At 71.2% G+C, this 56,973-nt stretch carries 52 protein-coding genes and 2 pseudogenes (1 of these 54 only partly in view); 25 read left to right on the forward strand and 29 right to left on the reverse strand.

The window, feature by feature from the left end:
- Positions 1-209: 209 nt before the first annotated feature.
- The 5 genes from IEJ02_RS34015 to IEJ02_RS34035 all read right to left on the reverse strand — a co-directional run bounded on the left by IEJ02_RS34015 (position 210) and on the right by IEJ02_RS34035 (position 5,553).
- Entirely contained in the window at positions 210-776 is a 567-nt protein-coding gene (locus tag IEJ02_RS34015) for a snapalysin family zinc-dependent metalloprotease (RefSeq protein ID WP_223864947.1), read from the reverse strand.
- Positions 777-998: 222 nt separating this feature from the next.
- The gene (locus IEJ02_RS34020; RefSeq protein ID WP_317985990.1) at positions 999-2,078 is read right to left on the reverse strand and encodes a serine hydrolase domain-containing protein; all 1,080 of its coding nucleotides are present in this window, start codon (positions 2,076-2,078) and stop codon (positions 999-1,001) included.
- A 490-nt stretch (positions 2,079-2,568) separates the two neighbouring features.
- Positions 2,569-3,234 (reverse strand): response regulator, encoded by a 666-nt coding sequence (locus IEJ02_RS34025; protein ID WP_191068358.1) that lies wholly within the window; start codon positions 3,232-3,234, stop codon positions 2,569-2,571.
- On the reverse strand, positions 3,227-4,429 hold the full coding sequence (locus IEJ02_RS34030) for a sensor histidine kinase (RefSeq protein ID WP_191068359.1): 1,203 nt from the start codon (positions 4,427-4,429) through the stop codon (positions 3,227-3,229). The genes IEJ02_RS34025 and IEJ02_RS34030 overlap by 8 nt, the downstream gene beginning before the upstream one ends.
- 194 nt (positions 4,430-4,623) lie before the next feature.
- Positions 4,624-5,553: a LysR family transcriptional regulator gene (locus tag IEJ02_RS34035; RefSeq protein WP_191068436.1), complete on the reverse strand. Its 930-nt coding sequence runs from the start codon at positions 5,551-5,553 to the stop codon at positions 4,624-4,626.
- A gap of 90 nt (positions 5,554-5,643) precedes the next feature.
- Between IEJ02_RS34035 and IEJ02_RS34040 the strand changes: the two are divergent.
- A pseudogene (locus IEJ02_RS34040) lies at positions 5,644-5,898 on the forward strand (alpha/beta fold hydrolase); the annotation flags it as partial.
- Positions 5,899-5,900: 2 nt separating this feature from the next.
- Positions 5,901-7,295: an MFS transporter gene (locus tag IEJ02_RS34045; RefSeq protein WP_317985991.1), complete on the forward strand. Its 1,395-nt coding sequence runs from the start codon at positions 5,901-5,903 to the stop codon at positions 7,293-7,295.
- 128 nt (positions 7,296-7,423) lie between these two features.
- On the opposite strand, the gene IEJ02_RS34050 is transcribed toward IEJ02_RS34045, so the two are convergent.
- Entirely contained in the window at positions 7,424-8,293 is an 870-nt protein-coding gene (locus tag IEJ02_RS34050; protein ID WP_191068361.1) for a helix-turn-helix domain-containing protein, read from the reverse strand.
- Positions 8,294-8,435: 142 nt separating this feature from the next.
- On the opposite strand from IEJ02_RS34050, the gene IEJ02_RS34055 reads away from it, so the two are divergent.
- Positions 8,436-9,050, forward strand: coding sequence for an NADPH-dependent FMN reductase (locus IEJ02_RS34055; protein WP_191068362.1), 615 nt, complete (start codon positions 8,436-8,438; stop codon positions 9,048-9,050).
- 49 nt (positions 9,051-9,099) lie between these two features.
- On the opposite strand, the gene IEJ02_RS34060 is transcribed toward IEJ02_RS34055, so the two are convergent.
- Positions 9,100-9,597, reverse strand: a complete 498-nt coding sequence (locus tag IEJ02_RS34060) for a winged helix-turn-helix transcriptional regulator (protein WP_191068363.1) — start codon at positions 9,595-9,597, stop codon at positions 9,100-9,102.
- Positions 9,598-9,905: 308 nt separating this feature from the next.
- On the opposite strand from IEJ02_RS34060, the gene IEJ02_RS34065 reads away from it, so the two are divergent.
- From IEJ02_RS34065 to IEJ02_RS34080, 4 genes are all read left to right on the forward strand, one after another.
- Complete coding sequence (locus IEJ02_RS34065) at positions 9,906-11,105, forward strand: MFS transporter (protein WP_370467170.1); 1,200 nt, start codon at positions 9,906-9,908, stop codon at positions 11,103-11,105.
- 342 nt (positions 11,106-11,447) lie between these two features.
- The gene (locus IEJ02_RS34070) at positions 11,448-13,736 is read left to right on the forward strand and encodes an MMPL family transporter (RefSeq protein ID WP_191068365.1); all 2,289 of its coding nucleotides are present in this window, start codon (positions 11,448-11,450) and stop codon (positions 13,734-13,736) included.
- A 2-nt stretch (positions 13,737-13,738) separates the two neighbouring features.
- On the forward strand, positions 13,739-15,115 hold the full coding sequence (locus IEJ02_RS34075) for a sensor histidine kinase (RefSeq protein ID WP_191068366.1): 1,377 nt from the start codon (positions 13,739-13,741) through the stop codon (positions 15,113-15,115).
- Positions 15,112-15,807, forward strand: a complete 696-nt coding sequence (locus tag IEJ02_RS34080) for a response regulator transcription factor (RefSeq protein WP_191068367.1) — start codon at positions 15,112-15,114, stop codon at positions 15,805-15,807. Before IEJ02_RS34075 ends, IEJ02_RS34080 begins: the two co-directional genes overlap by 4 nt.
- A gap of 218 nt (positions 15,808-16,025) precedes the next feature.
- Here IEJ02_RS34080 and IEJ02_RS34085 read toward each other — a convergent pair whose 3' ends face one another.
- From IEJ02_RS34085 to IEJ02_RS34130, 11 genes and pseudogenes are all read right to left on the reverse strand, one after another.
- Positions 16,026-17,249, reverse strand: a complete 1,224-nt coding sequence (locus IEJ02_RS34085) for an FAD-dependent monooxygenase (protein ID WP_191068368.1) — start codon at positions 17,247-17,249, stop codon at positions 16,026-16,028.
- Complete coding sequence (locus IEJ02_RS34090) at positions 17,246-18,646, reverse strand: MFS transporter (RefSeq protein ID WP_191068369.1); 1,401 nt, start codon at positions 18,644-18,646, stop codon at positions 17,246-17,248. Before IEJ02_RS34090 ends, IEJ02_RS34085 begins: the two co-directional genes overlap by 4 nt.
- A 317-nt stretch (positions 18,647-18,963) precedes the next feature.
- A pseudogene (locus tag IEJ02_RS49185) lies at positions 18,964-19,286 on the reverse strand (cation transporter); the annotation flags it as partial.
- Positions 19,287-19,442: 156 nt separating this feature from the next.
- Positions 19,443-20,081 (reverse strand): TenA family protein, encoded by a 639-nt coding sequence (locus IEJ02_RS34095; RefSeq protein ID WP_191068370.1) that lies wholly within the window; start codon positions 20,079-20,081, stop codon positions 19,443-19,445.
- Positions 20,066-20,812 (reverse strand): glutamine amidotransferase, encoded by a 747-nt coding sequence (locus IEJ02_RS34100; RefSeq protein WP_191068371.1) that lies wholly within the window; start codon positions 20,810-20,812, stop codon positions 20,066-20,068. Before IEJ02_RS34100 ends, IEJ02_RS34095 begins: the two co-directional genes overlap by 16 nt.
- A gap of 74 nt (positions 20,813-20,886) precedes the next feature.
- Positions 20,887-21,909 (reverse strand): phosphotriesterase family protein, encoded by a 1,023-nt coding sequence (locus IEJ02_RS34105; protein WP_317985992.1) that lies wholly within the window; start codon positions 21,907-21,909, stop codon positions 20,887-20,889.
- Positions 21,910-21,938: 29 nt separating this feature from the next.
- Complete coding sequence (locus IEJ02_RS34110; RefSeq protein ID WP_191068373.1) at positions 21,939-22,958, reverse strand: ABC transporter permease; 1,020 nt, start codon at positions 22,956-22,958, stop codon at positions 21,939-21,941.
- Position 22,959: 1 nt separating this feature from the next.
- Positions 22,960-23,727 (reverse strand): ATP-binding cassette domain-containing protein, encoded by a 768-nt coding sequence (locus IEJ02_RS34115; RefSeq protein ID WP_137982016.1) that lies wholly within the window; start codon positions 23,725-23,727, stop codon positions 22,960-22,962.
- Positions 23,727-24,737: a substrate-binding domain-containing protein gene (locus IEJ02_RS34120; protein WP_223864934.1), complete on the reverse strand. Its 1,011-nt coding sequence runs from the start codon at positions 24,735-24,737 to the stop codon at positions 23,727-23,729. Before IEJ02_RS34120 ends, IEJ02_RS34115 begins: the two co-directional genes overlap by 1 nt.
- Positions 24,738-24,751: 14 nt before the next feature.
- Positions 24,752-25,699, reverse strand: a complete 948-nt coding sequence (locus tag IEJ02_RS34125) for a carbohydrate kinase family protein (RefSeq protein ID WP_191068374.1) — start codon at positions 25,697-25,699, stop codon at positions 24,752-24,754.
- Positions 25,696-26,580 (reverse strand): BtpA/SgcQ family protein, encoded by an 885-nt coding sequence (locus IEJ02_RS34130; protein ID WP_223864935.1) that lies wholly within the window; start codon positions 26,578-26,580, stop codon positions 25,696-25,698. Before IEJ02_RS34130 ends, IEJ02_RS34125 begins: the two co-directional genes overlap by 4 nt.
- A 155-nt stretch (positions 26,581-26,735) precedes the next feature.
- Between IEJ02_RS34130 and IEJ02_RS34135 the strand changes: the two genes are divergently transcribed.
- Complete coding sequence (locus tag IEJ02_RS34135) at positions 26,736-27,773, forward strand: LacI family DNA-binding transcriptional regulator (RefSeq protein WP_191068375.1); 1,038 nt, start codon at positions 26,736-26,738, stop codon at positions 27,771-27,773.
- 33 nt (positions 27,774-27,806) lie between these two features.
- Positions 27,807-28,913 (forward strand): M20 family metallopeptidase, encoded by a 1,107-nt coding sequence (locus tag IEJ02_RS34140; protein ID WP_191068376.1) that lies wholly within the window; start codon positions 27,807-27,809, stop codon positions 28,911-28,913.
- Between the two features lie 26 nt (positions 28,914-28,939).
- Here IEJ02_RS34140 and IEJ02_RS34145 read toward each other — a convergent pair whose 3' ends face one another.
- Positions 28,940-29,833: a LysR family transcriptional regulator gene (locus IEJ02_RS34145; protein ID WP_191068377.1), complete on the reverse strand. Its 894-nt coding sequence runs from the start codon at positions 29,831-29,833 to the stop codon at positions 28,940-28,942.
- A gap of 101 nt (positions 29,834-29,934) precedes the next feature.
- Here IEJ02_RS34145 and IEJ02_RS34150 point away from each other — a divergent pair, with 101 nt between their 5' ends.
- Together IEJ02_RS34150 and IEJ02_RS34155 are read left to right on the forward strand one after the other, a co-directional pair.
- Positions 29,935-31,023, forward strand: coding sequence for an alcohol dehydrogenase catalytic domain-containing protein (locus IEJ02_RS34150; RefSeq protein WP_191068378.1), 1,089 nt, complete (start codon positions 29,935-29,937; stop codon positions 31,021-31,023).
- A 543-nt stretch (positions 31,024-31,566) separates the two neighbouring features.
- Positions 31,567-32,769, forward strand: coding sequence for a serine hydrolase domain-containing protein (locus IEJ02_RS34155; RefSeq protein ID WP_191068379.1), 1,203 nt, complete (start codon positions 31,567-31,569; stop codon positions 32,767-32,769).
- Positions 32,770-33,020: 251 nt separating this feature from the next.
- On the opposite strand, the gene IEJ02_RS34160 is transcribed toward IEJ02_RS34155, so the two are convergent.
- Entirely contained in the window at positions 33,021-34,013 is a 993-nt protein-coding gene (locus IEJ02_RS34160; RefSeq protein WP_317985993.1) for an AraC-like ligand-binding domain-containing protein, read from the reverse strand.
- A gap of 260 nt (positions 34,014-34,273) precedes the next feature.
- Here IEJ02_RS34160 and IEJ02_RS34165 point away from each other — a divergent pair, with 260 nt between their 5' ends.
- Positions 34,274-34,747, forward strand: a complete 474-nt coding sequence (locus IEJ02_RS34165) for a hypothetical protein (protein WP_223864936.1) — start codon at positions 34,274-34,276, stop codon at positions 34,745-34,747.
- A 98-nt stretch (positions 34,748-34,845) separates the two neighbouring features.
- Here the strand turns inward: IEJ02_RS34165 and IEJ02_RS34170 are convergent, their stop codons facing one another.
- Positions 34,846-35,325, reverse strand: coding sequence for an SRPBCC family protein (locus tag IEJ02_RS34170; RefSeq protein ID WP_191068381.1), 480 nt, complete (start codon positions 35,323-35,325; stop codon positions 34,846-34,848).
- A gap of 105 nt (positions 35,326-35,430) precedes the next feature.
- Between IEJ02_RS34170 and IEJ02_RS34175 the strand changes: the two genes are divergently transcribed.
- Positions 35,431-36,189 carry a TetR/AcrR family transcriptional regulator gene (locus IEJ02_RS34175; protein WP_317985994.1) on the forward strand — a complete coding sequence of 253 codons (759 nt, stop codon included), beginning with the start codon at positions 35,431-35,433 and terminating at the stop codon, positions 36,187-36,189.
- 68 nt (positions 36,190-36,257) lie between these two features.
- On the opposite strand, the gene IEJ02_RS34180 is transcribed toward IEJ02_RS34175, so the two are convergent.
- Positions 36,258-36,425, reverse strand: coding sequence for a hypothetical protein (locus IEJ02_RS34180; protein ID WP_191068382.1), 168 nt, complete (start codon positions 36,423-36,425; stop codon positions 36,258-36,260).
- 103 nt (positions 36,426-36,528) lie between these two features.
- Between IEJ02_RS34180 and IEJ02_RS34185 the strand changes: the two genes are divergently transcribed.
- The 3 genes from IEJ02_RS34185 (at position 36,529) to IEJ02_RS34195 (ending at position 38,795) form a co-directional block, all read left to right on the forward strand.
- On the forward strand, positions 36,529-36,801 hold the full coding sequence (locus IEJ02_RS34185; RefSeq protein ID WP_191068383.1) for an MFS transporter: 273 nt from the start codon (positions 36,529-36,531) through the stop codon (positions 36,799-36,801).
- Positions 36,802-37,524: 723 nt separating this feature from the next.
- Complete coding sequence (locus IEJ02_RS34190) at positions 37,525-37,917, forward strand: hypothetical protein (protein WP_223864937.1); 393 nt, start codon at positions 37,525-37,527, stop codon at positions 37,915-37,917.
- A gap of 401 nt (positions 37,918-38,318) precedes the next feature.
- On the forward strand, positions 38,319-38,795 hold the full coding sequence (locus tag IEJ02_RS34195; protein ID WP_191068385.1) for a nuclear transport factor 2 family protein: 477 nt from the start codon (positions 38,319-38,321) through the stop codon (positions 38,793-38,795).
- A 158-nt stretch (positions 38,796-38,953) separates the two neighbouring features.
- Here the strand turns inward: IEJ02_RS34195 and IEJ02_RS34200 are convergent, their stop codons facing one another.
- A complete protein-coding gene (locus IEJ02_RS34200) occupies positions 38,954-39,889 on the reverse strand; it encodes an EamA family transporter (protein ID WP_191068386.1) in 936 nt (311 codons plus the stop codon).
- A gap of 69 nt (positions 39,890-39,958) precedes the next feature.
- On the opposite strand from IEJ02_RS34200, the gene IEJ02_RS34205 reads away from it, so the two are divergent.
- Positions 39,959-40,840 carry a LysR family transcriptional regulator gene (locus IEJ02_RS34205; protein ID WP_223864938.1) on the forward strand — a complete coding sequence of 294 codons (882 nt, stop codon included), beginning with the start codon at positions 39,959-39,961 and terminating at the stop codon, positions 40,838-40,840.
- Between the two features lie 436 nt (positions 40,841-41,276).
- On the opposite strand, the gene IEJ02_RS34210 is transcribed toward IEJ02_RS34205, so the two are convergent.
- Complete coding sequence (locus IEJ02_RS34210; RefSeq protein ID WP_191068387.1) at positions 41,277-42,410, reverse strand: FAD-dependent oxidoreductase; 1,134 nt, start codon at positions 42,408-42,410, stop codon at positions 41,277-41,279.
- Between the two features lie 146 nt (positions 42,411-42,556).
- On the opposite strand from IEJ02_RS34210, the gene IEJ02_RS34215 reads away from it, so the two are divergent.
- From IEJ02_RS34215 to IEJ02_RS34230, 4 genes are all read left to right on the forward strand, one after another.
- Entirely contained in the window at positions 42,557-43,276 is a 720-nt protein-coding gene (locus tag IEJ02_RS34215; protein WP_191068388.1) for a TetR/AcrR family transcriptional regulator, read from the forward strand.
- A 218-nt stretch (positions 43,277-43,494) separates the two neighbouring features.
- On the forward strand, positions 43,495-43,764 hold the full coding sequence (locus IEJ02_RS34220; RefSeq protein WP_191068389.1) for a hypothetical protein: 270 nt from the start codon (positions 43,495-43,497) through the stop codon (positions 43,762-43,764).
- A 53-nt stretch (positions 43,765-43,817) separates the two neighbouring features.
- Positions 43,818-44,447: a TetR/AcrR family transcriptional regulator gene (locus IEJ02_RS34225; protein WP_191068390.1), complete on the forward strand. Its 630-nt coding sequence runs from the start codon at positions 43,818-43,820 to the stop codon at positions 44,445-44,447.
- Entirely contained in the window at positions 44,444-45,292 is an 849-nt protein-coding gene (locus IEJ02_RS34230; protein WP_191068391.1) for an SDR family NAD(P)-dependent oxidoreductase, read from the forward strand. Before IEJ02_RS34225 ends, IEJ02_RS34230 begins: the two co-directional genes overlap by 4 nt.
- A 210-nt stretch (positions 45,293-45,502) precedes the next feature.
- Here the strand turns inward: IEJ02_RS34230 and IEJ02_RS34235 are convergent, their stop codons facing one another.
- From IEJ02_RS34235 to IEJ02_RS34255, 5 genes are all read right to left on the reverse strand, one after another.
- Entirely contained in the window at positions 45,503-46,456 is a 954-nt protein-coding gene (locus tag IEJ02_RS34235; protein ID WP_191068392.1) for a TIGR01777 family oxidoreductase, read from the reverse strand.
- Between the two features lie 257 nt (positions 46,457-46,713).
- A complete protein-coding gene (locus tag IEJ02_RS34240) occupies positions 46,714-48,165 on the reverse strand; it encodes a carboxylesterase/lipase family protein (protein WP_191068393.1) in 1,452 nt (483 codons plus the stop codon).
- Entirely contained in the window at positions 48,162-49,199 is a 1,038-nt protein-coding gene (locus IEJ02_RS34245; protein WP_191068394.1) for an alpha/beta fold hydrolase, read from the reverse strand. The genes IEJ02_RS34240 and IEJ02_RS34245 overlap by 4 nt, the downstream gene beginning before the upstream one ends.
- 25 nt (positions 49,200-49,224) lie before the next feature.
- A complete protein-coding gene (locus IEJ02_RS34250) occupies positions 49,225-50,514 on the reverse strand; it encodes an esterase/lipase family protein (protein ID WP_223864939.1) in 1,290 nt (429 codons plus the stop codon).
- Between the two features lie 204 nt (positions 50,515-50,718).
- A complete protein-coding gene (locus IEJ02_RS34255; protein WP_191068395.1) occupies positions 50,719-51,480 on the reverse strand; it encodes a DeoR/GlpR family DNA-binding transcription regulator in 762 nt (253 codons plus the stop codon).
- A gap of 430 nt (positions 51,481-51,910) precedes the next feature.
- Here IEJ02_RS34255 and IEJ02_RS34260 point away from each other — a divergent pair, with 430 nt between their 5' ends.
- The 4 genes in view from IEJ02_RS34260 to IEJ02_RS34275 are tightly spaced (each overlapping or abutting the next) and all read left to right on the forward strand, a layout consistent with a single transcriptional unit that may run on beyond the window.
- Entirely contained in the window at positions 51,911-53,383 is a 1,473-nt protein-coding gene (locus IEJ02_RS34260; protein ID WP_223864940.1) for an APC family permease, read from the forward strand.
- Complete coding sequence (locus IEJ02_RS34265; protein WP_191068397.1) at positions 53,380-54,813, forward strand: FGGY family carbohydrate kinase; 1,434 nt, start codon at positions 53,380-53,382, stop codon at positions 54,811-54,813. Before IEJ02_RS34260 ends, IEJ02_RS34265 begins: the two co-directional genes overlap by 4 nt.
- Positions 54,810-56,249, forward strand: coding sequence for an NAD(P)/FAD-dependent oxidoreductase (locus tag IEJ02_RS34270; protein WP_191068398.1), 1,440 nt, complete (start codon positions 54,810-54,812; stop codon positions 56,247-56,249). The genes IEJ02_RS34265 and IEJ02_RS34270 overlap by 4 nt, the downstream gene beginning before the upstream one ends.
- On the forward strand, positions 56,246-56,973 hold the 5' portion of the coding sequence (locus IEJ02_RS34275) for an NAD(P)/FAD-dependent oxidoreductase (RefSeq protein ID WP_191068399.1). It continues 532 nt past the right edge of the window; 728 of the gene's 1,260 nt are visible here — the first part of the coding sequence; its start codon is at positions 56,246-56,248; its stop codon lies beyond the right edge, outside the window. The genes IEJ02_RS34270 and IEJ02_RS34275 overlap by 4 nt, the downstream gene beginning before the upstream one ends.

Consider the following 56,973-nt stretch of genomic DNA (forward strand, 5'->3'; position numbering starts at 1 on the left):
CGCGAACTGGCCGCCGTGGCCCGCTACCTGGGCTACGGCCCCGGCCATGTCGGCGAAATGCTGGAAGACTACCGCCGCACCACCCGCCGGGCACGAGCGGTGGTGGAACGCCTCTTCTACGACTACGAGAACTGACCTGAACGAGCTCGCTTGTCAGGAGACCCTCGTGGCCGACCCCACCAGACGGGCCGGCCACGTGGACGACGGGTTCAGCCCTCCGAGGGGGTGCCCCAGCCCGGTACCGGGTCACCGACATCGTGCGTGGCGAAGAAATCCGCGACTTCGGCGGCTTCTTCCGCGTCCGGCTGATCGTTGGTGCACTCGGGGCCCGCCCAGGCGCCGGACATCACCTTGGAGCAGACGCTGCCCGGACCAAGGTCGCTCAGCGACAGAATGTGCCCGAGTTCATGGACGGCGATGCGGGACGGCTTGTACTTCTGAGCATCCCCGGTTTCGAGGTAGACCCAGCCCCTGCCCAGGCCGTTGAGGAAGGAGTGGGAGGCGGTGCCGTTCGCGGTCGTGTATTCCTTGACCCGCAACGCCGCCGGGGTGTCCTGCTCGACGAACTTGATGCTGGGGACGGCCCTGTTCCAGATGTCCATCGCATCCCGGACCGAATCCGCGAAGGATCCGGCCAGAAGGAGATCGATCGGAATAACTTCCGGTTCGGGCTCCGCGGCGTTCGCCGGAGCACCGGCACCCACCACGACAGCACCGGCGCATAATACGGCCGCCATCAGATTCATCGCTCGTCTCCGCACTGCCACGATCTCCATCACGCCTATGGGTTTCCGCTGACGTCGCGCACGGGAAACGGGAACAGCCGCTGGATTTTGACGGCCCTTCCCGTACGCGCACCAGCAGGAATCTACTGGAGGGGATTCCGCCACAGCCACCATGACAAAACATCTGCCACCCGAAAAGTGCCTATAAAAGCGGGGAGGTGCCGGAACGTCGTCGAGCAGGCAGGGTCCAGGTGGCGGTGCCACCCGCTGCTGTCACTCGCTGGGGTTCGGCGAAGGCAGTGACCTGCCCAGCATCTGGCAGGTCGCCGCTTCGACGAGGGTCTTGTTCGCGGTCGCGGCCGCCTTTTCCTTGATGCCGAAGTTCGTGCTCGTCAGGACCGCGACGCTGCGGTGCCCACCGGCGTCGGTGTAGATCTCGCTGGAGTAGCCGGGCAGGCCGCCGGTGTGGCCCCACACCGTTCCGCAGGGCGTGTTCACCTTCATCAGGCCGAGTCCGTAACCGCCGCCTTCCTCGGGGGCGGAGACGGTGGTGCGCATCTGCTTCATCTGGGCCTTGGGCAGCAGCTTGCCGGACATCAGCGCGGTCAGGAAACGCTGCCAGTCCTGTGCGGTGGAGACCATGGCTCCCGCCGCCCCGGCCCAGCTCGGGTCGATGGCGGCGGTGTCGACGTTGCTCCCGGGACGTTCGGGGCCGACGAACCCGACGCCTTCGGGCAGGTCCACGGTGGGGGAGAGGATGTCCTTCAGGCGCTCGGCGTCCGGCTCGTAGCCGGTCACGTGCTGCTTCCCGGTGCTCCAGTCGGCGTTCGTGGCCAGGTACGAGTCCTTCATCCCCAACGGCTTGGTGATCTTCTGCTCGATCAACTCGGCCAGGCTGCGCCCGGTGGCCTTCTCCAGGATCAGCCCGAGGGCCGCGTAGTTGGCGTTGCTGTAGGAGTACTTCTGGCCGGGTTCGGCCGGCGGGTCCTGCTCGGGAGTGATGGCGAGAAGGTCCTCCGGCCGCCAGGTGCGCCGCTCCTGGCCCGTGAGAGAGGGCAGGAATTCCGGTGTCAACAGGAAGTCACCCAGACCGCTGGTGTGGTTGAGCAGCATCCGGACGGTGATGTCCGCGCCGCCCTTGACCAGTCCGGGCAGCCACTTCTCCACCGGGTCGTCCAGGCGGACCTTGTCCTCGGCCACCAGTTGCAGGACGAGGGTCGCGGTGACCGTCTTGGTGTTGGACCCGACTCTGAACTGGTCGTCGACGGCGAGGCGGTGGTCGTCCTTCGTCCAGGCGGCCTGCCGTGCGATCTCCACGGGCGACCCGCTGCCGCGGTCGACCCGGACGATCACCCCCAGGGAACCCTTGTCCGCCGCCTTCTGCGCGATGCCGGCCAGCCTCTTGCCGTCCGCCGCGCCCCCGCGCCCCCCGCGCCCCCCGCGCCCCCCGCGTCCCCCGCGTCCCCCGCGTCCCCCGCGTCCGCCGCGCTCCGATCGGCCGACGTCCTCGCCGCGCTCGACTCCGTGTCCGAGCAGCCCATGAGCACCCCGCTCATACCGGTCGCCAACGCCACTGTCAGCACTCCGCGCAGGATCCGGTGGCGAGATGACGTGTGTGCGGACATGGCAGTTCCCTTCGGCGCATGACGGTTGCTCCGTGCGTCGGGACCCGGGCGCTCTTCCCGCCGGCCGGCCTTGCGGCGGCCCCTCCGCACAGCGACCATTCAGCCAGCGACAGCCGCCCGGCACATCGCTCGATGGCGGGCCTTCAGCAGGCCGCGGGTCATTCGATGGAGTGACACGGGCGGGGCCCGCATCGCGCTGCCCCGCCCACCGCACGCGGTCAGGACAGCGCGTTCCTGGCCAGCACCGCCGCCTGCGCCCGGCTCTGACAGCCGGTCTTCGTGAGCATGCGGCTGACGTGCGTCTTCACCGTGTGCAGGCTCACCACGAGCCGGTCGGCGATCTCGGCGTTGCTCAGCCCGTCCCCGACCAGCCGCAGCACGTCGCGCTCCCGCTCGGTGAGGTCCCTCAGCCGGGCCAGCTCCTGCTCACTGGGCCGCTGCCGGGCCCGCAGATGCCCCTCGATGATCCGGCTGGTCACCGCCGGGCTCAGCGCGCTGTGCCCGGCCGCCGCCGCCCGCACCGCCCCGGTCAGCTCCTCGTACGCGCTGTTCTTCAGCAGGAAGCCGGACGCCCCGGCTGCCAGCGCTTCGTCGACGTAACTGTCCAGGTCGAACGTCGTCAGCATGAGCACCTGGCTCCGCCCGGGCCCGAGGAGCCCCCGACGGCCCAGCTCGGCCAGCGCCCACAGCCCGTTCCGGCGCGGCATGCGGATGTCCAGCAGCAGCACGTCCGGCCTCAGCCGCGCGCACGCCTCGACGGCTTCCTCGCCGTCAGCCGCGGTGCCCACCACGGTGAGGTCGGCCTGACTGTCCAGGATCGCGCTCAGCCCGGCGAGGATGATCGGCTCGTCGTCCACCACGAGCACGCTGATCTGCTCAGGCACCGGCCATCTCCAGGGGCATCGTGGCGACGACGCGAAAGCCGCCGTCACCGGTCGGTCCCGCGGTGAGCTCTCCGCCCAGCGCGCTCACCCGTTCACGCATGCTGACCAGGCCGAGCCCGATCCCCGCGCCGGCCGTGCCGCGCCGCGCCCCGCGGCTGTTCTCCACCTCGCACCGCAGTCTGCCGGCCGTGCCGTCGACGGTGAGCCGGACCGGCGCCCCGGGCGCGTGACGACGAGCGTTGGCCAGTGCTTCCTGCACGATGCGGTACCCCACCGTCTGCACCGGAGCCGGCAACGACTCCAGTACGGTCCCCGTCGTCGTCCCCATCCGCACCTCGACCGCCCCTCCCGCGGCACGGTGGCTGTCCACCAGCGCACCCAGCTCACCCAGGCCGGGCACCGGCTGCAAGGGGGCCGCGTCCGCCGGATCACGGAGCATACGCAGCAGATCACGCAGCTCACCACCGCTCTGCCGGCCCGCCGCCGCCAGCCCGTCGACCTGGGCACGGGCCCAGTCGGGCAGTTCGCCACCGCGGGCACGCAGGGCCTCCGCGTGCACGACGAGCAGGGTGAGCGAATGCGCCACCACATCGTGCATCTCGCGGGCGATCCGCGCCCGCTCCCGCTGTGCGGCCTGCGCCGCCTCCAAGCGCCGCGCGCGACTCGCCTCGGCCGCCCGCAGCTCGGCCGTGGCGAGCAGCGCGCGCTGGGTACGGGAGGCGAAGCCCATCGCCCACGCCAGTGGCATCGGGGCCAGCGCGGCGAGAACGTCCAGACCGCCCCGGAACTCACTGGCGCCCGCCGTCATCCGGTTCACCCACAGGCCGAGCAGACCCAGCACGCCGCCGCCGAGCAGCGCCGACACGGTACGCGGCCAACTCGGGCAGCGGCTGCCCAGGTTGTACAGCAGCACGGCGAGCGGCACGAAGGCCAGCGGAGTCAGCTTGGCCCCCTCGCCCGCGCTCACCACCAGCGCCGTCACCAGCGCACCGAAGCCCGTGACGAAGGCCGTCACCGGCCACCGCCGGCGCAGGCCCAAAACCACCGCGGCCACCGCCTCGTACCCGATGAGCGACGACCACGCCGACCCCGACGTGTCGACGTACGGCTGCGACAGCAGCGGCGGCAGAAACGTCAGGGCGACCAGGCCGGCATCAGCGCCCCACCTGGGCCACTTGCCGTCAACCACGTTCATCCGCCCGACACTATCGGTGGTTGGCGGTGGCGGGTTCGGCCGGGAGTCTGACGAACGCCACCGAGCCGTGGCCGTCAACGGGCCGTCCGTGGACGACCGCGACCGGCACGTGGATCGTGGGAAGGGCCGCCGTCAGGTCGGTGTCGCGCTGGCTCGTCAGGTGCCCCGGTGATGCAACGTTTCGCTCTCGATCCTCATGCGTGGCCGAGCCGCCGGTCGAGCGCGGCGCCGACGTCGGGGCAGTTCCTGCGGACGGTGTCGAGGAAGGCGCCCAGCACCGGGGAGCGGTCCCGGTCGGCGAAGGACAGGACCAGGTCGGGCAGCGCCGTGCGCGGGGTCACCTCGCAGAACCAGACGCCCGGGCGCGGGGCCGACAGCATGCGGGAGGGCCCGAGGCCCACGCCGACCCCGCAGGCGGCCAGGCCGATGATCGTGTGCACGTCCCTGGCGACGGTCGCACCGTCCAGCGCGGCGGCATCCTCACCGAGCAGGGTGCGCAGCCCGGCGGCGACCGCGGGCTCGTCCTCCCCGGGGGCCACGATCAGCGGCTGCCGCCGCAGTTGGTTCACACTCACCGACGTCTGGCCCGCGTAGGGGTGCGCGCCGCTGACCACGGCGATGAGATGGTCGTGCCCGACCGGGACGGACACCAGGTGCTCGGCCCCGGCGCCCCGTGGCGGTCCGAGGGTGACGGCCACGTCCAGTTCCCCGGCCATGAGAGCGGCCGCGCTGCTGCCGGATGCCATCTCGTGCAGCTCCAGCCGTACGTCGGGCCGCTCGCGGCCGAACCGGCCCAGGACGTCCGGCAGCGGGTCGAGCAGCGCGGAGGCGATGAAGCCCAGGCGCAGTCGGCCCGTCTCACCGCGCGCCGCCCGGCCGGCGTCGACCGTGGCCGCCGTCATTTCCTCCAGCGCCCGCCGCGCCCGGGCGAGGAACGCCTCGCCCGCGGCGGTCGGGAACACGCCCTGGCGCGTACGGTCGAACAGCCGGGCCCCGGTCTCGCGCTCCAGGTCGGCGATCTGTTTGGACAGCGGGGGCTGCGCGATGCCCAGCGCGTCGGCCGCCCTGCCGAAGTGTCCGTGCTCGGCGAGGGCGAGCGCGTACCGCAGATGCCGCGCCTCCATGGTCAGCCCTTCCATATCCGAAAAGTATCGCCACCCAGCCTGTCACATCTTTCAGTGGATGGCGCTGCCGTCGCCGACTGGGATGGGGCCATGACGTCCTCCCTGAACACCGATGTGAACGACACCGTCTTCGTTCTCGTCCACGGCGCCTGGCACGGCTCGTGGCAGTGGGCGGCGACGCAGCGCGCACTCGCCGGTCCCGGCGCCGCGAGCGTGGCCGTCGACCCGCCCGGGCACGGCTTCGGTGCGCCGCCGCCCAGCGGGCACCTGCCGCCTGGCCGGCCCGGTCTGCCGACCGAGCGGTCGCACCTCGCCGACGTGCGGGAACTCGCCGAGGCCCTGGTCCGGTGAACGGCGGTCGGTTCCTGCTGCCTGTGGTGCTGAGTGCCACCTTCGCGCAGCTGCTCAACGTCACGATCGCGCAGATCGCCGCTCCGGCCATCCAGTCCGGCCTGGGCGTGGGCCCCGGTGCGGTGCAGCTCGTCCTGGCCGGGTACACCCTGGCGTACGCGTGCCTGCTCATCACCGCCGCACGGCTGGGCGACCGCTACGGTTACCGGCGGCTGTTCGTGCTGGGCACCGCGGTGTTCACGGTCGGCTCGGTGGCCTGCGCCGCCGCACCCGGCGCCGGATGGCTGGTCGCGGCCCGGCTGGTGCAGGGCGCGGGCAGCGGCCTGGTCGCCCCACAGGTGCTCTCGCTCATCCGCACCGGGGTATCCCCGGAACGTCGCCCACGAGCCCTCGCCCTGTACGGCGCGACGATGGGCGTGGCCTCGCTGGCCGGGCCGCTCATCGGTGGGCTTGTCGTCGGCACCGACCTCTTCGGCCTCGGCTGGCGGGCGGTCTTCCTGGTCACGGTGCCGGTGGCGGCCGTCTCGCTGGCGGGGGCGGCCCTGCTGCCCCGTACGCGCGGTACGGACGGGCAGCGCGTGGACTGGGTCGGGGCGGCTCTGGCCACCACGGGCTTCGGCGCGCTAGTCCTGCCGTGTGCGCTGGGCCGGGAGGCCGGCTGGCCCTGGTGGACGTGGGCTTCCTTCGCCGTGGCCGCGGCGGCCCTCACCTGCTTCGTCCTCACCCTCCGGCACCGGCCGGCCCCTCTGGTGCACCCGTCGGTGCTGCGGGACGGGACCGCGCGGCGGGGTGTGCTGCTGGTGTTCGTGTTCAACGCCGGGGTGCCGTCGTTCACCTATCTGCTGTTCCTGCACCTGCAGTCCGCCCTCGGGTATCCGGCGCTGTCCGCCGCGCTGGTGTCGGCGCCGTTCGCCGCCGCGGCCGTCCTGGGCAGCCGTGCCGCTCCGGCCCTCTCCCGCCGCCTGGGCCCGACCGCGCTGACGGCCGCGGCGCTGGCACTGGCGGGTACGGCCCTGGCGCTCGCGCCGCTCATCGGCACCGCGCCAGGGCGCCGGGCGGCCCTGCCGGTGCTGGCGGCCGGGGGCGCGGCGTTCGGTCTGTTCACCGCCTCGGTGTTCACTCTGGTGCTGGCGGGCGTGCGGGGCGCCGCGGCGGGCTCGGTGTCCGGGCTGCTGCCCACGGCCCAGCAACTCGGCGGCTCGATCGGGGTGACGGCGGCGGGGCTGGCCTACTTCGCGCCGGCGGACGGTGCGAACGCGGCGTTCGGCCACGCCATGGCCTACGAGGCCGCGGTCTTCGTGCTCACGGCGTTGATCGCCATCCCACTGCGACGGACCAGTTCGGGGCCGGAGCGATCCCGGCCCCGATCACTTTCCGAAACGCACAGGTAGACCGCCGGAGGCAGTGCCTCGCGCGTCGATACGCACCGTGTGGAGGCACACGCCCGGTTGAGGACGTAACGGTGGGGCGGCCCGGTCGTGCGGCTGATCACCTGTAACGGCCGAGGGCCCCAGCGGTCTCAGCCGGACACCGCGCGCAGCGCCCCGGACCGGCGGCCCGTGAGCCGGTCCAGCGCGGCGGCGGAGGCGTCGTCGGCGGGGATGTGCACCACCAGGCGCTGATCGTCGTCGGCGGGCAGCTCCAGCGTCTCGTACGCCAGGCGGAGTTCTCCCTCCTCGGGGTGAACGAGACGCAGGACGCCGTTCGCCCTCGGCAGACCGGGCAGGGTCGTCACCCGCTCGGCGAAGTCCGCACCGGCGGTCACGGTCAGCTCGTCGGCGACCGCCGCGATATGGGGGTCCGCGCGGAACGGCCCCTGCTTCAGCGCGGCCACCTGGTCATCGGCGACCCGGTCCCAGTCGGGGTAGGCGGTGCGGGCCCGCGCGTCGGTGAAGACGTAGCGGACCAGGCTGGGCGGGCCGCCGTCCGCGCCGTGGGCATCGAGGAGCCCCAGCGGCCGGGTGAGCCGTTCGTACGCTTCCGTCCAGGCCAGGAGCTCGCCCAACCCGTTGCGCAGAACGGCCGGGGCGGGCTCGAGACGGTCCAGCAGCGCCCGCACGGTGGGCCGCACCGTACGGCCCGGTACCGCCCCGCCCCGGCAGGTGAACCCGCCCTCGGCCCCCTTGGAGAGCCGGTGCAGATGGACCCGCTCGCTCGCGGTCAGCCGCAGCGCGTCGGCGAGCGCGGAGAGCACGGGCGCGGACGGTCTGCGGTCGCACCCCTGCTCCAGCCGGGTCACATACTCCACGCTGACCCCGGCGAGCGTGGCCAGCTCGGCCCGGCGCAGCCCCGGCGTCCGGCGGCGTGGCCCGGTGGGCAGCCCCACGTCGGCGGGGGCTACGGCCTCGCGGCGGCTGCGGAGGAAGAGCCCCAACTCGTTGTCGCTCACGTGGTGAACGTAACAGCCGTGCCGGTGCGGATCGTGGCCCTGCCACTACCCGTCTCGGCCCGGTCTTCCTGGCACCCGGTGGCCCCGGCAGATTCGAAGGCGATCCAACGGACCCCGGCACGAGGAAAGGTGCTGAACCAGCATGCCCACTGAGCCCCAGAACGGCGGAACCCTCAACCTCGCGGTGATCATCGGCAGCGTCCGGGAGGGCCGGTTCGGCCCGGTGGTCGCGAAGTGGTTCGCGGAACGGGCCGAGGAGTACGGCCGCTTCACGGTGAACCTCGTCGATCTCGCCGACACGGCCCTGCCACTGGCCCTCCCGGCGGTGCCGCCCGCCCTCGAACCCCGGATGGCCCGCCCCGCCGGGATGGCGGACCTCACCCGGCGGCTCGAGCAGGCCGACGCGGTGGTCGTCGTGACGCCCGACTACAACCGCAGCTTTCCCGCCTCCCTGAAGGCCGCGATCGACTGGCACTACACGGAGTGGGAGGCCAAGCCGATCGGTTTCGTCGGCTACAGCGGAGCCAGCGGCGGCCTGCTCGCCATCGAACAGCTCCGCCAGGTCTTCGCCGAACTCCAGGCCCATACGGTGCGCAACGTCGTCACGTTCCCGCGCTACTACGAGCTCTTCGGCCCGGAGGGCGAGCTACGGGACCCGGAGGGCCCGAACGGCGCCGCGAAGGCGATGCTCGACGAGCTGCTGTGGTGGGGCGAGCTCCTCCACGAGGCGCGTCGCACCCGGGCCGAGACCGCCTGAGCGGCCGGAGATCACCCTCACCGCCTGTCCTCCTGCCCGACGGCTCCGCTCAGCGGGTCCTTCCCGCCTTCGTCGAGGTCTCCTTCCCGGCCGTCTCCGTCGCTTGCACCTTTTCCACGACGGTGTCCTCCGGCTCTACCAGCCGTCCGTCCGCCGCCTGGATCCGCAAGCGGCGCAACGGGCGGCTGGTCCGGCGGTCGAGGAGGCGGGAGTGGTCCTCGCCCGGGGTGAAGCACTGCTCCTCGCCCCACTGGCGCAGAGCGACGATCACCGGGAACAGGGCGCGGCCCTTGTCCGTGAGGAGGTACTCGCGGTGGGACGCGCCGTCTGGCGCGGGCACGCCGCGCAGCACCTCGGCCTCCTCCAGTGCGCGCAGCCGTGCCGACAGGATGTTCTTGGCGATGCCGAGGCTGCGGTGGAACTCGCCGAAGCGGCGGCTGCCGTCGAAGGCGTCCCGCACGATCAGCAGCGACCACCAGTCGCCGATGGCGTTCACCGTCCGGGCGACGGGACAGGGGTCGGCGTCGAATCGGGTGCGGGCGACCATCCGTGGCTCCTCTCCTCCGGCTTTCCGGATCCCCTCCAGGGTTGGTTGCAACATGCTACCTCGCATGGCTACTGTGGCGCGCCGGTAGCAAGATGCAACCGAGTGGGAGGTGTGTCGGTATGGCGATCCAGTGCTCCGGTGCGGTTGGCGGGAGCGGCGGGAGCGAAGGGCGCGGCGGGAACGACGGGCGCGGCGGGAGTAGCGAGTGTGGTGGACGTGGCGAGTGCGAGGGGAGTGGCGGCAGCAGCGGTCACGAGGCGCATGCTTCGGCCTCGGTTCCGGTTCCGGTCCCGTCGCCGTCCGCCGGGCTGGTGCCTCTGCTCGCCCTCGCCTGCGGCAGCTCCGTCGCCACCGTCTACTTCGCCCAGCCCCTGCTGGTGACCCTCGGCGAGCGGTTCGCGCTCGGCTCGGGGCTGCTCGGTGTGATCACCGCCGTGACGCAACTCGGCTATGCGGCGGGCTTGCTGACGCTGGTGCCGCTCGGCGACCTGCTCGACCGTCGGCGGCTGGTCACCGGTCAGCTCGGGCTGCTGGCACTGGCCCTGCTGGGCGCCGGGCTGGCGCCGGGCGTGGCGGCGCTGCTGGGCGCGCTCGCCGTGGTCGGGCTGCTCGCCGTCGTCGCCCAGACGATGGTCGCGGCGGCTGCCGCTCTGACTCCGCCCGCCCGGCGCGGCCGTGCCGTCGGGACGGTCACCGGCGGTATCGTCACCGGAATCCTGCTGGCCCGCGCCGCCGCGGGCGTCCTCGCCGACCTCGCCGGCTGGCGGGCGGTCTACCTGGCGTCCGCGGGCGTCACCGCCGTCCTCGCCCTGCTGCTGCGTCGTGTTCTGCCCCCGGGCGCGCCGTCCGCCGGGATGCGCGAGGCGTCGTACGGACGGCTGGTGGCCTCGACGGTCGCCCTGTTCGTCCACCATCCGCTGCTGCGGATCCGGGGCGCGCTCGCCCTGCTGGTGTTCGCGGCGTTCAGCACGCTGTGGAGTGGCGTGGCGCAGCCCCTGAGCGGTCCGCCGTGGTCGCTGTCGCACACCGCGATCGGAGCGTTCGGGCTCGCCGGGGCGGCCGGGGCCGTCGCCGCCGGAGTGGCAGGGCGCTGGAACGACCGGGGGCTCGCCGAGCGTACGACCGGTGTCGGCCTCGCCCTGCTGGCGCTTTCCTGGCTCCCGATCGCCCTGACCCGGCAGTCGCTGTGGGCGCTGGCGATCGGCGCCGTCCTGCTGGACTTCGCCGTCCAAGCCGTCCACGTCACCAACCAGACCCTGATCCACGCCGTCCGGCCCGACGCGGGCAGCAGGATCATCGGCGGCTACATGGTCTTCTACTCGGCGGGCAGCGGCCTCGGCGCCCTCGGCTCCTCCCTCGCCTACGCAGCGGCGGGCTGGTCGGCCGTGACAGCCCTCGGCATGTCATTCAGCCTCGCCGCCCTGCTCCTGTGGGCGACAACCCGCCGTAACAAGGGGCGGCCCACGTGCCGCCCCGCCCACCGCGTGGGCACCGAACCGACGAAGTAGTCGATCATGCCCTGGCGTATCGGCCGATCGCCTTGTGAGGCCCGGCCCAGCTCTGGGCCCAGATGACAGGGCGAGGGCTGCCATGGTGGCGGTACCGAGGACGATGCACTCGCCGCGCGATCGGTAAGACCACTGGGGCTCCCTCGAAAGGGTCAAGCACTGCCCCGGCCCGCCCCGGCCTGTAGTGCGTAGGCACCAGGACACGCAGAGCGGCTGGTCCGGGTGCACCAGGCGAAGACGGCGGCGGGGGACGATGCCCGGCGGGGCGCCGGAGGGAAGGGTTGGAGGCGCGTGAATCTCGCGCATTCCCCCTTGCCCAGTGGCGTCTGGAGTGATCAACAGGTGGCGACATTTCTTTACCGGATCGGACGGTGGGCCTTCCGGCGGCGCCGGCTCGTGGGCGGTGTGTGGCTGGGTGTCCTGGTGCTGGCCGTCGTCGCCGCCGCCATGGCGCCGGCCGGGGAGGAAGAAGACCTCTCCATGCCCGGCACCGAGTCGCAGAAGGCGTTCGACCTGCTGGACGAGCGCTTCCCGCAGAGCAACTCCCAAGGTGCCGAGGCCCGTTTGGTGTTCCAGGCCCCGGACGGGCAGCGGGTGACGGCCAGGGAGAACAAGGCGGCCGTCGAGGACACGCTCGGCTCGCTGGACGGGGGCGATCAGGTCGCGTCGACCACCGACCCCTATGAGACCGGCGCTGTCAGCGAGGACGGCACCATCGCCTACTCCACGATCACCTACACCGCGGACGCCGTCGACCTGACCGAGTCGACGAAGAGCGCCCTCGAGGACGCCGCGAGCCAGGCCCGGGACGCGGGGCTGACCGTGGAGATCGGCGGCTCGGCCCTGGATTCGGAAGAGGAGCCGGGCGGTACGACGGAGATCATCGGAGTGGCGGTGGCGGCGGTGGTGCTGGTCCTCGCCCTTGGATCGCTGGTCGCGGCCGGATTGTCGCTGCTGACCGCCCTCGTGGGCGTGGCCATCGCCTTCGGCCTGGTCTCCGCGCTGGCCGTTCCGTTGGGCCTGACGTCCACCGTCGCCATCCTGGCGCTGATGCTGGGGCTGGCGGTCGGCATCGACTACGCACTCTTCATCACCTCCCGTTTCCGCGACGAGCGCGCCCGGGGCAGCGAGCCGGAGGAGGCCGCCGGCCGGGCGGTGGGCACGGCCGGATCCGCCGTCGTCTTCGCCGGCGCGACCGTCTTCATCGCCCTGGTCGGGCTGGGGGTCGTCGGCATCCCCGAACTCACCAAGATGGGCATGGGCGGCGCGGGCGCCGTGGCCCTTGCCGTACTCGTCGCACTGACCCTGGTCCCCGCGCTGTTCGGCTTCTTCGGCAATGGGGTATCCCCTGCTCGAGCGAAGCCGAGAGCTTGGGGAAGGGTACTCTCCCGTGCCGCTCGCAAGGCCACCCGGCCGGGGAGCGAGCGCCCGCACCCGGTGCCCGCCGCGGCCGGCCGGCCTGGGCTCGGCATCCGCTGGGCGCGGTTCGTGCTGCGCCGGCCGGTGACCGTGCTGCTGATCGCCGGGCTCGGTCTCGGCGCCGTCGCCCTACCGGCGCTGAGCCTTGAACTCGGGCTGCCCGGAGATGAGTCCAAGTCGGTGGAGACCACCCAGCGCCGTGCCTACGACCTGCTGTCAGAAGGCTTCGGCCCCGGCTTCAACGGCCCGTTGACCGTGGTCGTGGACACGTCGGAGTCCGGGGACACCCGGGCCACCACGGACCTGGTCGTGAAGACCATACGGGGAGTGGACGGGGTCGCGTCGGTCGGTGATCCGGTGCTCAACCGGACCAAGGACACGGCCGTCCTCACCGCCGTCCCGCGGACCGCGCCGAACACCGGCGAGACCAAGGACCTGGTGCACGCGATCCGGGGCGCGGTCTCCGGCGTCGAGGCCGACACGGGCGCCGGCATCCTGGTGACCGGCACCACCGCGATGAACATCGACATCTCCGAAGCCATGTCCGACGCCCTCATCCCCTATCTGACCGTGGTCATCGGCCTGGCGGTGCTCCTGCTGACGGTGGTCTTCCGCTCGGTCCTGGTCCCGGTCAAGGCCGCGCTAGGCTTCCTGCTGTCGGTGGGTGCCGCCTTCGGCGTCCTCGTCGCCGTCTTCCAGTGGGGCTGGGCGGCAGACCTGATCGGCATCGAGCAGACCGGTCCGGTCATGTCGCTGATGCCGATTCTCATCATCGGCATCGTGTTCGGCCTCGCCATGGACTACGAGGTCTTCCTCCTCACCAGGATGCGGGAGGCCCACGTCCATGGCGCGTCCTACGACGAGGCGATCGTGGGCGGTTTCCGGCACAGCGGACGTGTGGTGGCCGCGGCGGCGATCATCATGATCAGCGTGTTCGCCGGATTCATCGGGATGAGCAGCCCGACCATCCAGACGATGGGCGTCGGCCTGGCCGCCGCCGTCGCCTTCGACGCCTTCGTGGTCCGGATGGCGATCGCACCCGCGGTCCTGGCACTGCTCGGCGACCGGGCCTGGTGGCTGCCCCGTATCCTGAACCGCGTGCTGCCGACTGTGGATATCGAGGGTGAGAAACTGAGCACGCGTGTCCCGGCCCCCGCGACCGTGCCGGACACAGTGGCGCCGCGGCTCCCCGTCGGCCGGCACCGGCACTGAGCATGACGAACACGGGTGGCGGTGGCCCGCGACCGCGCGGCACGTGGTGGCGGGAGGGAGCGATCACGGCGACGGCGTTCGCGCTCTGTCTGCTCGGCGGCGTGGTGCGGGAGGACGGCAGCACGCTGTCACCGCCGCCCGCCGCCGCCTACTTCATCGCCGTGGTGTCCTGTGCCGTGTTGCCGGTGCGGCACCGGGCGCCCCTGGCCGCCATGGCGGCCACGACCGCGAGCGGCGTGCTGGTGCCGTTCTTGGGCCTCCTGCTGAGCCCGCTCATCGTGGCCCCCGCCGTGATCACCGCCTACTCGCTCACCGCACGCACCGAACGGCACGCGGCGAGCGCGGTGTCGCTCACCTCCGTGGCGCTGCTGGTCGCCTCCACCCCCTTGTTCGGGGCCCTCTCCTGGAAGGACGCGAGCAGGGTCGGAGCGGTGGCGGCCTTCCCGCTGGTGGCCGGCGTACTCGGTCACTCGGTGCAGAACCGACGGGCCTACCTGGCGGCCGTGGAGGAGCGGGCCCGGCGGGCCGAGAAGAGCCGGGAAAGCGAGGCGCGCCGCAGAGTGGCCGAGGAACGGGTGCGCATCGCCCGGGAACTGCACGACCTGGTGGCCCATCAGATCACCCTGGCCAACGCGCAGGCCACCGTCGCCGCCCACCTCTTCGACGCCCGCCCGGAGCAGACCCGCAAGAGCCTGCAGGAGCTCGTCGAGACCACCGGCCACGCACTCGACGAACTGCGGGCCACGGTCGGTCTGCTGCGTCAGTCCGGGGACGCGGCCGGGCCCGCCGAACCGGCGCCCGGGCTGTCCCGGCTTCCCACGCTCCTCGAGTCCTTCCGCCGCGCGGGTCTGGAGGTGTCGGTACACCAGGAGGGCACGGCCAGGCCGCTGCCGCCGGGAGTGGACCTCACCGCCTACCGCATCGTCCAGGAGGCCCTGACCAACGTGACCAAGCACGCCGGTACCGGTAGCGCCCGGGTGCGCCTCACCTGGAACCGCGATCGCGTGACCATCACCGTCGCCGACGACGGAGGGGGCGCCCGTACGGCGCCGGGCGCGTCCACGGGATCGAGTGCGTCCAGGGGACCGACCGCATCCTCGGGACCGAGTGCGTCCACGGTGCCGGACCGTCCCCCCGGTTACGGTCTGATCGGAATGCGCGAACGTGCCACCGCGGTCGGAGGACACCTCTCCGCGGGCAGGCGCCCGGAGGGCGGCTTCCTCGTCTCCACCCAACTGCCCCTCCCGCCCGCCAAGGACACGACGCGGACGACTGACGGAGCGACAACCATCGAGGGGCGGATGGCCGACGGAGCGACGGACGACGGACGGACACGCGACGGACGGACGGGTGACGGAGAGGCCGGGGATGCGCCATGACGCTCCGTGTGCTGCTCGCCGACGATCAGGCCCTGCTGCGCGGTGCCTTCCGGATGCTTCTCGACAGTGCCGACGACATCACCGTGGTCGGCGAGGCCGCCGACGGCAGGGAGGCGGTGAGACTCACCCGGGAGCTGCGCCCGGACGTGGTGATCATGGACATCCGTATGCCCGAGGTGGACGGTCTCACCGCCACGTCGGAGATCTGCGCGGACCCGGAACTGCGTGCCAGCCGCATCCTGATCCTCACCACGTACGAGACCGACGAGTACGTCGCTCAGGCGCTGCGCGCGGGGGCCGGCGGCTTCATCGGCAAGGGCATCGGGGCCGAGGACCTGCTGGACGCCGTGCGCACGATCGCCGACGGCGACACTCTTCTGTCCCCCGCCGCGACCCGCTCCCTGGTCGCCCGTTTCCTGGCCACACCGGACGACGCCCCGCGGCACCACCCCGAACAGCTCGCCGTGCTCACCCCGCGCGAACGCGAGATGGTGGCCCTGGTCGCGACCGGCCTGTCCAACCAGGAGATCGCCGAGCGGATGTTCCTCAGCCCCTTCACCGTCCGCGCCCACGTGCAGCGCGCCATGACGAAGCTGGAGGCCCGCGACCGGGCGCAACTCGTCGTCATCGCCTACCGGACGGGCCTGGTACGCGCCACCCCCGACGGCCCCGGCACCGACCGCCTGCCGTAGCCCGATACCGGGCTGGCCGGTCTTCCCATGCGGGTTCTGGGCCGTCTGCGCTCGGACAGGGTGATGCGCCGCCCCGCCGCGCCACGCGTCTCCGGCTCCAAGGGCGATCCCCAGGGCGACCCCAAGGGCGGCCGACCGTCGGCCCCGGACGGTCGCCAGGCGCGAAGAACCGCCGCCTGGCGACCCGTCACGACGCGGCCACGACCCCCGCGTTGAGGTCACGGCATCGGGGCGAATGCGGGCAGCGTAAGGGCCGAGTGGGCCGGTCGCGCTGTCGCGGAGGGCATGGTGACGAGGCCACGCAGCATGGCGTTGCGTTGTTCCAGGGCCCGCGCCGTGGTGGGGAAGAGCGTGGCCGCACCGTTGTCGACCAGTGCCTGATTCATGGCGACGAACTCGCGGACGTCGCGTTCGTAGGCGGCGAAGGCCGCGGTGTGGTCCCGGTTCGTGGCCAGGGCGCCCGCGAGCATGTAGGCACCGGCCAGCGCAAGGCTTGAGCCCTGTCCGGTGAGGAACGAGGGCGCGTACGCGGCGTCGCCGACGAGCGCGACGCGGCCGCTGGACCAGTGGGGCATGCGGATCTGACCGGCCGTGTCGAAGAACAGGTCATCCGCGTCGCGCATGGCGCCCACCATGCCGGGGACCTCCCATCCCGCGCCTGCGAAGACCGTGGCGACCAGGTCCCGCTGGGCGTCGGGGTTCCGGAGGGCGTCGAACGGCGGTTCCGGCTGGTGGAAGTTCAGGAAGGCGTGCAGCTCGTCGTCCTCCCCGACGGCGTAGAGCGCCGCGGCCTTCCCCGGGGCGTTCCACAACACGAGCTCGTGGGAGAGCCCGAAGGTGTTCGGCATGGTGAAGATGGCGAAGCAGTAGCCGAGGTAGCGGTGGAACCGTTCTTCGGGGCCGAACAGGGACTCCCGGGTCTGTGAGTGCATACCGTCGGCGCCGACCACCAGGTCGAACGTGCGCCGTTGCCCACTGCGCAAAGTGACGTCGACCCCTTGTCCGGACTGGTCGAGTGTGTCGATGGAGTCGTTGAACAGGAACTCCACGTCGTCGCGGACCTTTCCGTAGAGGACCGCGGCCAGATCCCCACGACGCACCTCGAGGTCCTGTCCCTCGACACCGCCGGCAACGGCGCTGGGGCTGACCGAGGCCACTTCACTGCCATCGGCGTTGAGGAAAGTGCAGCGACGCGAGTCGATGTGCACGTCCCGCAATTGCGGCAGTATCCCCATCCGCCGGACCACCTCGATCGCGGTGCCGCGGATGTCGATCGGGTAACCACCGTCGCGCAGCGCGCCTGCCTTCTCCACCACCGTGACCGCGCATCCGGACCGGTGCAGCCAGTACGCCAGCGCGGGTCCGGAGATGCTGGCCCCGGAGATCAGGACTGTGCGCTTCGCGGTCGTCCTCACGTCCCTCGACAGACCGGTGGGTTTCATGCCCGGGCTCCCTTTTCCTTTGTCATACGGACAACGAGCAGTGACAGTGCGGCGACGAGGCCGGCGACGGCGAAACCTGTGACGAAGGCCGATTCGGTAGGCAGGCCCGTCGTCGGGTCGGGCCCGGCGTCGAGGATCGCGGCGGCGATCTGGACGCCCAGGGCGATGCCGATCACGCGTGTCACCACGAGCACGCTGGTGGCGATGCCGGTGTCCTTGGTCTCGACGGCGGTGGCAGCGCTGGTGAGCAACGCCGTGGTGCCGACGCCCGCGGCCATCGCGGCCAGCGCCTTCGCGAGGATGAGCTGCCATTCCGCGGTGTGCAGCGACACCAGGGCGATCATCGTGGCCGCGGTGACGACGGCGCCCACGATGACCACGGCACGCAGACCGAAACGCCGTGCCGTGACCCCGCCGACCGAATCGCTCACCGCCCCGGCGATGGCGCCGGGGAGCAGGAACAGCCCGATGTCGGTGGTGCTCGCTCCGAAGCCGTACCCGTCGCCCGGTACCCCGAACAGCTGTGGGAGCAGAAAGCTCACCATTCCGAAACTGGTGGTGATGACGATGGTGAGCATGCACGCATGCCACATCGCGGGCTTGGCCAGCATGCGCAGATCGACCATCGGCGAGGCGGCCCGGCGCTCGACGACGACCCATCCGGTCGCAAGGGCGGACACGACCACCGCGAGGGCCCCGACCGCGAGTGGCGGCAGGCCGTCGTCGCCCGTCACCCTCACGAGCCCGAGCATGAACGCGAGCAACGTGCCGCTCAGCAGAACCACGCCCGGCCAGTCGAACCTGTACTCCGATTCGATCGGCGGATCATGCGGCATCAACCGAGCCACGACCAACGTCATCGCGATGATCGCGATCGTCGGCAGCGCGAACATCCAATGCCAGGAAAGTCCTTCCGCGATCGGCCCGGCAATCAGCGTTCCCACCATGCCGCCGCCCGTGAACAGCGCCATGACCAGCCCCATCCCCAGCTGTGACTCTCCTGCCGGGAGGTGCTTGCGCACCAGGATGAAGGAAAGGGGCAGCGCACCCACCATGGCGCCCTGCAATATCTGACCGAGTAACAACACCGTCAGGCTCGGCGCCAAGCCGGCCAACAGACCACCGGCCGAGACCACGGCCATGAGCCGGACCAGCACCCGCTTCCCGCCGTAGCGGTCGCCGAGTTTGCCTGCGACGGGTGCGACGGCGGCGCCGGTGATGAGCACTGCGTTGGAGACCAGTGCCCCTTCGCCAGAGCTGACTCCCAGCTCGCGTTGCAGCAGCGGGAGCGCGGGATCCACCACTGTCTGCAGGGTGCCGAGGGCGAGTGCCAAGATGCCGAGGGCACCGATCGACAGCCTCCCGATAGGGACCGGGGAAACCACCGCTTCGGACATGGACGTCCGCCAGCGGGCCGAACTGCTCGGCCGGTCAGCCGGCTGGGCCGACCCCGCCGCGTCGTAACGGCGCCGCCGGAAGGCCCACCGTCCGATCCGGTAAAGAAATGTCGCCACGTGTTGATCACTCCAGACGCCACTGGGCAAGGGGGAATGCGTGAGATTCACGCGCCTCCAACCCTTCCCTCCGGCGCCTCGCCGGGCATCGTCCCCCGCCGCCGTCTTGCCCTGGTGCACCCGGACCAGCCGCTCACGTGTCCTGGTGCCTGCGCACTACAGGCCGGCTTGGGCCCGGGCGGGGTTTGACCCGGAGGAGTTCAGCGACCTGGGCAACCACCGCAGGCGTCCGCGTCCTGTCGCCTGGCCGGGATCGCGGCGGCCGGGGCCGCACAGCATCCCTGGCCCTGCCAGGCGTCGCGACCCTCCTTGACGGCGATGACCGCGATGACCAGAGCGGCGATGGGGCCGGCCAGCCGAGGGTGGCGTTGAGGACCAGCCCGGCCAGGAGGACGGCGGAGAGGTAGGTGCACAGCAGAGTCTGCTTGGAGTCGGCGACCGCGGAGGCGGAGCCCCGTTCGCGGCCCGCGCGGCGCTGGGCGGCGGACAGGAAGGGCATCACCGCCAGGGAGAGGGCACCGAGATCAACTTCGGCGGGCAGCCGCGGGTGAAGCCGGCCGTCGAACCCCTGCCGACAGTTCCGCATATCGCCGAGCCCACCCACGCGGAACCGTACGCGTCACCCCGGCTCAGCGGCCCGGTCGGGGGATCGGCCCGATCGGGTCCCGCCGACGCCCGGTCACCCGAACACCGCGTCGTGGAAGGCGATTTCCGCCTCCAGCATGCCGGTGAACCAGTGGGTCAGCCGCTCTTGGGGGATGTCGTCCGGCAGGGCGTCGACCTCCGCCGCGAGAGCCCGCACCCCGTCCCGGAACGCCTGGTCCGCGTGGAGCGCCACCCAGGCGCTCACCGCGCCGTCGGGGACGGCGCCGTGCTCGTGTGCCCGGGTACACCAGGTGAGGTAGAGGCTCTCCGCGGCGAACAGCATCGTCATCACCGCCGGGTAGCCGCCTTCCCGCGCCACGCCGAGTGCGTACCGCGACAGCACCTCGGCCCGCCGGGCGGCGTCCGGCCGGGCGGGGACGGGCCAGGCGGCGCGCGCCTCGCGGAAGTAGTCCGCCTGGGTGGTGGTCAGCGCGTGGACCGCACGGGCGTTGCGCTCCAGCGCCGTCCGGCCGGGGGCACCCCACACGGCCAGTCCGTGCAGCCGGGTGGCCGTCTCCACGAACGCGGCCTCGATCTCCAGGTAGTCGGCGTAGTCCGCGTCGCTGATCGTGCCGGCCGTGACCTCGGTGACGAAGCGCATGCGCAGCGCCCGTTCCATGACCGGGGCGGCGGCCTTCAGCAGCCGCTCGGACCGGCTCACTGGGAGAGCCATTCGACGAGGCCGCCGAAGACCCGGGCGTAGCCGTCCCACTGCTCGCAGAACGCCGCGGGCGCCCAGTGCGGGGAGCAGTCGGAGGTGAAGACCGCCGACCGTCCCGCGCCGTACCCGGCCACCGCCACCAGGGGGTCGCCGCCCAGGGTGGCCAGGACCTCGGCGCCCGGACGTGGCCGGACGCGGTTGTAGCCGAGCAGCGGCGGCCATGCGCCGGTCACCCCGCCGAGGGCGGGATGGCCGGTGCCGACGGCCGACGCGCGGCCACCCGCGGGGAGTTCGACGCGGTCGTCCTCGGGCAGCAGCTCGACCGGCAGCACCTCGTGCAGCGCGGTGTTGCGGTACGCGGCCTTGCCCTCGAAGCCGGTGAAGGAGAGATAGCCGCCGACCATCAGCAGCCCGCCGCCGTCGCCGACCCATCCGCGCAGTGTGTCGATCCGGTCGGCCCCCGGCGTGCCCCGCTCGAACACCTCGGGGGAGAGCTGCAGGGAGTTCGCCCCGATGTCGGAGAGGATGACGACGTCGTAGCCGGCGAGCGCATCGGCATCGCCCGGGAACTGCCCGGGTACCAGATGCGCGGGCAGGTGTATGACCTCGTGCCCGCGGCCCTCCAGCGCCCGGCGCAGCGGCTCGACTCCGGTCACATAGGTACTGGTGGTGAACGAGTCGACCCCCTTGATGTGTGTGGACTGGGAGATCCAGCTCTCACCGGCTATCAGGACGCGGCTCACGGGTGCTCCTTCATAACGGGGATGGGGCGAACGCAACGGGGATGGGGCGAAACGCCGGGACGGTGGTCAGGACGTCAGGACCCGGCGGCGTGCTCGAACAGCCGGGCCGGGTTGGTGTGCAGCAGGCTCGCGGCGGTCCGCCGGGGCACGCCGTGCTCGACGAGCCGGGAGAGGAACAGCTCCGGCACATAGCGGAAGCCGTTGCCGCCGTAGGCGGTGAGCATGCTCTTGAGGAACACGTCGTGGCTGAGCAGCAGCCGGTCGCCGTGTCCGCGGGCGATGAGCCCGGCGATCGCGTGCGCGGTTTCGTGGGGTGCCGGGGACTGCCCCTCGCCGGGGTAGCGGAACGGCATGCCGATCATGTCGAATTCGAGCCAGACGCCGCGGTCGGCCACCGACCGCTGATAGTCCGGATCGGCGTGCGAGGGGTCCATATGGCACAGCACCAAGGCGGCCGGCGCCACCCCGTACTCTCCCAGTACCAGGTCCAGGACCTCGTGGGCGCGGCGCTGCCAGCCGGGCAGATGGATGTAGAGCGGGACACCGGTCTCGCGCTGGGTGCGCGCGGCGGCGCGCAGCGCGGTGTGCTCACCCTCGGTGAACCGCGGGGAGACCCCGATCTCGCCGATGACGCCCGGCCGGATCCCGGTGCCGTCGGCCCCCTCGGTGAACTCGGCCAGCAATGCGACGGCGAGGTCGCGCTCGTCCGCGGGTGACAGCGGCCGGGGATGGTAGGGCTCCAGGTACCAGCCGCTGCCCATGACCACACGTACACCGCTGTCCTCGGAGAACGCGCGCAGCGCCGCCGGGTCGCGGCCCAGTCCGCCCGGGGTGACGTCGACGATCGTGCCGCCCCCGCCGGCGGCGAACGCGCGCAGGTCGGCCAGCATCGCTTCGGTGTCGTCGAGCACACAGTGGTCGAGGCAGGCGTAGGGCTGCTCGCGCAGCAGCCAGGCGAGTTCGGGAGTGGTGCGGGCGTCGCGCAGAGGGCGGAGCCCGGGGTCGGCCGGGGTGGTGACGGCCTTGCGGACGTCGTTGCGCAGATGCTCATGGGTGAGGGTGAGGCCGAGCCCGGTGCTGGGCACGGGTCCGGTCACCGTGGTCACGGTGCGGGGGGAGGGGCCGCTCATGAGCGGCCCGTCAGATGGGCGAACAGGTCGGCCATCGCCCGGCCGCGCAGATTGAGCCAGATCGCGGCGAGCAGCACCAGGCCGGTGACGATGGGGGTGAGGAACGGGCTCACGCCGAGCAGGTTGAGGCCGTTGGCGATGACTCCGGTGATGAGGGCGCCGATGACGGTGCCGAGCACGGTGCCCCTGCCGCCGAACAGATTGGTGCCGCCGAGCACGACCGCGGCGATCACGGTGAGCTCGAAGCCCTGTCCGGAGTTGGCGGAGCCGGACCCCAGCCTGGCCGCGGTGAGCAGCCCGGCGATACCGGCGGCCACACCGGTCAGCATCAGGGTGATCATCTTGATCCGGGCGGTGTTCACCCCCGCTCGCCGTACCGACTCCTCCTGGGCGCCGATGCCGTTGACGTAGGAGCCGAACGGCAGCTTCGACAGCAGGACCGCTCCGACGGTGACCGTGGCCAGGGCGATCCAGGCCAGCGCGGACAGCCCGAGGAAGGAGGCGTCGCCGAGCTTGGCGACGAAGAGCCGGGCGTCGATGGGGACGGAGAACCCCTTGGTCCACAGCTGTGCCAGACCGCGGACGACCGACATGGTGGCGAGGGTGACGATGAACGGGGGGATCTTCTGATAGGCCGACAGCCATCCGTTGACGGCGCCCCAGAAGAGCCCGGCGAGCAGCGCAACGACGATCACCACGGAGGAGTCCCAGCCGGCCTGCAGCATCTCAGCGGTGCAGGTGGCGGTGAACGCCAGGATCGATCCCACGGACAGGTCGATCTGCCCGGTGCTGATCACGAAGGTCATGGCGACCGCCACGATCAGGGTGATCGCCACCTGGGTGGCCAGATTGGACAGGTTGGTGAAGGTCAGGAAGTTGGGGGCGGCGATGCCGAAGCCGAGGAAGAGCGCGACGCCCACGCCGAGCATGGCCAGGGTGGCCTTGTTGGCGCGCTGCCAGCGGCCCGGGGGACGGCCCAGTACGGCGGTGGGGCGCATCACGGTGTCGGCGCTCATGTCACGCCACCTCCTCGGTGCCGGGCCCGCCGTTCGTGGCGCCGGATCGCGTGATCATGGCGACGAGCCGTTCGATGTCGAGATCGGAGATCGGAGCGTCCTCGACGCTGCGTCCCTCGTACATCACGGTGATCCGGTCGCAGACCTCGAACAGGTCCTGCAGCCGGTGGGTGATCAGGATGACGCCGACGCCCTGGGCGGCGACGTCGCGGATCATCTTCAGCACCTGCCGGACCTCGGCGACGGCGAGCGCGGCGGTGGGTTCGTCCAGGATCAGCACGCGCGGGCGGAACGACACCGCCCGGGCGATCGCCACGGCCTGCCGCTGCCCTCCGGACAGCTCGCCGATCTCCTGGTAGGTGGATTTCACCCGGACGTGCAGTTCGGAGAGGGTTTCGGCCGCTTGGGCGTGCATCGTCGCACGGTCGATGAAGGGGCCCCTGCGCGGTTCACGGCCGAGGAAAAGATTGCTGGCCACATCGAGGGTGTCGCACAGAGCGAGGTCCTGGTAGACGATGCCGACCCGCTCGCGGCGGGCGTCGGCGGGGCTGGTGAAGCGGACGTCGCGGCCGTCGATGGAGATCTGCCCGCCGTCGTGCTGGACCGCACCGGCCAGGACCTTCATCAGGGTCGACTTCCCGGCGCCGTTGTCGCCGACCAGGCCGAGCACCTCACCCGGGGCCAGGGTCAGGTCGACGCCGCGCAGCGAGCGGACGGCGCCGAACGATTTGGTGATTCCTCGCAGGGAGACCAGCGCGCTCTCGCCCATCACTTCTCCAGGTAGTAGAGGTAGTCCTTGACGTTGTCCGGGGTCACCAGCTGGGTGGGGACGGGCACGTGTCGGCGGGTGGTGCGGCCGCAGGCCAGGTCGATCGCGGAATTCATGGCCTCGTAGCCGAACCGGAAGGTGTTCTGCTGCAGCACACCGGTGATCCAGCCGGCCCGCAGCCCGTCGACGGCCTGGCTGGACAGGTCCCATCCGACGACCTTGAGGTCCTTGGTGCGGTGCTGGCTGACCACGGCGGCGGCCAGGCCGATCAGGGCGGGCTCGCCGGTGGCGTAGGCGTACTTCAGGCCCGGGTCGCGGGTGAGCAGGTTCTCGGCGGCGGTCTGGGCGTTCTCCTGGATGTTGCGGCCGTCGACCACGTTCTGGATCTTCATGCCCTTGGCGGTGACGGTCTTGGTGAATCCTTTCTGCCGCTCGTTCTGGATGGTGCTGTTGAGCGCGCCGACGACGCCGATCCCACCGCGGTTGCCGGCCGTCTTCAGCAGGGCCTCGCCGATCCGCCGGCCGCCTTCGGCGTTGCCGACGCCGACCTGGACGGAGACGGCGGGGTCGTCGACGGTGGCGTCCACGGCGACGACCGGCACGCCCGCCGCCTTGGCCCGGCGGATGGCGGGCTTGATGCCCTCGGTGTCGACCGCGTCCACGATGATGGCGTCGTAGTGGTTGGCCACCAGGTCGTCGATGGCGTTGGACTGGGTGGCGGAGTCGTCGTTGCCGTTGACGATCTGGGTCTTCACCCCGGCCTTGCGGGCCACGGTCCGGGCGCCGGTGTTGATCTGGTTGAAGAACAGTGCCTGGAGGTTGATGGGCACGATACCGATCTTCGGAGCGTGGCCGCGGACGGTACAGGAGCGGGCGACCTCCGCGGGCGGCGGCGGGCCCTGCTCGGTGGTCTTCTTCTCGGCCGCCATCTCGCGGCGGGCCTGGGTGTCGCAGCCGACGGTCGTCAGCAGCAGGCCCAGCGCGACCATGGCCGTCACTTTCTGGCGCATCTGCTCTCCTTGTCCTACTGGGTGCGGGTCGGCTCCGGGGTTTCGGGGGTTCCGGGAGTGGGGTGGGCCGCGAGCCAGGAGTCGACGGCCCGCCGGTCGGGCAGCCCGTCACGGGCGCCGGGCCGGGTACAGGACAGGCCGGCGGCGACGGCGGCGAAGCGCGCCGCCTCCAGCGGGGACCGGCCTCGGTCCAGTTCGGCGCAGTATGCGCCGGTGAAGCAGTCTCCGGCCCCGGTGGCGTCGACGGTGTCCACCTCGATCGCCGGACCGTCGTGGCGTTCACCGGCCGGGGTCAGCAGGGTCCAGCCGCGCGAACCGTCGGTCACGACCAGATGGACGTCCATGTCGGCGGCGGCCCGGACCAGGGCCGGTTCCCCGCCCAGCAGCGCGACGGCCAGTGGCCGGCCGACGACGGCGTGATCGGCCGCGGACAGTGCGCTGCGCATCGCCTCCGCCTGGTCGCAGCCGTCGAGGTCCACCACCAGGCCCGGTCCGGCCGTCCCGGGCGGGGCGTCGGCGGCGGCCTCGGCCAGCGCGGCGGCGGCCTCGGGGAAGCGGTAGCCGTCGAGGTAGAGCCAGTCGGCCCCGGCCTCGCGCGCGGCCCGTACCGTGCGGATGATGTGCCGGGCGTCCAGCTCGTCGTCCTGGCTGATGACGGCGCGTTCGCCGTCCGGGGTGAGCAGCACGACGGCGGTGGTGAGGGTGCCGGTGCGGGCGGTCCAGTCGGTGCGGACCCCGTCGGCGGCGAGTGCGGAGAGGAACGCCGTGCTCCGCGGCTCCGGTCCGACCACACCGGCGAACCACGCGTCGGCCCCCGTCCGGGCCGCGGCCGCCGAGGCGTTGGCGGCCATCCCGCCGTGGCCGTGGCGGATGGCGGTCGCCTGCACGCGGTCACCCGGAGCGGGCAGCGCCGGCACACCGACGGTCAGGTCGATGTTGGCGTACCCGCAGAAGACGATCACGGGAGCACCACTCCGGCCTTGGCCGCCGCGGTGGTCAGCTCGCGGACCTTGGCCCGGTCGACCCGGCCCCACCAGCGGCCGTTGTCCTTCACCGAGGAGGCGACGATCACTCCGTCGCAGGCCGGCAGCAGGCCACCGATGTTGCCCGCGGTGATCCCGGAGCCGATCACCACCGGCAGGGTGGTGTGGGCGGAGATGCCCTCGACCTCCTCCAGCGAGGCGGCGTCCCCGGTCCGGGAGCCGGTGGCGATCAGCACATCGGCGCCGAAGAACTCGGCGTCCTCGGTCTGTTCGGCCAGTGTGCGGTCGGCGACGATGGCATGCGAACCGTGCTTGACGTGTACATCGGCGAAGACCTTGACCGGGCCGGCGCCGATCCGGCTGCGGTAGCGGCTGGCGTGTGCCGACTGGCCCTCGATGATGCCCTCGTTGGCGACATAGGCATTGGCCCACTGGTTGACCCGTACGAATCCTCCGCCGCCGGACCAGGCGGAGGCGATGGCGCACTCGGCGGCGTTGGACAGCACGCTGACCCCGAGCCTGCCGCCGGCGCCCTCCAGCACGGCGTGCCGCACCCGGTCGGTCACCACGGCCATCGCCGCCGACGTCTCATAACCGTGTTCGCCCGGTTTGAGGAACGGGATGTCCCAGTGGTTCTCCACGATCAGCCCGTGGCAGCCGCCCTCCAGATAGGCCCGCGCCTCCTCGACCGCGAAGGCGCAGATCTCGTCCAGCGGGACGCCCTCGTAATGCGGGCTGCCGGGCAGCGGCGGCAGGTGCACCACGCCGATGACGACCTTCGGGGTGCCGAACAACACCTTGATCGCGCTCGGCCGGGACGGGAACACCCCGAGGTCGCTCATGCTCCCGGATGTCGTCATCGCGCCACCTCGATGCAATCGATTACAGCTGAGTTGCGGAGGACCGTAGGCAGGGGTCAGGTGCCGTGTCAAGGCTCTATGCTGATTCAATGCGCTAGGTCGCATCGGTGTTGAAGCCATGTGACCGCCACGTTTCCCGGCAGGAAGGTAATCGATTGCAACGGGTCACGATCGCTCAGGTCGCCGAGCGGGCCGGTGTCTCCACCGCCACCGTGTCGCGGGTGCTCTCCCGCCGGGGCCAGGTCTCGGCCGCGGTCGAACGCAAGGTCCGCCGCGCCGCCGACGACCTGGGCTACCAGGTCAATGTCATCGCCAGGGCGCTGCGCAACAGTCGTACCGACACCGTGGGGATGGTCGTGCCCAGCATCACCAACCCGTTCTTCACCTCGCTGGTGGAGAGCGTGGAGCACGCCCTGGGCAAGGAGGGCAAGGAGCTGTTCCTGTGCGACGCGCGCTCCGACCCGCGGATCGAGGCGCGCCGGCTGGCCTCGCTCGCCGCGCGCAACGTCGACGGCATCATCGTCAGCCCGAGCCACGGCGTCGACAGCCGGCCCGCCGTGCAGCAGACCGCGGACCGGCTGCCGCTCGTCCAGCTCGACCGATTCGTCGACGGCACCACCACCGACTGGGTGGGCGTCGACGACGTCGCCGCGATGCGGCAGGTCATGGACCACCTCCACGACGGCGGGGCGCGGTCGGCGGCCTTCATCGGCTCGCTGATGACGCACTCCTCGACCGAGCAGCGGTTCGCCGGGTTCCGGCGGCGCGCCGAGGAGCTGGGCATCGAGGTGAAGCCGGACCAGGTGCTGCTCGGGGACTACAGCGTGGAGTGGGGCGAGGCCGCCGTGGCCCGGCTGATCGCGGAGGGCGGCCTTCCGGACGCGCTCGTATGCGCCGATGACCTGATCGCGCTCGGGGCCACCCGCGCCTGCCGGGCCCACGGTTTCGCGGTGCCCCAGCAGGTGCAGGTGACCGGCTACGACGACATCGAGTTCTCCCGGCTGGCCGAACCGGCCCTGACCACGGTCCATCAGCCCCGCGACCGGATCGCCGCGGAGGCGGTACGGCTGCTGGCCGCGGCGAGCCTGGCCAAGGACGCCGAGCGCGGTCCGCACGCGCGTATCTCACTCGTGCCGACCCTGGTGGTGCGCGACAGCACCCGGGCCACGCAAGCGCCCCCGGACCGCGTATGACGGCGACTCACCACAACCTCAGGAGGACCTCCGATGGACGACGCGGACACCTGGCGCGGTGCGACGGACCTCGCGCGGCGGCTGGTGCGGATCGACACCCGGGGCGGCTGGGAGGCACCGGCCGCCGCACTGGTGGCGGACCGGCTGGACGGCGCGGGGTTCGACGTCCGGGTCGAGGAGCCGATCCCCGGCCGGGCCAACGTCATCGCCCGGTTCGGGCCCGCGGTACCACGGGTGCCGGTCACCTTCACCGGACACCTGGACACCGTGCCCGCCGACCCGTCGGGCTGGTCGTTCGACCCGATGAGCGGGGAGCTGCGCGACGGCCGGCTGCTCGGCCGCGGCAGCAGCGACATGAAAGCGGGCGTGGCCTGCCAGGTCGAGGCGGCGATACGGGCCGCCCGGGAAAGCCCGCGGGACACCGCCGTCCAGCTGATCTTCACCTTCGGCGAGGAGACCGGCTGCCAGGGGGCCGGGGAGATCGACACGGCGTCACTCACCCCCACCGACCTGCTCATCGTGGCCGAGCCGACCGGCAACCGGACCGTCCTCGGCCACAAGGGCGTGCTGTGGCTCGCCGCGACGGCCCGTGGCGTCTCCGCGCACGGCTCCCGCCCGGAGCTGGGCCGCAACGCGATCGCCGCGCTCGCCGCCGCGGCGAGCAGGATCCACGGGCACGGTGACTGGCCGGTGAGCCCGACCCACGGCCCGGCCACGGTCAACATCGGCACGTTCCACGCGGGCGAGCAGCCCAACCTGGTGCCGGACCGCGCCGAGATGCGGCTGGACGTGCGCACCGTTCCCGGCTTCGGACGGGACGAGGCGATCGCGGAGATCGCCCGGCTGTGCGGCGACGGCATCGACCTCGAACAGCTGCTGGACCTGCCCGGCGTCGCCACCGACCCATCGGCTGCCGTCGCCGCGCGGGAGATCCTGGCCCCCGGCTCCTCGGTCCGCCCGGCCGAGTACGCGACCTACTTCACCGACGCCTCGGTGCTGACCGGCCGGCTCGGCGATCCTGCGGTGGTGGTGTACGGACCGGGCGACCCGGACCAGGCCCATGCCACCGATGAGTCCTGCTCGTTGGCCGCCATGACCGAGTCCGCGGAGGCGATGCACCGGCTGCTGCGGCGCTTGTAGTCCGACTGGCTGCCGGCGGCGGCGGTTCAGGCGGCCGAAGTGATCGCTCGGGTGACGGCCGTGATCGCCGGGCCGGGGTGGCCGGGGAGCCGCGCCACGAGCACCCGGCGGATCTCGGTGGGTGCGCCGTCGACGCGCAGCAGGCTCACCCCGGGCGGCAGCACCGGTGAGAGCCGGGACGGCACCGTCGTCACACCGAAGCCGCCGGCGACCAGATGGAGTTTCGTCAGCCAGTCGCGCGCGGAGTGGACGATGCGCGGCCGTCCGGGCAGGCCGGGCCAGACGCCGAGCAGCGGCTCGGAGCTCGATGACGGGGTGGCGATCCACGCGGCGTCGACCAGTTCGTCGACGTGCACCGTGGTGCGTCCGGCGAACTCTCCGGTCGACGGCACCGCCACGACCAGTTCGGTGTCCGCGACGGTCTCGACGTGCAGGCGCGGCGAGTCGCCGTCGAAGGGCCGGTGGGGTGGGCGGGACGTCAGCACGGCGAGGTCGAGCGAGCCCGCGCGCAGCGCCCGGACCAGGGTGGGCGTGGTGCCCTCGCTGGTGGTGACCGTGATCTGCGGGCCGGCCGCCGCGAGGTGTGCGAGCGCGGCGGGCAGGATCGCCGCGCCCGCGCTCAGGAGCACCCCGAGCCGCACCAGTTCGGTCCGCGGGACGGTGCCGGTGAGCTCGCGCTCGGCCGCTGCGAGCGAGGCCAGGACCGTGTGGGCGTGCCGCAGCAGGGTCAAGCCGGAGGCGGTGAGCCGTACCCCGTCCGTGCGGCGCTCGAACAGGGTGGTGCCCACGCTGCGTTCGAGGGCGGCGGCCTGGCGTGAGACGGCCGACTGCGTGTAGCCGAGTCGGGCCGCTGCCGCGGTGAAGCTGCCCGACTCAGCGATCTGCCGCAGGACCCGCAGTCCCGCGCTGGAGATGTCCATGCGGCCTACGCATACCACAGATGCCAGATCATCGCTTCCCGCATGCCCACCCAGCTCCTAGTGTCGATCCCACGAGCACGGACGAACACGGAGGTCATCACGTGCGAGCAGCAGTTCTGACGGAGTTCGGCGCCCCGCTCACGGTGCGGGAGGTGCCCGACCCCGAGGCCGGGGGCGGTGAGGTGGTGGTCGAGGTCCTCGCCGCCAGCGTGGCGCCCTACGCGGCCGAAGTCTTCGGTGGCAAGCGGAAGTACCCCCTTGTCCCTCCTGTCGTGCCCGGTGTTGGCGCGGTGGGGCGGATCGTCCACGTCGGCCCGGACGCCACCCGGCTGCGGATCGGCGACCTGGTGTGGTGCGACTCGACGGTGCGCTCGCGGGACGACGCCCTGACGCCTGACATCACGCTCCAGGGCTGGAGCTCGCGCGGGGAGGGCGGCGCGCGGCTCGCCGAGTACATGCACGACGGCGCGTTCGCCGAGCTTATGCGGGTCCCGACGGAGAACGTCTTCCCGCTGCCCACCGTGGCAGGGGACGATCCGGCCCGATGGGCCGCACTCACCGTGCACGCCATCTCCTACGGCGGGCTGCTGGCAGGCGGGCTGGCAGCCGGCGAGACGCTGCTCGTCAGCGGGGCCACCGGCAACCTCGGCAGCAGCGCGGTCGCGGTCGCGCTCGCGATGGGAGCGGGCCGCGTGGTCGCCCCGGGCCGCAACCAGGCCGCGCTCGACCTCCTCGCCGACCGGTTCGGTCCGCGTCTGCGCCCGGTTCCGCTGACCGAAGACGAGGACACCGACCGCGCGGCGATGTCCGCGGCGGCCGACGGCCCGATCGACATGGTGATCGACCTGCTCCCGCCGAGCGCACCCAGCTCGGCGTCGCGCACGGCGGCCATGACCGTGCGCGAGTACGGCCGCGTCGTCCTCATGGGCGGCGTCGGCATGCTCGGTGGCGACGACCTCGCACTCCCGTACCCATGGATCATGCGCAACTCGATCACCGTGCGTGGGCAGTGGATGTACCCGCGCACAGCCAACGTCGGCATCATCCGGCTCCTCGCCTCGGGCGCTCTGGATCTCGCCCCCGAACGGGTCCGGTCGTTCGACCTCGATGCCGTCAACGACGCCATCGCGTACGCCGCCGCGCACGGCGGCCCGTTCGACCGCACCACCCTCACTCCGCGGGCCGGCTGACAAGGCCCACTGATCCCCACCACCCGCACGACCCACCACCCTCACGAGCACAGGCGGTCATATTGCTGCTGGCCCTCGTGAACAGCGATGAGCCTCAGGATCACCATCTGCTGAAGCCCTGGTCACCAGCGCCTCGTGGACGGAGAAGCCCAACGAGCGACGGTAGAGCGGGCTGACGGAAAGCGGACGCTTCCGCCAGGGCGGCGCGGCGGGTGCCGTGGGGAAGCCCATGGGCCCAGAAACGACGGTGACCCTGTAGAGGCGTTCAGCCGCTGGTCCAGGGACATTTACGCCATGATCGACCCGCCCGCCTCGATGGGGGACATCGGCGAGGTCGGGCGGAGGCGCGCTGCGCCCGCCGCGACACCCAGCCCGCCGCGACACCCGGATGTTCACCCGGCGGCCCCGGTCTGCGGCGTCTTCCGAATGTGCTGGGTACCGAGGAGGTGATCCGCACGCGGGACCGGCCGGGGGAGTTGATCGGGGATCACTCCGGGGCGAACCCTGATGCTCGGGCACGTGCCCGCTGACAGCGTGTGGAGCATGACCTCAACGCGCATGTCACGAAGGGCCTTCGCGGGCGCCGCCCTGGCGGGGACGGCCGCGCTGGCCGCCACCGTGGCGCTGCCCGCCCGCCGCGCCGCCGCCTCGGCCGTGCCGCTCCCGCCGCTGGACCACACCGCGCTACAGGCGGCGATCGACGACCTCGAGCACCCGCCGTCAACCGCGGCGCAACTGCGAGTCGGCGGCACGGCCGGATGCTGGCGCGGCACCTCGGGCGTGGCCGACATCGGGACGCGGCGGCCGGTGACGCCGCGGGACAAGGTCCGGATCGGCAGCATCACCAAGGTCTTCGTCGCCACGGTGGTGCTGCAGTTGGTGGCCGAGGGCCGGGTCGACCTGGACACGCCGGTGCGACGCATCCTGCCGGAGCTGCTGCCGGCCCGGTTCGCCGCCGTCACCGTGGCGCACCTGTTGAACCACACCAGTGGACTGCCCGACCACGTCGGTATCCCCGAGCCGAAGACCCCGGAGGAGGTGTTGCGCCACCGCTTCGATCACTGGACGCCGCAGGAGTGGATGGCGACGGCGACGCAGGGCCCGCTGAAGTTCGCCCCGGGCACCCGGCAGGAGTACCGCGGCATCAACTACGTACTGGCCGCACTGATCGTCGACCAGGTGACCGGCCGCCCATACGGGCAGGCCATCGCGGCCCGCATCCTGCGGCCACTGGACCTGGTGCGCACCGTCGTGCCGGGCAACGACCCACGCGTCCATGGCCGACACGTGCACGGCTACCTGGCCATGGCCGACGGCAGCCTGCGGGACATCACCGTCTATGACCAGTCGTCCGCCCGGGGCGAGGGCGACATGATCTCCACCACGAGCGACCTCGACCGGATGCTCGCCGCGCTGTTCTCCGGCGAACTGCTCCCGCCGGAGCTGCTTCTGATGATGTTCACCCTGCCGCCGGGTGACGTACGGATGCTGGACGGCTCTCCGGCCCGCTACAGCACCGGGCTGCAGCGGGCCACCGTGAACGGCGTCGTCCTCTGGGGCAAGACCGGCGAGACCTACGGCTACAAGAACGCCGCGTTCTCCACGCGCGACCAGCGGCGCCGGTTCGTGCTCGCCTACCATCCGACAACCGCCCGCAACGGTGAGGAGAGCCAGATGATCGCTCACGTCGCCGACCTGCTCACCCGCGCCCCGAGCACCGAAGGCCAGGGTTCGCGCATCGTGTAGGTGGGTGCCGCGCGCCCGTGGGGTCAGCGTACCGGTGCGGGACCGCCGCGCACACCGGCGACGACGTCGGTCCCGCCGAATGGTCGGCGACCATCGCCGTGGAGCCGGATGGCCACACATGCATGCCGCCGTCCTCGACCACCGGCTGCCGCGAAGACCACTGCGCCGCACTCACCTCCTGGCAGCGGCCGACCAGGCGGGCAATTGCCTTGCGATCTCTGTGGAGGCTTGAGCGAGGGCAGGATGGGACCCTAAGGCCCCGGCGGCCCCGGGGCGGTGACTTCCCCTTGCCGCCGGTAGTCCCTGGGCGGGAGGCCATAGGTGGTGCGGAAGGCGTGGCTGAAGTGGGGGTAGTGGGTGAACCCCCATCGGGCCGCGATGCGCTGGGCGGACAGGTTCCGCAGGGCGGGATCGGCGAGGTCGCGGCGGGCCCGTTCCAGACGCTGGCGGCGCACCCAGGCCGAGACGGTGATGCCATCGGTTCGGAAGAGGCGGTGCAGATAGCTGAGGGAGATTTGGTGCGCGGCGGCGATGGCGGACGGGGCCAACCCCGGGTCGTGCAGATGCTGCTGGATGAACGCGTGTATCCGCAGCGTCAGGATGCGCCTTTGGGTATCGGGGGAGAGGGTGTCGTCGGCGTCGACGTGATGGGCCAGTACCGCGGAGAGCAGGTCGACCAAGACTCTCTCCAGACGGGGACCATCGGCCGGGCCATAGGACGCGGTGTCCTGGACCAAAAGGGTGAGGAAGCCGGCTAGCAGGGCGCCCACGCCCTCACGCGCCGGCAGCCTCCGGGCCAGCAGCCGGTCGACTGCACGTGGCGGTAGGGGCAGCAGTGCCTTGGGAACCTCGAGCCCCACCATCCGGACGGGGGCCGGACTGGTGAGCACATGGATGTCGAACGGTCGCGAGGAGTCCACCATGTGCATGTCGTACGGGCCGTGGATGGTCTCCAAGTCGACATGGGCGATGCCGTTGGTGCCTTGAAGCGGAAGGGAGAGGTGATACAGCTCGGGATCGGAACGCCGGATCAGCCTGACGGTCCGCCGGAAGCGGACCGGCTGCACGGTTGTCGGCCATACCGATACGGAGCCGAGCTGGAGCAGCCGCATGTCCGCGCGGAAGTCGGCGGTGTGGTCACTGCTCATGTCCATCGGGCACAGCGACTTGACCATGTGCTCGCGCCAGAGGTCGAACCGGTCTGCCGCGGATACGCCATCGGCCCGGAACACCGTCTCGATCACAGCTCATCCTATCCGGCTTCGTAGACGCAGGCGTAAGTGCTGTGCACTCTCCGCCATGGACCGACGCGGCGGGAGCGATGAGAGTGAAGGAGGTCGAACGAAACCTGACGCAGGGGGATCAGATGAAGCTCCGCGAACGACTCGTATTACCCGGCATCGCCTTCGCCGCGCTGGCACTTCCGTTAGGGGCGGCGCCGTCTGCTCAAGCCGGTCAAGCCGGGCCCGACAGCTCCGTAGCGGGAACGGCCCGGAACTGCACCGTGCAGGTGAAGACCGGTGCCGTTGCCTGCTACGACACCTTCCGGAACGCAATCCTCCACGCGACGAGCGGAGCGGTGGCGGACGCCCCTCTCGACGCCCGCACGGCAGCAGCGGACCCGGCGTTCACGCGGCGCCTGAACGCGCTGGTGAAACCGGACGGGTCACCCGTACCCGGAGTCACCTCGATCCCGCTCTCCGCCTCCTTTCAACACCCGAACCGAGGCGGAAGCACCTGGATCGATGTCGCCGACCGCGGATGCGACAACGACACCGGCGTCGAGTACTCGCGCTCCAACATCGCCGACTACGACGAGTGGTGGGACGACCGCATCTCCTCCTTCGAGGGTTACGCGAACTGCGAGCCGAACATGTACGAGGACCACGGATTCAAGGGGGCCCAGACCGGGTGGCACCGCTCCCTCATGGATATGGGCGCGATGGAGGACAAGGCGTCCTCCATCAAGTGGCGGTGATCTGAGGGGACGGTGCCGAGCCAGGGCGGGCGGGCCCGCCCGCTCCTCACGCAGCCGGAAGGCGCCCCGCCGGTTGTGCGCCCTGTGGTCGGCACTCGTCAGATCTCGCGCTCGGGGCCGCTGTCGGGGTGGAGTCTGCCGGCCTCATCGAGGTCGTTGAGTACCGCGGGCAAGCCGACGCGCAGCATCTTGCGCCGGACGTGGCCCAGGATCTGGGCCATGAAGAACCCGCCGGTTCCAGTGAAGCCCGTGTGGTCGTAGGTGAAGCGCGTTCCTGCGGCATGGGGCTCTATCTGGTAGGCGACCTCGGTGGTTTCGCCGCCGCCGTGGTCGGTCCATGAGTAGCGCAGCAGTCGCGGCTCGTCCACCTCCAGCACGACGCAGTCGACGATGCCGCTCCAGCCCGGCTTCGGCTCCGCGATGAACTGGAACTCGGTGCCGACGGTGGTGGCAAACCCTTCCGGTCGTGCCCCGGCGCCGGTCGCCGTCCACAGGGGGATGAGCGCCGGGTCGGTGACGGCGCGCCAGACCTTCGTGGGGGAGTGCGGGTAGTCGTGGACGATGTGGATGGCGCTCATGGGGACTCCCAGGGCAGTGCGGACGTCTCGCAGGAGAAGAAAATTACAGCAACTGAAAATATACTGTAGCCGTAATAATCTGGTCGCTGGACTACGCTGTCATGCGTGAGCACGGTGGACTGGACGGGATGGCGCAGGCAGGTCGGGGAGCCCGCGGCCGAGGGATTGCGGGAGCGGAAGAAGCGTCTGATGCGGCAACGCCTGACGGACACCGCGACCGAGATGTTCCTGGAGCACGGCTTCGACGGCGTTCGCGTAGCGGAGATCGCCCAGGCGTGCGGAGTCTCGGAGAAGACGGTTTTCAACTACTTCCCCACCAAGGAATCGCTCATCCTGGACCTCGATGAGACCACGATGGCCGCCCTGCGCACCGGCCTGGCCGTCCCTGACCACTGCCCGGTCGACGCGGTGCTGCGGGTCCTGTCCGACGAGTTGCACGGCATGACGTCCTGGATCGCCGCACAGGACGACCCGGCCCAGGCCGCCGCCATGATCAGGCGCTTCCGCGAGCTGATCCGGTCCACGCCCTCACTGCGGGCCTATCAGCGCGACATGACCGACCGGCTCATCGGCGTCGCAGCCGAGGCGCTGGCCCGGCGCACCGGGATGAGCCCTGATGATCCAGAGCCGCAGATCGCGGCAACGGCTCTGCTCGGGTTGTGGCCCATCCAGTTCCGGAGTCTGGGAAAGCACCTGGAGAGCGTTCGCACGCCTGAGCAGGTGCATAAGGCGGTGACCGCCGACGTCCGCCGTGCGGCCAAGCTCATCGAGGCCGGTCTCGTCTCGTTCAAGGCACTGGGAGAACCGCCGATCCCCACGCTCGCAAAACACTCTGGGCAAGAGCGAGCCCTACCGCCTGGTTGACACGCTCAGCCACGTCGGGGCCGGGGTTCGCCCCGTAGGCCCAGACGTCGGTCCACGTCCGTGTCGTCCTAGGAACCGGTGCGGATCTCGGTGCCCTTGCCCTGGGGCGGGGTGGCCTTGGCGGCGTCGCGGACGAGGGCGACGACCTGGCCGGGCGCTGCCTCGGTGAGGGGGTGGCCGATGGCTGCGGCGCCGAGCTGTCCGGTCGCGCCGGTGACGAGGATCTGGTCGCTCATGCTGGGTGTTTCCTGGTCCCTGCCGTGATGGGTTGGCTGGGGGTAGCCGCCCGGGCGGTCCAGACAGCGGGTGTACGGGGCGCCGATGGCGCCCCGGGGGAGTGTGGCCGATCAGCCACCGATCGGGGTGTCGGCCGACCGGCACGGCCCCCGGGTCCTGGTGGTCCTGCCGGTGCTGACCGCCGCGGTCGCGTGCCTGGCTTTCACCAACACCGTCGCGCTGGCGGCGGCCGGTTCGCTGGTGTGGGGTGCGGCCATGGGCATCCAGGAATCCACCCTGCGCGCCATGGTGGCCGACCTGGTCCCCTCCGGGCGCCGGGCGACGGCATCTTCGCCGGCGTCGTCGGCGCCGCCAGCCTCGCGGGTGGTGCGCTGACCGGCGGTCTGTACGGCTACTCCATCCCCGTGCTGATCACCGTTGTGGTGGTCATCCAGGTCCTCGCCCTGGCTCTCCTGGCCGTCACCGCCGCCCGGCGCACCAGGGGCGAGCCACGGTGAGGTGGGCTATCCGTTGGCGATACCGGAGAGGTCGCTCACCACGACCGGAGGTAGGTCCGTGGCCGCCTCGGTCTGGTCGGCGGTACCGGTAGGGGCCGTACCGGTCGAGGACCATGCCGTGCAGCACCGAGGACCACGGCGTGCAGCACCCCCATCGGCGCGGCGGCCAGACCTCCGCCCGCTCCGCCGGCGGCACCAGCCACTGAGTCCGGCAGGCCGAAGTGCCAGGACCGCCTGCCCTCGTCGGCAGCACCCTGTCGAAGGCGCTGCTCGGCGACCGTCGGCACCCCGGTCGAGCGCACGGCCACTTGTAGTGGACAGCACTTGCTACCCGTTGGAGGCTCCGACCGTCCCCTGGATCACCCAGTGATCCCTAAGCCGCTTGGCACGTGGCGACGACGGCGGGTGTAGCGTGAAGCGGACTCGGCCGGTCCGCCCGGCGAATCTGTGTCCTGACGGGGGACCTTTCACCATGCATCGCCTTCCTCGCGTCGCCGCTTTCGGCGCGCTCGCTGCCTGCTCCCTCCTCGTTCTCTCGGCCTGCTCCAGCGGCAGGCCGGATGATGCGTCGTCCGACGCCGGGAAGGAAGGGAAGAAGGACATGAGCAACAGCGGCTCGCCGGGTTCGAAGACCACGTCGTCGCCGTCCGCCACGGCGGGCGGGCCGGCCGGCGGATCCGGCACCGCCCAAGCCGTCACATCCAAGGTCGAGGTCAGTATCAAGTCGTGCCAGCTGCGCGACGCGTCCAAGCTGTTCGCGGTCGTCCAACTCGACAACGCCAACGGCGCGGCGGACTACGCCTACACCGTCAAGGTCCGTTTCCTGAACTCCGCACACCCCGGCCAGGCGGTCTACACCACCCTCACCAAGCAGCCCGTCCAAGCCGGAGCCATGAAGAGCGCGCTCGCGTCCGCCGCGTGGAGGGGCGACTCCGCTGCGATGCCCAAGACGTGCGAGGTCGCCAAGGCGACCAAGGTAAAGACGGCTGGCTGACTTCGGCCGCTGCCGCGTGCGGTGAGAGTCGCGTCGAGGGCTCCTTGGGCAGGACGATCTGCTCGCGGGGTGGGGGTCAGCCCATGGAGTTCGCGTACGACGTGGGCCGGAACCACCCGGTCGCGGGAGGCGTCCTGCGCTTCCAATGATGGGGCCCCGGGGGAGCCATGCGTCCAGGAGCAGGCTCTGGATCTCGGCTGCGACCGGGGTTGCGGTCTGGTCGGATCCGGTCGGCGGCACCGAGGACATAGCGGCAGAGCCACTGGGTGTCTTTGAACGTGGTGTCCCGCGCACCTGCTTCACCCCACGGCTCCGCGGTCCCCGGCACGGAGCGGCTTGCCCCTCGCCGAAGCGTTGAAAAGGAGTCGTGAGCGTTCCGACTGGGCTGGTAGGAAGTGGAGATGACTACTCACGACCTCGATCCAGTTGAGCGTCTTCTCGCGGAACGTGCCTGTGAGCGCTTGGTCTTGGAACTTGTGCGTCGGCTCGACCTGGGCGATCCGAGTACGGTCTGCGACCTCTTCACCCCAGACGGCGTCTGGGAGTGGCCGTATGACGGGCGACGGATCGAAGGCCGCGATGCGCTGCGTGCCTACTTCGGGTCTCGGCCGGTGGACCGCTTATCCCGGCGAATGTGCACGAACATCCTGGTTACCGTCGACTCGCTGGATACCGCCGAAGCGACGACCTACTTCGCCACCTATCGAGTCGACGGATATACCGAGGATGCGCTTGTTCCGCCCCGGCTGCCGGCGAACATCGGCCACTACGAGGACACCTTTCGCAAGATCGACGGCACCTGGCTTATGGCGACACGCGTCCTCGTCCTGCCTTTCGGTGGGCCAACGGAACGTCTGGACGCTCCGAGCCGATCCTGATCAGGAGCCAGCGCTCAGTGCCCGGTCCTTTTCGTCCAGCGGCTGGCGTTCACGCGGAGAGGACGTCCGGCGCCACTGCCACGGGCCGATCTTCCTCAGCGAGTGACGGGAGGACAGCTATACGGGCTCGAGGTCACGAGATGATCGCGCCATGTCGGTCACCGCCCGGAGGCGCGCACGGCTCCGGCGCTCGCCGTCACCACCAGGGTGATGGCGATGAGGTCGATGCCGGCCAGGCCCTGGTTCAGGACGAGGTAGCCGGCCAGGGCGGCGACGGCCGGGGCCAGGCTCATCAGGACGGCAAAGGTGGCGGCAGCCAGTCGGCGCAGCGCCAGCAGCTCCAAGGTGTAGGGCAGGGCGGAGGAGAGCACCGCGACCACCGCGCCCAGGCCGAGGGTGACCGGATCGAGCAGCCGGCCCCCGGCGTCGGCGAGACCCGCCGGGAGGCTGAGGACTGCTCCGACCACCATCGCCAGGGCGAGGCCGTCAGCCCTGGGGAAGCGGGCGCCGGTGCGGGCGGACAGCAGGATGTAGGCCGCCCACAGGGCGGCGGCGCCCAGGGCGAAGCCGACGCCGGCGCCGTCCAGGCTGTCCAGACCGCCGCGACCGAGCAGTGCCACGCCGCCCAGAGCCAGCGCGGCCCACAGCCAGCCGGTGGCACGGCGGGCGGTGACCACGGACAGTACGAGCGGGCCGAGCACTTCCAACGTGACCGCCGCTCCCAGCGGAAGGCGGGCGATGGCCTGATAGAAGAGGGTGTTCATGCCGGCCAGGGCGACACCGAAGGCGACGATCACCGCCCAGTCGGCGCGCCGGTGGCCGCGCACCCCGGGCCGGCACACCGCCAGCAGCAGCACCGCGGAGACGGTCAGGCGCAACGCGACGATGCCCAGGGCGCCGGCCCGGGGGAACAGGGAAGCGGCCACCGCGGCGCCGAACTCCTGGGCCAGCAGGCCGCCCAGAACCAGGCCGGTTCCCAGCACCGGGCCGCCGACCGGCCGGCCGCGGGGCCCCTGCACGGGCGGCACGGACCTGGCGGCTGTATAGGCGGCCAAGGGAGCGGAGGAGGGAGCGGAGGAGGGTGTGGCGGTCATGCGATCGACGCTACGGACGGGTGAGTGACCTGGGAAATGCCGATCCACCCGCGATTATGCTTCCAAGGTATGACCATGGAGCTACGGCACCTGCGGGCCTTCCTCGCCATCGCCGAAGAAGGCGGTATCACGCGCGCCGCCGCCCGCCTGCACATCAGCCAACCCGCTCTCTCCCGCACGCTGAGAGCGCTGGAGGAGCACCTCGGTGTCCGGCTCATCGACCGCTCCACTCACCACCTGCAGCTGACCGACGCGGGACGGGCGTTCCGCGTCCGGGTCGCCGCCGCCGTGGCCGCCGTCGACGCCGCCCTCGACCCCGGCCGCACCGAGGTCTGGCCGCTGCGCGTGGGGCACACCTGGTCGGCCCTGGGCCGCCACACCTCCACCGTGTTGCGCCGCTGGCAGCAGGCCCACCCCCGAACGCCGCTGGACCTGCTGCGCATCGACGACGGCACCGCGGGCCTGGCCCACGGGCGCGTGGACGCCGCGCTGCTGCGAGGCCCCCTGACCATCCCCGGTGTCTCCAGCGCCCTGCTGTCGTACGAGCCGCGCGTCGCCGCCGTTCCGGCGGACAGCGACCTGAGCGCACGTGCCAACCTGGTCCTCGCCGACCTGACGGGGCACACGGTCGTGCTGAACACCGTCTCCGGCACCACCACACCCCAGCTGTGGCCCGACGCTGCCCGCCCGGCCTCCACCTGGGACGTGGCCAACACCGACGACTGGCTGGCCGCCATCGCCGCCGGGCGAGGCGTCGGCGTGAGCAGCGCCGCCACCGCCGAGGTGCACCCCTACCCCGGGGTCGTCTACCGCTCGCTCGCCGACGCCCCCGCCCTTCCGCTCCACCTGGTCTGGAGCGAGCCCCCCGCCCACGCGGCGATTGCCGAACTGGCCGCCTTCATCAGCGAGTTCATCCATCAGTCGGCTCCAGCGCCCAAGCCCCCGGCGTAGGACGCATACGCCGATGAGGACTACGGCCATGTACCCCGTCCCGATCCGGCCCTCGCCGCCGAGCTCGAAGAGTGCTTCGCGTAGCCAGCAGGCAACGGCGAAGGGCACCGACTCGGCAGCATGCGGCCAAAAGGCGGAGGCCATGCGGAGCCTCCCAGGTGGCCCGCGCTTCGCGCGCCGGGCGGCGGAGCAACCCGACGGCAGCTCTCCGGTGCGCGGGTGGCGTGCGGTGCGGTCCATCGCGGAGAACGCGCCGTCGTGGATGCGCAGGGCGAGTTGGTCGCGGTGGAGGACGTCGAGCACGTCGAGGATGTGCCCGGTGCCACGTACGGGGCGGAGCATCTCGGAGGCTGGCGGCCACCTACAAGGAGGCCGGCCGGAACACGCCGGAAACGTGCCGTTCGGGCCTTGAGGACGTGGCTGGGAGGTTCTGAACCTATGCCGGCTCGGGTCGTTCCGGGTTCGGGACGAAGGCGGGCAGCGCGGCGAGGCTGTGGCGCACGGCCTCGCCCCCGTACTCGAACATCTGCCGCTCGTAGCTGTCGACTGCGGTGAGAAGATCTTGACGGCCCTCGGCGGCCTCAATGAGGCAGCGGCCCAGCAGGGCGGCATCGCGCAGGGCGGTGTTCGCACCATTGCCGCCGGTTGGAGAGGTGGCGTGGATAGCGTCACCGAGCAGCGTGACCGGACCGGGCGCCCAGCGCTCACCTGGCTCGACCACCCCGATGGACAGCAGGGTGCTGTTGTCCGGGTCGGCCTGTTCGATGAGCGCCTGCAGGTCCGGGTGCCAACCGTTCATCCTGGACAGCGCGGCCTCCTGCGCGGTCAAGGTGCCGAGAGAGCCGTTCGGCGGGAGGATCATGGCCCAGCGCACGTAGTCATGGATGTCAGGGAGCGTTACCTCGGGTGCCAGTTTCTCCGCCGCTTCCTTCGGCGGAATGGGGAACCGCATCGCCCCGAGCAACAGACTCACTCCGCCCCCGACGATCTTCCCGCCGTAGGCCCGGGACAGACCGGCGAACTGCTCCGTTAGCGGCGTGCGGCCGATGACGAACCGGACGCCGGTGTCCCTCGGGTTGGTCTGCGGCGTCAGCACCTGGCGAACCGCGGAGCCGACCCCGTCCGCCCCGACGAGCAGATCAGCGGTTGTCGGATCGCATTGCGCGAACCGGGCTTCGACCCTGCCGTTGTCCAACACGTCGTAACCGGTCAGCGCGGCCCCGGTGTGCACAGTGAGTCCGGTCAGCAGCAGGTGCCGGAGTACTTGCCGGTCCACCACGATCCCGCTCCGTGCAGGGCCGAGTTCGCCGATCGTGTTCAGCTGGGCGTCCAGGGCCAGTCGCTCAACGTAGGCGTCACTGACGACCGCGTCCAGCAGCGGGTGCCAATGCTGTGGCAGACAGCTACGCAGCGCCTCGAATCCGACCGGATCCAGTACGAGCCGGTACCCCTGAAATCGTGCGGTGATCGCTGGGTCTCGCTCGTACACGTCGACCTCGATCCCCGCACCGCGCAGCCCCTGCGCCAAGCACAGACCCCCCAGACCGGCTCCGACCACGGAAACGCGCATCACACACCTCCTGAACAGACTGTCCGAAACCCTGCTCAGGACCTGAGTAGGGGGTACGCCAACCACGCAGGGACGAACTTAGTTCTGCGCTCACGATCTAAGTTCTACGAAGCGAACTTAGATCGTATCAAGCTATGGTGATCGGTATGCCCTCCGATCCACGGCAACGCCGCGCAGCTCGCCACGCCCAGCCCGCTGGGGAGCCCTCAGTGGCGTCCCGACGCAAGAAGCCCATCACGGTCGACCGGATCACCGACGCCGCCCTGCAGGTCGTGGCCACCGAGGGCTACGACGCACTGACCATCCGTCGAGTCGCCGCGGTACTCGGCACCGGGCCGTCGTCGCTGTACGCGCACATCGTCAGCAAGGAGGACATCGACGATCTGCTCGTCGGCCGGCTCTGCTCCGAGGTCGTGCTGCCCGAACCGGACCCGGCCACGTGGCGCAAGCAGATCCTCGACGTGTACGCGCAGATCCGCGACCAGTACCTGAAATACCCCGGAGTCTCCCGTGCCGCGCTGGGCGTAGTCCCGACCAACCTCTCCACGTTGCGGGTCAGGGAAGGGCTTTTGGCGATCCTGCTCGCCGGCGGAATCGAGCCGCAGAAGGCTGCCTGGGTGCTCGATGCTCTGTCCCTCTACGTCAGCGCCTACGCCTTGGAGCAGTCGCTGGTCCAGCAGCGGCGCAGACACCCGGACCAGGAATGGGTCCTTGGCCGCGAGGAGTTGATCCGTCGGTTCACCGCCCTGCCGGCCGACACGTTTCCGCAGACCCGACGCTATGCCGCTGAGCTGACCTCCGGCACCGGACACGACCGGTTCGAGTTCACCCTCGGACTGATCATGGACAATCTCACCCAGCCCTAGCCGACACCGGCATCCGCCACTGCCGGATGAACGCGGCGGCGGATCTGCCGCGGATCCCCCTGCCTGCTGCCACTCGGGCTGGACGGGTGCTCTCCGCGCGGGCGGGGAAACCCGCTGGTATCCGCGTGAACCCGAAAGACGTACCTCCTGACGACGCGGCTGGAGCAACCGCGAGAGCAGACGGCAGACCGCAACGAGACGGCGGGGGCGGTGAGCGCATGACCGCCGAGCTGAGCGGTGTCGACCTCGCTCACCAGGTCCTGGCCGCCGCCTGCGGGCAGGCGAGGAAGCACCGCGGCCACCGCGAGGAGAAGCCGAAGCGGCACGCCGGCCAGGTCGTACGGCGGGATGGCCGCGAACCGCTCGGGCTCGGCACCGCGATCCCCTGGATGATGGCTGAACGCGGCATGGTCGCCCCGGCAGTCGGCGGCAACGTCCTCACCCGGTTCGACGACATCCTCGTCGCGGCCGCGCCCGAACTGGCGTAGACGCCTCATTTGAAATCGGTGCGTCTCGATTCGATTCATGTAGCCTCGGAACCATGGCGTCCGCACCTGAACCGGTCCGACCCGGCCGCAAGCGCAGTGAGGACAGCCGCACCGCGATTCTCGCCGCCGCCTGGGAACTCACGGTCGAGCTCGGCTACCCGGGACTGACGGTGCAGGGGATCGCCGCGCGGGCGGGCACCGGCAAGCAGACCGTGTACCGCTGGTGGCCGTCAAAGGCCGACGTGCTGCTCGAAGCGCTGGTACTCAAGGCCGATGTCCAGATCGGGCTCGACGATCACGGCAGCTATGCGGCGGACCTCCGCCAGTTCCTCGACCGGTCGTTCGCGCTCGCCCTCGAGCCCTCGATCATGCGCGTGATGCGCACGCTGATGGCCCAGGCCCAGATCGACCCGGAATTCGGCGCGTGCTTCCGCGAACAGTTCCTCGCCCGCCGCCGCGCCGCCTTCGAGGTCCTGGCGGACCGCGCCGTCGAGCGGGGGGATTTCCCGGCAGGTCGATCACCGGCACTCGACGCTCGGATTGTCTTCGGTCTCCTCTGGTACGACGTACTCGCCGAGCCTCCGCCGCTCGGAGCGCATCCCACCGGCGAGCCCCATCAGGTCCTCGTCGATGCCCTCATCAACCTCCTCACCCACAGTCCCGTGCGGGAAGGACCGGCATGACCACCACGACCATCGCGATCACCGGCGCCACCGACGGCCTCGGCCGCGCCCTCGCCCTGCGCCTCGCTGCCGACGACGATGTCCGACTCGTCCTGCACGGCCGCGACCCCGCCAAGCTCGAGCAGCTCATCGCCGAGATCCTCAAGTCCGGCGCCACCGCACCCGTCACCGCGACCGCCGACCTGTCCGACCTCGCCCAGGTGGCCGGGCTGGCCGATACCATCGCGGACAGCGTCGACACCCTCGACGCGCTCGTGAACAACGCAGGCATCGGCTCCGGCGAGCCCGACGGACGCGAGCGCCGCACCAGCCGCGACGGCCATGAGCTGCGCTTCGCGGTGAACTACCTGGCGACCTTCCTGCTCACCGAGAATCTGCTCCCGCTCCTGCGGGCCTCCGCGACCGCGCAGCACGCCGCCCGCGTCGTCCACGTCTCTTCCCTTGGCCAGCACCCGCTCGACTTCGACGACCTCATGCTCGAACGCGGCTACTCAGGCACGCGCGCCTACGGCCAGAGCAAGCTCGCGCAGATCATGCACTGCTTCGACCTCGCCGGACGGTTCGCGCCCACCGAGCTGACCGCCACCTGCCTGCACCCCGGCACCTACATGCCGACCAAAATCGTCCTGTCCGAGATCGGCGTCACCGCCGACACCCTCGAGTCGGGAGCCGAGGCCACCCGCAGGCTCGCCGTCGACCCCGCCCTCGAAGGCACCACCGGCCAGTTCTTCGACCGCCTCCGGCCCGCCCGCGCGAACGACCAGGCGTACGACGAACAGGCCAGGGCGGCCCTGCGCGCCCGCAGCCTCTCGCTCGTGGAGGGCCACCTCGCGACGGCGCGCTGACCCAGACACCTTCACGACCCGGACAACCGGCCTCGACCGCGCACACCCGCACTTCGAAGGCCGTGAGGAACGCGGCTCGGACCACCCTCGGACCCTGCCACGACCGCCGACGCCGGGAACCCTGGAGAGCCGCGACCTCCTGGTCGCGGAACCTGGATAAGGCGGGATGTTTTTTCGAGCGGTGCAGGGTTCTGGGCACCTCCTGGGTGCTCAGGTGCGGGATCGCTCCCGGCGTACCCGCTGTACGAGGTCAACAGCGGCTTGCGGCCATTCGGCGTGGTCGAACGCGAATCCGGCTTCGAGGAGTCGACCCGGCACGACGCGGCGGCTTTTGAGCAGGAGCTCGGTGTCAGAGCGCAGTACGAACGCGCCGATCTCAGCCATCCACTTCGTCGCCGGCAGGCCCACCGGGACGCCCCAGGCCCTTCGCAGCGCGCGCATGAACGCCCGATGCGGCAAGGGAGCAGGGGCTGCGAGATTGACGGGGCCGGTGACACCGTCCCCGTCGATCAGGAACTCCACCGCGCGAACGAAGTCGTGGTCGTGGATCCAGGACACGTACTGCGCGCCCCCCGCGACCGGCCCGCCGAGGCCGAGCCGCGCCAGCCACAGCAAATGGTCGAAGACGCCACCGCGATCGGGGCTCATCACCATCGCCGAGCGCAGGGCCACCTTGCGGGTGTGCGGCGTCTTTGCCCGCTCCTGCTCCCGCTCCCAGTTCTTCGCGATCTCGACGCTGAAGGCCCAGTAGCCGGGGACACCGGATTCGGTGCCGCCGATCACTCCGGTCGCTTCGTCGTGGGGTGCGTCCGAGCGGTGGGCGTAGATGGTGGCGGTACTCATCTGGAGCCAGACCCGGGGAGGCGTCCTGGCACCTGCGATCGCCTCACCCACGACACGCGCGGAGTCCACGCGTGAGTCCATCATGGCCCGGAGGTTCTCATCGGTGTAGCGGCAACTGACGCTGCGGCCGGCCAAATTGATCACGACATCGCTGCCGTCGATCGCGTCCGCCCAAGGGCCGAGCGTTCTGCCGTCCCACTCGGTTTCACCGTCCCGCACCGGCCGTCTGGTCAGCACCACGACCTGGTGGCCCGCGGCGGTCAGGGCACGATTGAGTATGCCGCCCACCTGACCGGTCCCTCCGGGTAACACGATCTTCATTCGGCCTTCCCTCCTGTGGTGTGCCCAGAGTACGACCTGCCTTCACAGGGACCCGCGGGTGCCGATACAACGTTCGCGCGGTTCAGGTCCGCGGCTGCCGAATTCGGAAGCGGCGAAGCGGATCTCTCGACAGACGCAGCACCAGCATCCGGATGGACCGTTGGACCGTGCTGTACGAGGTCGATCGGGGCGCCTGGGCCGCGATAAGGCTCGCCCCACGGGGCCGGCACCAGTGATCGTGGAGGCGGCGACCGGAACTAGCGCACGCCTTCCCAGAGCCGGCGTTCCTCTGTCCGAGGGTCGTCCCGCAGAGCGCGGTCCGCGGCGAAGACCTTTGTGGTGCGGGTGGTGGCGTCGTACGTGGGCCAGCCGGGGTCGCCGGTCTTCGCGAAGGAGACCCACGCTCCGTGCATCGCGTCCGCGAGGGCCTGGGGCGGGCGGTCGCCGAGGATGGGGCCGTAGGACGGGTCCTGGAGGCGGTCGAAGACGAAGGCCAGTTCCAGGGTGTGGCATGCGCCGAGGCGGGCGCGGAAGCGCGGGGAGCGCCAGGCGAACTCGTACAGGTACGAGCCCGGGACGGACTCGGCCAGGCGGATGGCGGGGATCCGGTAGAACCAGTCCGTCGCCACCGCGGCCAGGAGCTCACCCGGGGTGGCACCGGGGCGGGTGGCGCGGTAGCGGGGGAGTGCCTGGTCCGGGTCCAGGCCGTAGGCGGCCGTCCCGGCACGCAGCTCCGTTTCGGAGACGGTTTCCAGGCGCTCTGTGGGAACCAGGAAGAAGCGGTACTCCTCGCTATTGCTGCCGATCAGAAGGTCGACGCCGCAGTCGGGGCCGGGAAGGGCGAGATCGGCCGCCACCGGTTCGAACGGCATGATGTTGAGCACCGCCTCGCCCCACAGCGCCGGGTCCGGGCGCGCGCCCATCTCGGCGCGGAGTTCCGCCTGCGCGGGGAGGAGGCCGGTGAGGGGGACCGCGGCGAAGGCGTCCGGGGCCGGTTCGACGCCGAGCTTCGTGGCGAGGCGGGAGGTGATCCGGGCCGCCGAGGCGGGGCGCAGGAAGTGGTGACACGCACCGCTCTGGAGGATCGCCCGGCGGAACAGGCCGCGCGCCCCGCCGGTGGACAGCAGGACGCCGATGCTCATGGCCCCCGCCGATTCGCCGAAGACGGTCACCTGATCGGGATCGCCTCCGAAGGCGGCGATGTGGGCGCGGATCCAGTTCAGGGCCGCTACCTGGTCCAGGAGGCCGCGGTTGTCGGGGACGCCGGGCAGGTGCAGGAAACCGTCCGCGCCCAGGCGGTAGTTGAGGGTGACGCACACGACCCCGTCGCGGGCGAAGGCGCTGCCGTCGTACGCCGACGCCGACCCCGCGCCGTTGGAGAAGGCCCCGCCGTGCAGCCACACCATCACCGGCAGACCCGCCCCCGGCTCCGGCGCGGGGGTCCAGATATTGAGATTCAGGCAGTCCTCACCGGGGATGACGTCGTCCGGCACGAGGGCGTCGAAGGGCGGTGCGTAGGGTGCGTGCGGCGCGGTGGGACCATAGGCCGTGGCATCGCGCACTCCGGTCCACGGCTCGGGCGGAGCCGGTGCGTGGAAGCGGCGGGGGCCGAAGGGCGGGGCGGCGTAGGGAACGCCCAGGAAGGACGCGACACCGTCCGGGGAGGTACTGCCGCGGACGGCACCCAGGGCGGTGACGCACACCGTCATGCCGACAGGACCTCCAGCAGCGCCGCGCCGAACTCCTCGGGGCGCTCCAGATGCACCGCGTGCCCGGCATCGGCCACGGCCACCTCCCGGACCGTACCGCCCCCGGCCGCGTAACGGTTCAGCACGTGGCGGGTCTGCGCCACCATCGGCTGGGCGGGTGTCCCGTCCCAGCCCGGCACCGCGCCGATCGCGCCCAGGTGCGCCAGGTCGAACAGCGAGGTGTCCGAGACGATGACGTCGTCCTCGCCACGGATCCACAGGATCGGCGGCTTGGGGTCGACCAGATGCAGCCCGTCGAGGCGGAAGTGGAGCGGGGACATGCAGTTGAGCACTCCCCGGGTGCCGGGTGCCACGCCCGGCCAGACGGGAGAGGTCACGCTGTCGCCCGGGTAGTGGTCGTCGCCCGTCCGCGTGGTGAGCATGGCCTCGACGTACGCGTCCTCGTGCCCGGAACGCCACGGCGGCTTGAGGTAGTAGTTCGCCAGGACGGCGCGGGGCGAGAGCGGGGAGCCCTCCCCGCGGTCGCCCTCGGCGAGCCGGGCGACCAGCTCCGGGTTGGCCGTGCCGCCGCCCGAGCCCGCCCCGTCCGGGGAGTTGAGGGCGCCGTCCACCCCGTGCGTGCCGCCGAAGCCGTACGGGGAGACCGGGTTGACCAGGGTCAGGGAGCGCACGGCGGCCGGGTGGTCGCGGAGGTACTGCAGACCCACGCCCCCGCCCATGGACCAGCCCACCAGATGCGCCCGGTCGATCCCGAGGGCCGCCAGCAGCGCCGCGAGGTCGTCGACGTGGTCGCGCAGGCCGCGCGTGGCGTCGATGGGCAGCGGGTCGGTGCCGCCGAAGCCGCGGAGGTCCGGTGCGATGGGGCGGTAGCGGTCCGGCAGCAGGGGCAGCGTGGTGTGCCAGAAGGCGGCGGAGGAGACGTTGCCGTGGACGAAGACGACCGGTTCCCCCTCGTCCCGGACCTCGGCGATCTGGACGCTGAGCCGCTCGGTGGGCACACGCCGGGTGCGGATGATATTCGTCGTCGTGGTCATGTGTGTGGTCCTTCGCGGGAGTCCGCTAGGCGAGCCAGGTGGCGACCTGGGCGGCGGCGGAGGTGTTCCAGCCCAGTTCGAGGTGGTTGGCGCCGACGATGGTGGCCGTGCCGCCGACCGTGGGGATGCCGGTGGTGTCGAGTGCGCTGGCGATGAAGACGACACCGTCGCTGGGGGCGCGGTTCTCGTTGAAGATGCCGAGGACATCGGGGGATCCGCCGGCCAGCAGATAGGTGGTGACGGCGGCGGGTACTCCGGCGTTGTGCAGCGGCTCGATCAGCGAGCCGGCGTCGATGGCGGCCTGGATGCCGCTGCCCGCCGTGTACAGGCCCTGGCCGCCGTAGTACGTGGTGTACCAGTCCTGCGCGGCGCCGTCGACTCCGTAGACCCCGTCCCAGCGGGCCAGCATCTGGCGCTGGCCGGGGTAGGCGTCGTACCCGCCGGAGGGTGTCATCGAGAACTCGGGGCGCGCCGTGTACGTTCCGTAGCAGGTCATGTGCGAGTGCGGCGAAGGCGCGTTGACCTTGCCCCCGCATTCGGGCCAGATGGAGAAGTCGTGCGCCCAGCCGTGGGCGTAGGGGTAGTCATAGCCGCCGTTCGGGCCGCCGAGGGTGATGAGCTTGCGCACGTCGCCGGCGTAGGCCCGTCCCCAGCTCGGCTTCACGGACGACACATAGGCGCGGGCCGACATCTCCCCCTTGCTCCAGCCGACCACGTCGACCTTGCCGACGCCCAGCTTCGCCTTGATGACGGCGATCGCGTCGCCCACGACCTGCGCCTGCATCAGGTTGTCGCCCTGCTTGTGCGCGAAGCCGACGGCGAAGACCCGGTGGCCGCGCGCGGACAGGTACTGCATCAGCCCGGTGGACGGGCAGGAGAGGGCGCCGCAGCCGTAGCCGCCCGCCTCGCCCGGATTGGCCCAGGCGCGGTCCGCGGTGTCGTTCGCGCCGTGGACGAGGAGCACGGGCGTGGTCCGGGTGCCGGTGTCCCAGCCGGGGGCCGAGTAGAGCAGGAAGCGGCCGGAGTACGGGCGGGAGACGCCGTCGAAGTACGTCACGCGCTGTCCGTCCTGGTCGCCGCGGCCGTCCGGTGGGTAGTCCTCGGTGCGGAATCCGGCGGTGGTGTCGAGATAACGCTCCACGCGCTCCCACCCACCCGTCACCACACCGGCGCCGTAGCTCGCCTCCTGGGTGAGATAGGAGGGCGGCTCCGCGGCGGACGCGGTGCCGGAGGCGGCCGGCAGCCCGGCCACCACCGCCATCAGGAGGGCGAATAACAGCCGCCAGCCACCTGCCCGGATTCGTCGGCACCGCATGTTTCGGACCCCCTTGTCCATGGCTTACACCACACTGCCCCGCTCGGCGCTCACGTTAGGCAAGAGCTACCGGGAAAGGCATGTGCGCGGGCTCCACAAGGAAAGTGGCCCGTGTGGGGGCAGCGGCTGCCCCTTCGGTCGCCTGTTACGCGCAGGCCCGCATCTGCCATGAACACACGCGCGGGGCCCGCGGAGAGAGGGGCCTCAGGCCACGATGACACCGCATCCGGCCCGGCTCAGGGCGGTGCGCAGTTCGGCCGGGCACGGCTTGTCGGTGATGAGGGTGTCGAAGCCATTCAGTTCGCACACGCGATGTGCGGCCATGCGGCCGAACTTGCTCGAATCGGCCAGCACGTACCGGTGGGAGGCGTTGTCGAGCATCGCGCGCTTGGTGGCGACCTCGTCGAGGTGGAAGTCGGTCAGGCCGTATGCGGCGATGCCGCCGGAGCCCAGGAAGACGGCGTCGGCCCGCAGGTTGCCGAAGAACTCGACGGCCTGTGCGTTGGAGCAGGCCAGGTCGCCGGGGCGGAGCCGGCCGCCGCTGACCAGGACCTCCACTCGGGGGCGGGTGCTGACTTCCGAGGCCACGAGCAGCGAGGGGGTGGCGATGACGCCGACGTGATCGGCGGGCAGGGCGCGGGCCACTTCCAGAGCCGTGGTGCCGACGTCGATGACGACGGTCTGGTTCGGCTCGATGAGCGCGGCCGCGGCTCGTCCGATCGCTTCCTTCTCCGCGGCCAGCGTGCCGCTGCGCTCGTTGAAGGATGCCTCCTCCCCGACCGGCGCCTGGCGGCTGGTGGCGCCGCCGTGGACCCGGGAGAGCTCGCCGCGGCGTTCGAGCAGTGCGAGATCCCTGCGGATCGTTTCGTGGGAGACGCCGAGCAAGGTGGTGAGGTGATCGGTGGTGATGAAGTTGAGCCGGGCGATCTCGGCGACGATTCTGCGATGGCGCTCGGCAGCGAGCACGGCTCACCCCTTGATGATGACTGCTTCTGTGGACCTGTGACTGAATCCTACCGTTGCCCGGATCCCTCCCGGTCGGGTCACGGCCCTCGTGCGGGCCTTCGCGGTGCGTGTGATGGGCGGCGATCGCCTGGCTGTCCTGGGGTTTGCGGGCAGGGGAACCCTTGACGTGATGCGCGCCCTAAGCCACACTTCCAGAAATCGACGGTCAGATTCCCACGGAACCGGTCACTCCCGGGCGTGGCCAGGCCCTACCGCGCATGCTCGGTGGGGCCCGTGGCGTCGATCACCTTCGGTTTCCTTCACGTCCGACAGCCCCCACTCTCAACAGCGGGGGCGCCCCCGAGCAGGGATTCGAGTCATGGCACACGCAGATGAAGGTCTTCACGGAGTGAGACCAGACGCCCCGACGAGCGGCGAGGGTCCCCAGCGCATGTCCCGGGAACTGGGCTGGTACGCCTCGTTCTCCGTGGCCTTCGGGTTCGTGTCGATCGCGACGGGCATCTTCACCACCTATGGGTCGGTACTCGCCAGCTCCGGTCCCTGTGGCATCTGGGCCTGGCCCATTACGGTGATCGGCCAGCTGTCCGTCGCCCTGGTCTTCGGCGCCCTCGCGGCCCGGATACCGATCAGCGGCTACTCCTACCAGTGGGTGTCCAGGATCGTGGGCCCGGTGTGGGGCTGGATCATGGGCTGGATCTCGTTCGCCTTCCTGGGGGTGGTCCTCGTGGCCGTGGACTACACGATCGCTTCCACCATCCTTCCTGAGCTCTTCCGCTACGTCGGAACGGCACAGAACGCCTGGGCGATCACGGCGGGTGTGGTGCTGCTCCAGGCCGTTCTGGTCGCCGCCTCCACCCGGACCACGCACCGGGTCAACAACGTGGCGGTGACGATCCAGCTGATCGGCATGGTCGCCCTGACCACGCTGCTGTTCGCCGTGGGCGCCTTCACCGGCAAGCTCGATTTCGGGCACCTCTTCGACAGCGGACCGGTCCCCGAAAGCGGCTACTACGCACTGGGCGGCGCCACCCATGCCGGCCCGTTCGCCCTGGCGTTCCTGCTCGGCGCGTTCACCATCGTCGGTTTCGAGTCGGCGGCCAATCTGGCCGAGGAGACGCGGAACCCGGCCCGGGTCATCCCCAAGGCGATGGCGCAGGCGGTGCTGTCGCTGGGCGTGCTCGGCTTCCTGTTCCTGGTCGCGGTCACCGCCGCGGCCGGTGGGGTCGACGGCGTGGGCGCGTCGGCGACACCGGTTGCCACGGTGATCACCGCCGTGCTGGGGTCGGTCGTCGGAAAGATCCTGCTGGTCCTCGTCGTGGTCTCGATCTTCTCCTGCGGACTGGTGATCACCCTGAGCGGCACCCGGCTGGTGTACGCGATGTCCCGGGACGAACGTTTCCCCGGCTGGCAGCTGCTGAAGCGCGTCGACCGGCGTACGGCGACTCCGCTGAACGCCTCGGTGTTCATGATGCTGATCGCCCAGATCATCCTCGCGGTTTTCTCCCGCTCCACGGACGCGCTCTTCCAGCTGTTCTCCGCCGGTACGTTGCTGCCGGCCATCATCTACGCGGGAACCGTCGCGATGTACGCGATCAAGCGCCGGTCCCTGCCCCCGACCATGGGCTTCTCACTCGGTCGCTGGGAGATTCCGGTCCTCGTCGTCGCCGCCGTCTGGCTGGTGTACGAGCTGCTGATCTTCCGCGACGCCTCGTTCCGCGGCCCGTGGACTTACGTCCTGGTGCTGTTCGCGATCGGTGCCGTCTATCTCGCCGGGTTGCTGGCGCTCAGGCGCCGGAGCGGGCTGACCATGCCGGACCTGGCGGACGTCGATCGCGTGCTGGACACCACCGGCACCGCCACCCGGAAGCCGAGTGACATCACCCCCGGAGGTGGCGCGCGATGACCGCGATCCTCGCCATCGATCAGGGGACCTCCGGCACGAAGGCCATCGTCGTCGACGACGAGGACGGCACCGTCGCGATCGCCGAGGAGACCATCTGTCCCGCCTATCTGGCCGGGGGAGGCGTCGAACAGGATCCGCACGAGCTGCTCAACTCCGTCCTCCAGGCCGGCCGCAGAGCCGTCAGCGCCGCCGGCCGGCCGATCGACTGCGTGGCCCTGGCCAATCAGGGCGAGACCGTACTGGCGTGGGATCCCCGGACCGGGGCTCCCCTTTCGCAGGCCATCGTGTGGCAGGACCGGCGCGCGGAGAGCGTGTGCCGGGAACTGACCGCTCATGCCGCGCGGATCGCCCGGCGCACCGGGCTGGTGTTGGACCCGTACTTCTCCGCGCCGAAGATGGCCTGGCTGCGCCGCAACGTCACCGGTGAGGGCGTGGTGACGACCACGGACACCTGGCTGGTACACCAGCTCACCGGCGCATTCGTCACCGACGCCGCCACCGCGAGCCGTTCGCTGCTCCTGGACCTGGACAGCGTGACCTGGGACGGTGAACTCGCCGATCTCTTCGGTCTCGGGCAGGAGCGGCTGCCGCGCCTGGTCGCCGGCGACGAGATCGTCGGCACGACCCGGGCCTTCGGCGGGGACATCCCGGTGGCCGGCCTGATCGTCGACCAGCAGGCGGCGCTGCTGGCCGAGAACTGCCTGGAGCCGGGCACGGCCAAGTGCACCTACGGCACCGGGGCCTTCCTGCTGGCCAACACCGGCCGGAACGCGGTGCGATCCACTGCCGGCCTGACCACGTCGGTGGCCTGGCGGATCGCCGGACAGACGCCGTACTGCGTGGACGGTCAGGTCTACACCGTCGCTTCCGCGGTGCGATGGCTGCAGGACCTCGGCCTGATCCGGTCAGCCGGCGATCTCGACGCCGTGGCCGCGGCGGATGCCGGGGGAGCGCTGTGCGTACCGGCCTTCGCCGGCCTCGCCGCCCCCTGGTGGGCGCCGCAGGCGGCCGCGTCGTTCACCGGGCTGACGCTCGCCACCCGTCGCGAGCACCTCGTCCTGGCCGTCCTGCAAGGCGTCGCCGCCCAGGTCGCCGAGTTGTGCTCCCTGGTCGCGGCCGATCTGGGCCGGCCGCTGACCCGGCTGCGCGCCGACGGCGGACTGACCCAGTCCACCACCCTGATGCAGGCCCAGGCCGATATCGGCCAGATCCCGGTCGACATCTACCCCCACGCTCATGCCACCCCCCTCGGCGCGGCCGCCCTCGCCCGCTGCGCCCTCGACCCCACGCTCAGCCTCGAGGAGGCGGTCGGCGACTGGCAGCCGGCCACCGTCTACGAACCCCGCTGGTCCCCGGACCGGGCCGAGGAGTTCCGCACCACATGGGCGCAGGCCGCCGCGGCCTGCGCCGACAAGGGAGAACACACATGACCGCCACACCCCACCGCCCCGCGGGCGGCGTCTTCGACGTCGCCGTCATCGGCGGCGGCATCGTCGGCGCGGCCATCGCACGCGAACTGTCCGGATGCGACGTCTCCGTCGCCTTGCTCGAAGCCCGCGACGATGTGGGCGACGGGACGAGCAAAGCCAACACCGCCATCCTCCACACCGGTTTCGACGCCAAGCCCGGCACGCTCGAATCCCGGCTGGTCGCCCGCGGCTACCACCTGCTCAGCGCCTACGCCAAGGCCACGGGCATCCCCGTCGAGCACACCGGCGCCGTACTGGTGGCCTGGAACGGGGAAGAGCTCCGGGCGCTGCCGGGACTGAAGGAAAAGGCCGAGGCCAACGGCTACGAACACTGCCGGATCGTCGACGCCGACGAGGTCTACCGCGTCCTTCCCGACCTCGGGGACGGCGCACTCGGCGGCCTGACCGTGCCGGACGAGTCCATCATCTGCACCTGGACCACCACTCTCGCCCTGGCCACCGACGCACAGCAGCGGGGCACCACCATCCTGCTCCAGCACGCCGTCACCGGCATCGACGAGGGCCCCGAGAGCACCACGCTGCACACGTCCTCGGGGGATGTGCGCGCCCGCTGGGTCGTCAACGCCGCCGGCCTGGGCGCCGACCACATCGACCGGCTCTTCGGCCACGACCGATTCACCGTCACCCCGCGCCGCGGCGAGCTGTTCGTCTTCGACAAGCTCGCCCGCCCCATGGTCGACAAGATCGTGCTGCCGGTCCCCACCTCTCGTGGCAAGGGCGTGCTGATCTCCCCGACCATCTACGGCAACGTCATGCTCGGCCCCACCGCCGAGGACCTCACCGACCGCACGGACACCTCGACATCCGAGGACGGCTTCGACTTCCTCCTCCGCAAGGGCGAAGGGCTCATGCCCCGGCTGCTGGCAGAGGAAACCACCGCGAGCTACGCCGGTCTGCGCGCGGCCATCGACCACCCCGACTACCTCATCGAGGCCACCCCCCAGCAGCGCTACCTCCTCGTCGGAGGCATCCGCTCCACCGGCCTGACCGCAGGCATCGCCATCGCCGAACACGTCCGCACCCTCTTGGAGGAGGCGGGCCTGAACCTGCGTTCCCGCGGTGACCTGCCCGAGCCGCCCCGGATGCCCAACATCGGCGAAGCCGCCCCGCGCCCCTACCAGGACGCCGACCTCATCGCCCGCGACCCTGCCTACGGCACCATCGTCTGCTTTTGCGAACGCGTCACCGAGGGCGAGATCCGCGACGCCTGCCACGCCCCCCTGCCCGCCCGCGGTCTCGAAGGGCTGCGCCGCCGCACCCGCGCCATGAACGGCCGCTGCCAGGGCTTCTTCTGCGGAGCGGCCGTCACGGCGCTGAGGGAAGAACACCACCACCACGACGGCCGCAGCAGCCGACAGCACAAGGACACCCGATGACCCAGCAGCCGCACCCGATCACCCCCGACGTCCTGATCATCGGCGCCGGACCCGCGGGCCTGACCGCGGCCGCGGAACTGGCCTCCCGGCACGGCGGCCGAATCCTCGCCGTCGACCGTGAACCCGCCGCCGGCGGCATCCCCCGCCACAGCGACCACACCGGCTACGGTCTGCGAGACCTGCGCCGTGTCATGTCCGGACCCGCGTACGCACGCCACCTCGTGCGGCAGGCCACCGCCGCCGGGGCCGAGATCCGTACCCACACCATGGTCACCGGATGGTCCGACGACCACACCGTCGACGTCACCGGTCCCGAGGGCCGCTATCGGATCCGCCCGCAGGCCATCGTGCTGGCCACCGGCGCCCGTGAACGGCCCAGGACCGCGCGCCGTGTCCCCGGCGACCGCCCGCACGGTGTCTACACCACGGGGCAGCTCCAGAACCTCGTCCACCTCCACCACCGCCCCGTCGGCAAGCGGGCCGTCATCGTCGGCGGAGAACTGGTCAGCTGGTCGGCGGCCGTCACCCTGCGCGAAGCGGGCTGCACACCCGCCCTCATGATCAGCCGGTATCCGAAGGCCGAATCCTACGGCGTCTTCAACGCCGCGGGACGCGCCGTGCTGCGCGTCCCCGTCGCCACCCGCAGCCGCATCACGCGGATCATCGGCAAGGGCCGCTGTCAGGCCGTCGAGATCGAGCACCTGGACACCGGCCTGCGCCGGAC

This window comes from Streptomyces sp. 5-10, from assembly GCF_014712245.1.
Classification (GTDB): domain Bacteria; phylum Actinomycetota; class Actinomycetes; order Streptomycetales; family Streptomycetaceae; genus Streptomyces; species Streptomyces violaceusniger.

Bases quoted from the DNA above. Each gene is read 5' to 3' on its own strand.
- IEJ02_RS34015 (WP_223864947.1), bottom strand. From the start codon at position 776: ATGGAGATCGTGGCAGTGCGGAGACGAGCGATGAATCTGATGGCGGCC.
- IEJ02_RS34145 (WP_191068377.1), bottom strand. From the start codon at position 29,833: ATGGACATCTCCAGCGCGGGACTGCGGGTCCTGCGGCAGATCGCTGAG.
- IEJ02_RS34060 (WP_191068363.1), bottom strand. From the start codon at position 9,597: ATGGTCGCCCGCACCCGATTCGACGCCGACCCCTGTCCCGTCGCCCGG.
- IEJ02_RS34230 (WP_191068391.1), top strand. From the start codon at position 44,444: ATGACCACCACGACCATCGCGATCACCGGCGCCACCGACGGCCTCGGC.
- IEJ02_RS34250 (WP_223864939.1), bottom strand. From the start codon at position 50,514: ATGCGGTGCCGACGAATCCGGGCAGGTGGCTGGCGGCTGTTATTCGCC.
- IEJ02_RS34080 (WP_191068367.1), top strand. From the start codon at position 15,112: ATGACGCTCCGTGTGCTGCTCGCCGACGATCAGGCCCTGCTGCGCGGT.
- IEJ02_RS34270 (WP_191068398.1), top strand. From the start codon at position 54,810: ATGACCGCCACACCCCACCGCCCCGCGGGCGGCGTCTTCGACGTCGCC.
- IEJ02_RS34200 (WP_191068386.1), bottom strand. From the start codon at position 39,889: ATGACCGCCACACCCTCCTCCGCTCCCTCCTCCGCTCCCTTGGCCGCC.
- IEJ02_RS34055 (WP_191068362.1), top strand. From the start codon at position 8,436: ATGCCCACTGAGCCCCAGAACGGCGGAACCCTCAACCTCGCGGTGATC.
- IEJ02_RS34235 (WP_191068392.1), bottom strand. From the start codon at position 46,456: ATGAAGATCGTGTTACCCGGAGGGACCGGTCAGGTGGGCGGCATACTC.
- IEJ02_RS34115 (WP_137982016.1), bottom strand. From the start codon at position 23,727: ATGGGCGAGAGCGCGCTGGTCTCCCTGCGAGGAATCACCAAATCGTTC.
- IEJ02_RS34260 (WP_223864940.1), top strand. From the start codon at position 51,911: ATGTCCCGGGAACTGGGCTGGTACGCCTCGTTCTCCGTGGCCTTCGGG.
- IEJ02_RS34245 (WP_191068394.1), bottom strand. From the start codon at position 49,199: ATGACCACGACGACGAATATCATCCGCACCCGGCGTGTGCCCACCGAG.
- IEJ02_RS34265 (WP_191068397.1), top strand. From the start codon at position 53,380: ATGACCGCGATCCTCGCCATCGATCAGGGGACCTCCGGCACGAAGGCC.
- IEJ02_RS34180 (WP_191068382.1), bottom strand. From the start codon at position 36,425: ATGAGCGACCAGATCCTCGTCACCGGCGCGACCGGACAGCTCGGCGCC.
- IEJ02_RS34120 (WP_223864934.1), bottom strand. From the start codon at position 24,737: ATGCGCCAGAAAGTGACGGCCATGGTCGCGCTGGGCCTGCTGCTGACG.
- IEJ02_RS34225 (WP_191068390.1), top strand. From the start codon at position 43,818: ATGGCGTCCGCACCTGAACCGGTCCGACCCGGCCGCAAGCGCAGTGAG.
- IEJ02_RS34210 (WP_191068387.1), bottom strand. From the start codon at position 42,410: ATGCGCGTTTCCGTGGTCGGAGCCGGTCTGGGGGGTCTGTGCTTGGCG.
- IEJ02_RS34215 (WP_191068388.1), top strand. From the start codon at position 42,557: ATGCCCTCCGATCCACGGCAACGCCGCGCAGCTCGCCACGCCCAGCCC.
- IEJ02_RS34085 (WP_191068368.1), bottom strand. From the start codon at position 17,249: ATGAAACCCACCGGTCTGTCGAGGGACGTGAGGACGACCGCGAAGCGC.
- IEJ02_RS34155 (WP_191068379.1), top strand. From the start codon at position 31,567: ATGACCTCAACGCGCATGTCACGAAGGGCCTTCGCGGGCGCCGCCCTG.
- IEJ02_RS34075 (WP_191068366.1), top strand. From the start codon at position 13,739: ATGACGAACACGGGTGGCGGTGGCCCGCGACCGCGCGGCACGTGGTGG.
- IEJ02_RS34190 (WP_223864937.1), top strand. From the start codon at position 37,525: ATGAGCAACAGCGGCTCGCCGGGTTCGAAGACCACGTCGTCGCCGTCC.
- IEJ02_RS34220 (WP_191068389.1), top strand. From the start codon at position 43,495: ATGACCGCCGAGCTGAGCGGTGTCGACCTCGCTCACCAGGTCCTGGCC.
- IEJ02_RS34090 (WP_191068369.1), bottom strand. From the start codon at position 18,646: ATGTCCGAAGCGGTGGTTTCCCCGGTCCCTATCGGGAGGCTGTCGATC.
- IEJ02_RS34095 (WP_191068370.1), bottom strand. From the start codon at position 20,081: ATGGCTCTCCCAGTGAGCCGGTCCGAGCGGCTGCTGAAGGCCGCCGCC.
- IEJ02_RS34140 (WP_191068376.1), top strand. From the start codon at position 27,807: ATGGACGACGCGGACACCTGGCGCGGTGCGACGGACCTCGCGCGGCGG.
- IEJ02_RS34205 (WP_223864938.1), top strand. From the start codon at position 39,959: ATGACCATGGAGCTACGGCACCTGCGGGCCTTCCTCGCCATCGCCGAA.
- IEJ02_RS34170 (WP_191068381.1), bottom strand. From the start codon at position 35,325: ATGAGCGCCATCCACATCGTCCACGACTACCCGCACTCCCCCACGAAG.
- IEJ02_RS34030 (WP_191068359.1), bottom strand. From the start codon at position 4,429: ATGAACGTGGTTGACGGCAAGTGGCCCAGGTGGGGCGCTGATGCCGGC.
- IEJ02_RS34110 (WP_191068373.1), bottom strand. From the start codon at position 22,958: ATGAGCGCCGACACCGTGATGCGCCCCACCGCCGTACTGGGCCGTCCC.
- IEJ02_RS34195 (WP_191068385.1), top strand. From the start codon at position 38,319: ATGACTACTCACGACCTCGATCCAGTTGAGCGTCTTCTCGCGGAACGT.
- IEJ02_RS34130 (WP_223864935.1), bottom strand. From the start codon at position 26,580: ATGACGACATCCGGGAGCATGAGCGACCTCGGGGTGTTCCCGTCCCGG.
- IEJ02_RS34035 (WP_191068436.1), bottom strand. From the start codon at position 5,553: ATGGAGGCGCGGCATCTGCGGTACGCGCTCGCCCTCGCCGAGCACGGA.
- IEJ02_RS34240 (WP_191068393.1), bottom strand. From the start codon at position 48,165: ATGACGGTGTGCGTCACCGCCCTGGGTGCCGTCCGCGGCAGTACCTCC.